Annotated in this window: 55 protein-coding genes (2 of these 55 only partly in view); 33 read left to right on the forward strand and 22 right to left on the reverse strand. The window is 57.3% G+C overall.

Annotated elements, in window-relative coordinates; translation table 11 throughout:
• A protein-coding gene (locus O3S85_RS01865; RefSeq protein ID WP_269537412.1) for a HEAT repeat domain-containing protein crosses the window boundary here: on the forward strand, nucleotides 1–91 show its end. It extends 1,418 nt beyond the left edge of the window; only the last 91 of its 1,509 coding nucleotides appear in the window; its start codon lies off the left edge, out of view; the stop codon is at nucleotides 89–91.
• Nucleotides 92–99: 8 nt separating this feature from the next.
• Nucleotides 100–1,257, forward strand: coding sequence for a DNA cytosine methyltransferase (locus tag O3S85_RS01870; protein ID WP_269537413.1), 1,158 nt, complete (start codon nucleotides 100–102; stop codon nucleotides 1,255–1,257).
• Nucleotides 1,258–1,323: 66 nt separating this feature from the next.
• Here O3S85_RS01870 and plsY read toward each other — a convergent pair whose 3' ends face one another.
• The 3 genes from plsY to O3S85_RS01885 all read right to left on the reverse strand — a co-directional run bounded on the left by plsY (nucleotide 1,324) and on the right by O3S85_RS01885 (nucleotide 4,765).
• Nucleotides 1,324–1,926 carry a glycerol-3-phosphate 1-O-acyltransferase PlsY gene (plsY, locus tag O3S85_RS01875; protein WP_269537415.1) on the reverse strand — a complete coding sequence of 201 codons (603 nt, stop codon included), beginning with the start codon at nucleotides 1,924–1,926 and terminating at the stop codon, nucleotides 1,324–1,326.
• A gap of 104 nt (nucleotides 1,927–2,030) precedes the next feature.
• Entirely contained in the window at nucleotides 2,031–3,653 is a 1,623-nt protein-coding gene (serA, locus tag O3S85_RS01880; RefSeq protein WP_269537416.1) for a phosphoglycerate dehydrogenase, read from the reverse strand.
• A 101-nt stretch (nucleotides 3,654–3,754) separates the two neighbouring features.
• Nucleotides 3,755–4,765: a hypothetical protein gene (locus tag O3S85_RS01885; protein ID WP_269537417.1), complete on the reverse strand. Its 1,011-nt coding sequence runs from the start codon at nucleotides 4,763–4,765 to the stop codon at nucleotides 3,755–3,757.
• Between the two features lie 91 nt (nucleotides 4,766–4,856).
• Between O3S85_RS01885 and O3S85_RS01890 the strand changes: the two genes are divergently transcribed.
• From O3S85_RS01890 to O3S85_RS01910, 5 genes are all read left to right on the forward strand, one after another.
• Nucleotides 4,857–6,737, forward strand: a complete 1,881-nt coding sequence (locus O3S85_RS01890; RefSeq protein WP_269537418.1) for a tetratricopeptide repeat protein — start codon at nucleotides 4,857–4,859, stop codon at nucleotides 6,735–6,737.
• A 103-nt stretch (nucleotides 6,738–6,840) separates the two neighbouring features.
• The gene (locus O3S85_RS01895; protein WP_269537420.1) at nucleotides 6,841–7,374 is read left to right on the forward strand and encodes a hypothetical protein; all 534 of its coding nucleotides are present in this window, start codon (nucleotides 6,841–6,843) and stop codon (nucleotides 7,372–7,374) included.
• A gap of 431 nt (nucleotides 7,375–7,805) precedes the next feature.
• Complete coding sequence (locus tag O3S85_RS01900) at nucleotides 7,806–8,399, forward strand: hypothetical protein (RefSeq protein ID WP_269537422.1); 594 nt, start codon at nucleotides 7,806–7,808, stop codon at nucleotides 8,397–8,399.
• 84 nt (nucleotides 8,400–8,483) lie between these two features.
• Nucleotides 8,484–9,791 (forward strand): carboxylate--amine ligase, encoded by a 1,308-nt coding sequence (locus O3S85_RS01905; protein WP_269537423.1) that lies wholly within the window; start codon nucleotides 8,484–8,486, stop codon nucleotides 9,789–9,791.
• Between the two features lie 10 nt (nucleotides 9,792–9,801).
• Nucleotides 9,802–10,491 (forward strand): gamma-glutamyl-gamma-aminobutyrate hydrolase family protein, encoded by a 690-nt coding sequence (locus O3S85_RS01910; RefSeq protein WP_269537424.1) that lies wholly within the window; start codon nucleotides 9,802–9,804, stop codon nucleotides 10,489–10,491.
• A gap of 124 nt (nucleotides 10,492–10,615) precedes the next feature.
• On the opposite strand, the gene O3S85_RS01915 is transcribed toward O3S85_RS01910, so the two are convergent.
• Entirely contained in the window at nucleotides 10,616–11,803 is a 1,188-nt protein-coding gene (locus tag O3S85_RS01915) for a peptidoglycan-binding domain-containing protein (protein WP_269537425.1), read from the reverse strand.
• 327 nt (nucleotides 11,804–12,130) lie between these two features.
• Nucleotides 12,131–12,328 carry a hypothetical protein gene (locus tag O3S85_RS01920; RefSeq protein WP_269537426.1) on the reverse strand — a complete coding sequence of 66 codons (198 nt, stop codon included), beginning with the start codon at nucleotides 12,326–12,328 and terminating at the stop codon, nucleotides 12,131–12,133.
• A gap of 365 nt (nucleotides 12,329–12,693) precedes the next feature.
• Here O3S85_RS01920 and O3S85_RS01925 point away from each other — a divergent pair, with 365 nt between their 5' ends.
• From O3S85_RS01925 to O3S85_RS01970, 10 genes are all read left to right on the forward strand, one after another.
• Nucleotides 12,694–13,170 (forward strand): hypothetical protein, encoded by a 477-nt coding sequence (locus tag O3S85_RS01925; protein WP_269537427.1) that lies wholly within the window; start codon nucleotides 12,694–12,696, stop codon nucleotides 13,168–13,170.
• A 769-nt stretch (nucleotides 13,171–13,939) separates the two neighbouring features.
• Nucleotides 13,940–14,113 carry a DUF1328 domain-containing protein gene (locus O3S85_RS01930; RefSeq protein ID WP_269537428.1) on the forward strand — a complete coding sequence of 58 codons (174 nt, stop codon included), beginning with the start codon at nucleotides 13,940–13,942 and terminating at the stop codon, nucleotides 14,111–14,113.
• Between the two features lie 94 nt (nucleotides 14,114–14,207).
• Nucleotides 14,208–15,413 (forward strand): phospholipase D-like domain-containing protein, encoded by a 1,206-nt coding sequence (locus O3S85_RS01935; RefSeq protein WP_269537430.1) that lies wholly within the window; start codon nucleotides 14,208–14,210, stop codon nucleotides 15,411–15,413.
• 119 nt (nucleotides 15,414–15,532) lie between these two features.
• Complete coding sequence (locus O3S85_RS01940) at nucleotides 15,533–17,020, forward strand: sigma-54-dependent transcriptional regulator (RefSeq protein ID WP_269537431.1); 1,488 nt, start codon at nucleotides 15,533–15,535, stop codon at nucleotides 17,018–17,020.
• Nucleotides 17,021–17,056: 36 nt separating this feature from the next.
• Complete coding sequence (locus O3S85_RS01945; RefSeq protein WP_269537432.1) at nucleotides 17,057–18,931, forward strand: sensor histidine kinase; 1,875 nt, start codon at nucleotides 17,057–17,059, stop codon at nucleotides 18,929–18,931.
• On the forward strand, nucleotides 18,924–19,265 hold the full coding sequence (locus tag O3S85_RS01950) for an ElaB/YgaM/YqjD family protein (RefSeq protein WP_269537433.1): 342 nt from the start codon (nucleotides 18,924–18,926) through the stop codon (nucleotides 19,263–19,265). The genes O3S85_RS01945 and O3S85_RS01950 overlap by 8 nt, the downstream gene beginning before the upstream one ends.
• 3 nt (nucleotides 19,266–19,268) lie before the next feature.
• A complete protein-coding gene (locus O3S85_RS01955) occupies nucleotides 19,269–19,646 on the forward strand; it encodes a phage holin family protein (protein WP_269537435.1) in 378 nt (125 codons plus the stop codon).
• On the forward strand, nucleotides 19,613–19,912 hold the full coding sequence (locus tag O3S85_RS01960; RefSeq protein ID WP_269537437.1) for a hypothetical protein: 300 nt from the start codon (nucleotides 19,613–19,615) through the stop codon (nucleotides 19,910–19,912). Before O3S85_RS01955 ends, O3S85_RS01960 begins: the two co-directional genes overlap by 34 nt.
• A gap of 57 nt (nucleotides 19,913–19,969) precedes the next feature.
• Nucleotides 19,970–21,457 (forward strand): cryptochrome/photolyase family protein, encoded by a 1,488-nt coding sequence (locus tag O3S85_RS01965; protein ID WP_269537438.1) that lies wholly within the window; start codon nucleotides 19,970–19,972, stop codon nucleotides 21,455–21,457.
• Between the two features lie 310 nt (nucleotides 21,458–21,767).
• Entirely contained in the window at nucleotides 21,768–22,667 is a 900-nt protein-coding gene (locus O3S85_RS01970; protein WP_269537440.1) for a UDP-2,3-diacylglucosamine diphosphatase, read from the forward strand.
• 126 nt (nucleotides 22,668–22,793) lie between these two features.
• Here the strand turns inward: O3S85_RS01970 and O3S85_RS01975 are convergent, their stop codons facing one another.
• The 5 genes from O3S85_RS01975 to O3S85_RS01995 all read right to left on the reverse strand — a co-directional run bounded on the left by O3S85_RS01975 (nucleotide 22,794) and on the right by O3S85_RS01995 (nucleotide 28,475).
• On the reverse strand, nucleotides 22,794–24,170 hold the full coding sequence (locus O3S85_RS01975; RefSeq protein WP_269537442.1) for an alkaline phosphatase family protein: 1,377 nt from the start codon (nucleotides 24,168–24,170) through the stop codon (nucleotides 22,794–22,796).
• Nucleotides 24,170–25,528 carry a 3-dehydroquinate synthase gene (locus O3S85_RS01980; protein WP_332107526.1) on the reverse strand — a complete coding sequence of 453 codons (1,359 nt, stop codon included), beginning with the start codon at nucleotides 25,526–25,528 and terminating at the stop codon, nucleotides 24,170–24,172. The genes O3S85_RS01975 and O3S85_RS01980 overlap by 1 nt, the downstream gene beginning before the upstream one ends.
• Nucleotides 25,425–26,309 (reverse strand): UbiA family prenyltransferase, encoded by an 885-nt coding sequence (locus tag O3S85_RS01985; RefSeq protein ID WP_269537444.1) that lies wholly within the window; start codon nucleotides 26,307–26,309, stop codon nucleotides 25,425–25,427. The genes O3S85_RS01980 and O3S85_RS01985 overlap by 104 nt, the downstream gene beginning before the upstream one ends.
• Before the next feature lie 6 nt (nucleotides 26,310–26,315).
• Nucleotides 26,316–27,026, reverse strand: coding sequence for a LysM peptidoglycan-binding domain-containing protein (locus tag O3S85_RS01990; protein WP_269537445.1), 711 nt, complete (start codon nucleotides 27,024–27,026; stop codon nucleotides 26,316–26,318).
• A gap of 135 nt (nucleotides 27,027–27,161) precedes the next feature.
• Nucleotides 27,162–28,475, reverse strand: coding sequence for an NCS2 family permease (locus O3S85_RS01995; protein WP_269537446.1), 1,314 nt, complete (start codon nucleotides 28,473–28,475; stop codon nucleotides 27,162–27,164).
• Nucleotides 28,476–28,609: 134 nt separating this feature from the next.
• Between O3S85_RS01995 and O3S85_RS02000 the strand changes: the two genes are divergently transcribed.
• From O3S85_RS02000 to O3S85_RS02045, 10 genes are all read left to right on the forward strand, one after another.
• The gene (locus O3S85_RS02000; protein ID WP_269537447.1) at nucleotides 28,610–29,581 is read left to right on the forward strand and encodes a D-2-hydroxyacid dehydrogenase; all 972 of its coding nucleotides are present in this window, start codon (nucleotides 28,610–28,612) and stop codon (nucleotides 29,579–29,581) included.
• Between the two features lie 96 nt (nucleotides 29,582–29,677).
• Nucleotides 29,678–31,492, forward strand: coding sequence for an SLC13 family permease (locus O3S85_RS02005; protein WP_269537449.1), 1,815 nt, complete (start codon nucleotides 29,678–29,680; stop codon nucleotides 31,490–31,492).
• A gap of 13 nt (nucleotides 31,493–31,505) precedes the next feature.
• Nucleotides 31,506–31,736: a hypothetical protein gene (locus O3S85_RS02010; protein WP_269537450.1), complete on the forward strand. Its 231-nt coding sequence runs from the start codon at nucleotides 31,506–31,508 to the stop codon at nucleotides 31,734–31,736.
• A 424-nt stretch (nucleotides 31,737–32,160) separates the two neighbouring features.
• On the forward strand, nucleotides 32,161–32,931 hold the full coding sequence (locus O3S85_RS02015; RefSeq protein ID WP_269537451.1) for a Cell division protein CpoB: 771 nt from the start codon (nucleotides 32,161–32,163) through the stop codon (nucleotides 32,929–32,931).
• Nucleotide 32,932: 1 nt separating this feature from the next.
• The gene (locus O3S85_RS02020; RefSeq protein WP_269537453.1) at nucleotides 32,933–34,087 is read left to right on the forward strand and encodes a cysteine desulfurase family protein; all 1,155 of its coding nucleotides are present in this window, start codon (nucleotides 32,933–32,935) and stop codon (nucleotides 34,085–34,087) included.
• A 150-nt stretch (nucleotides 34,088–34,237) separates the two neighbouring features.
• Complete coding sequence (locus tag O3S85_RS02025; RefSeq protein ID WP_269537454.1) at nucleotides 34,238–35,263, forward strand: calcium/sodium antiporter; 1,026 nt, start codon at nucleotides 34,238–34,240, stop codon at nucleotides 35,261–35,263.
• A gap of 99 nt (nucleotides 35,264–35,362) precedes the next feature.
• Nucleotides 35,363–36,616 carry a nucleoside monophosphate kinase gene (locus O3S85_RS02030; RefSeq protein ID WP_269537456.1) on the forward strand — a complete coding sequence of 418 codons (1,254 nt, stop codon included), beginning with the start codon at nucleotides 35,363–35,365 and terminating at the stop codon, nucleotides 36,614–36,616.
• Nucleotides 36,616–37,200 carry a hypothetical protein gene (locus O3S85_RS02035; protein ID WP_269537457.1) on the forward strand — a complete coding sequence of 195 codons (585 nt, stop codon included), beginning with the start codon at nucleotides 36,616–36,618 and terminating at the stop codon, nucleotides 37,198–37,200. The genes O3S85_RS02030 and O3S85_RS02035 overlap by 1 nt, the downstream gene beginning before the upstream one ends.
• A 103-nt stretch (nucleotides 37,201–37,303) precedes the next feature.
• Entirely contained in the window at nucleotides 37,304–38,422 is a 1,119-nt protein-coding gene (locus O3S85_RS02040) for an aminopeptidase (protein WP_269537458.1), read from the forward strand.
• Between the two features lie 133 nt (nucleotides 38,423–38,555).
• Nucleotides 38,556–39,047 (forward strand): BLUF domain-containing protein, encoded by a 492-nt coding sequence (locus tag O3S85_RS02045; RefSeq protein WP_269537459.1) that lies wholly within the window; start codon nucleotides 38,556–38,558, stop codon nucleotides 39,045–39,047.
• A gap of 6 nt (nucleotides 39,048–39,053) precedes the next feature.
• On the opposite strand, the gene O3S85_RS02050 is transcribed toward O3S85_RS02045, so the two are convergent.
• The 4 genes from O3S85_RS02050 to O3S85_RS02065 form a co-directional block, all read right to left on the reverse strand.
• On the reverse strand, nucleotides 39,054–39,578 hold the full coding sequence (locus tag O3S85_RS02050) for a hypothetical protein (RefSeq protein WP_269537460.1): 525 nt from the start codon (nucleotides 39,576–39,578) through the stop codon (nucleotides 39,054–39,056).
• Nucleotides 39,568–40,434 (reverse strand): rod shape-determining protein MreC, encoded by an 867-nt coding sequence (gene mreC, locus O3S85_RS02055; protein WP_269537461.1) that lies wholly within the window; start codon nucleotides 40,432–40,434, stop codon nucleotides 39,568–39,570. Before mreC ends, O3S85_RS02050 begins: the two co-directional genes overlap by 11 nt.
• A 169-nt stretch (nucleotides 40,435–40,603) precedes the next feature.
• Nucleotides 40,604–41,626 (reverse strand): rod shape-determining protein, encoded by a 1,023-nt coding sequence (locus O3S85_RS02060; RefSeq protein ID WP_269537462.1) that lies wholly within the window; start codon nucleotides 41,624–41,626, stop codon nucleotides 40,604–40,606.
• Nucleotides 41,627–41,758: 132 nt separating this feature from the next.
• A complete protein-coding gene (locus O3S85_RS02065; RefSeq protein WP_269537464.1) occupies nucleotides 41,759–42,427 on the reverse strand; it encodes a hypothetical protein in 669 nt (222 codons plus the stop codon).
• Nucleotides 42,428–42,524: 97 nt separating this feature from the next.
• On the opposite strand from O3S85_RS02065, the gene O3S85_RS02070 reads away from it, so the two are divergent.
• On the forward strand, nucleotides 42,525–42,794 hold the full coding sequence (locus tag O3S85_RS02070) for a hypothetical protein (RefSeq protein WP_269537465.1): 270 nt from the start codon (nucleotides 42,525–42,527) through the stop codon (nucleotides 42,792–42,794).
• Between the two features lie 312 nt (nucleotides 42,795–43,106).
• On the opposite strand, the gene O3S85_RS02075 is transcribed toward O3S85_RS02070, so the two are convergent.
• From O3S85_RS02075 to O3S85_RS02085, 3 genes are all read right to left on the reverse strand, one after another.
• Nucleotides 43,107–43,736, reverse strand: a complete 630-nt coding sequence (locus O3S85_RS02075) for a superoxide dismutase (RefSeq protein WP_269537466.1) — start codon at nucleotides 43,734–43,736, stop codon at nucleotides 43,107–43,109.
• A 74-nt stretch (nucleotides 43,737–43,810) separates the two neighbouring features.
• Nucleotides 43,811–44,803, reverse strand: a complete 993-nt coding sequence (locus O3S85_RS02080; protein ID WP_269537468.1) for a bile acid:sodium symporter — start codon at nucleotides 44,801–44,803, stop codon at nucleotides 43,811–43,813.
• 193 nt (nucleotides 44,804–44,996) lie between these two features.
• Nucleotides 44,997–45,665: an Mpv17/PMP22 family protein gene (locus tag O3S85_RS02085; RefSeq protein ID WP_269537470.1), complete on the reverse strand. Its 669-nt coding sequence runs from the start codon at nucleotides 45,663–45,665 to the stop codon at nucleotides 44,997–44,999.
• A 112-nt stretch (nucleotides 45,666–45,777) separates the two neighbouring features.
• On the opposite strand from O3S85_RS02085, the gene O3S85_RS02090 reads away from it, so the two are divergent.
• The 3 genes from O3S85_RS02090 to O3S85_RS02100 all read left to right on the forward strand — a co-directional run bounded on the left by O3S85_RS02090 (nucleotide 45,778) and on the right by O3S85_RS02100 (nucleotide 48,147).
• Nucleotides 45,778–46,611: an ABC transporter ATP-binding protein gene (locus O3S85_RS02090; RefSeq protein ID WP_269537471.1), complete on the forward strand. Its 834-nt coding sequence runs from the start codon at nucleotides 45,778–45,780 to the stop codon at nucleotides 46,609–46,611.
• A 113-nt stretch (nucleotides 46,612–46,724) separates the two neighbouring features.
• On the forward strand, nucleotides 46,725–47,615 hold the full coding sequence (locus O3S85_RS02095) for an ABC transporter ATP-binding protein (protein WP_269537473.1): 891 nt from the start codon (nucleotides 46,725–46,727) through the stop codon (nucleotides 47,613–47,615).
• 91 nt (nucleotides 47,616–47,706) lie between these two features.
• Nucleotides 47,707–48,147, forward strand: coding sequence for a hypothetical protein (locus O3S85_RS02100; protein WP_269537474.1), 441 nt, complete (start codon nucleotides 47,707–47,709; stop codon nucleotides 48,145–48,147).
• Nucleotides 48,148–48,149: 2 nt separating this feature from the next.
• Here the strand turns inward: O3S85_RS02100 and O3S85_RS02105 are convergent, their stop codons facing one another.
• Nucleotides 48,150–48,308, reverse strand: coding sequence for a hypothetical protein (locus O3S85_RS02105; protein WP_269537475.1), 159 nt, complete (start codon nucleotides 48,306–48,308; stop codon nucleotides 48,150–48,152).
• Nucleotides 48,309–48,337: 29 nt separating this feature from the next.
• Between O3S85_RS02105 and O3S85_RS02110 the strand changes: the two genes are divergently transcribed.
• Nucleotides 48,338–50,092, forward strand: a complete 1,755-nt coding sequence (locus O3S85_RS02110) for a glutamine--tRNA ligase/YqeY domain fusion protein (protein ID WP_269537476.1) — start codon at nucleotides 48,338–48,340, stop codon at nucleotides 50,090–50,092.
• A 531-nt stretch (nucleotides 50,093–50,623) separates the two neighbouring features.
• Entirely contained in the window at nucleotides 50,624–51,214 is a 591-nt protein-coding gene (gene msrB, locus O3S85_RS02115; protein ID WP_269537477.1) for a peptide-methionine (R)-S-oxide reductase MsrB, read from the forward strand.
• An 86-nt stretch (nucleotides 51,215–51,300) separates the two neighbouring features.
• On the opposite strand, the gene O3S85_RS02120 is transcribed toward msrB, so the two are convergent.
• The 4 genes from O3S85_RS02120 to O3S85_RS02135 all read right to left on the reverse strand — a co-directional run.
• The gene (locus O3S85_RS02120) at nucleotides 51,301–52,143 is read right to left on the reverse strand and encodes an LpxI family protein (protein WP_269537478.1); all 843 of its coding nucleotides are present in this window, start codon (nucleotides 52,141–52,143) and stop codon (nucleotides 51,301–51,303) included.
• Nucleotides 52,143–52,883 (reverse strand): FecR family protein, encoded by a 741-nt coding sequence (locus O3S85_RS02125; RefSeq protein ID WP_269537479.1) that lies wholly within the window; start codon nucleotides 52,881–52,883, stop codon nucleotides 52,143–52,145. The genes O3S85_RS02120 and O3S85_RS02125 overlap by 1 nt, the downstream gene beginning before the upstream one ends.
• A gap of 3 nt (nucleotides 52,884–52,886) precedes the next feature.
• Nucleotides 52,887–55,511, reverse strand: a complete 2,625-nt coding sequence (gene leuS, locus O3S85_RS02130) for a leucine--tRNA ligase (protein ID WP_269537480.1) — start codon at nucleotides 55,509–55,511, stop codon at nucleotides 52,887–52,889.
• 73 nt (nucleotides 55,512–55,584) lie between these two features.
• Nucleotides 55,585–55,900: the end of a leucine-rich repeat domain-containing protein gene (locus O3S85_RS02135; RefSeq protein WP_269537481.1), read on the reverse strand. The gene runs 1,907 nt beyond the window's last position; 316 of the gene's 2,223 nt are visible here — the last part of the coding sequence; its start codon lies off the right edge, out of view — the gene reads right to left on this strand; its stop codon occupies nucleotides 55,585–55,587.

The raw sequence follows: 55,900 nt of genomic DNA on the forward strand, positions 1-55,900 counted from the left end.
CGAGGACAACCCGAAAAGCCCACTCGCGCCGCGTATCCGCACCGAGCTGGGCGGCGGCAAAGTCATCGAGATCGACATGAACAAGCTTTAGATGGAGCAATGTCGGCGCTGACTTTCTACGAATTTTTCGCTGGTGGTGGTATGGCGCGTATGGGCTTGGGGCCGGGCTGGACACCTGTTTTTGCCAACGATTGCGACGCGAAAAAAAACGCAGCCTACCGCCAAAACTGGGGTGCTGATGAGCCGTTGGACAGCCGTCTGGTGCAGAATGTAGCCACGCGAGATTTGCCCGGATGCGCGGATTTAGCCTGGGCTTCGTTTCCTTGCCAGGATTTATCACTGGCAGGCGGAGGTACCGGGCTGGCGGGGGAGCGCTCGGGCTCATTCTGGGCGTTTTGGGATCTGATGTCTTCGCTTCAAAAGCAGGCCCGCGCGCCGCGCTGCATCGTGCTGGAGAACGTAGGCGGCCTGCTGACTTCTCACCAAGGCGAGGATTTCCGGGCGCTGGCCGATGCGCTCGGGCAGGGTGGATATCGCTTTGGTGCGTTGCTGATGGACGCCGTTGATTTTTTGCCGCAGTCGCGGCCGCGTTTGTTCATCGTGGCATTGCATCGGAATGTAGCAATTTTAGAGGGATTGAGCAGTGAGCTGCCCGCGCAGTTTCACCCGGTAGCCTTGCAGCAGGCATATGCGCGACTCAGTGCAAAGGCCCAGCGCAATTGGGTTTGGTGGAAATTGCCGAAGCCGCCTGAGCGCAGTATCGATTTGGCGGATGTGATCGAGGCTCAGCCAACGGGCGTTGATTGGCATACGCCGGACGAAACACTAAGCCTGCTTTCCATGATGCATGAGCGGCATCGCGACAAACTGGCCGCAGTGCAAGCGAACCGGAAGGCGACCGTGGGCACGATTTACCGGCGCACGCGCATCGATAATAACGGCAATCGCGTGCAGCGGGCCGAAGTGCGTTTTGACGGTGTGGCGGGCTGCCTGCGTACGCCGGGCGGTGGGTCGAGTCGACAGACCTTGATCTTTGTCGATGGCGAGTCGGTGCGCACGCGCTTGGTGTCCGTGCGTGAAGCGGCTCGCCTGATGGGGCTGCCCGACAGCTATCAACTGCCCGCGCGCTACAACGAAGGCTACCACTTGATCGGCGATGGCGTGGCGGTGCCGGTGGTGCGTTACTTGGCGGCACATTTGCTGGAGCCTTTGTTGGGAAAAATTACCCGGCCAGAGGCGGCTACGATTCCCGCTTAAAGGAATCTGCGGTCAGGGTTTGGGCATATCAGAAAGGAGGATGGCTGAAGCCAAACGCATGCGCCATTATTTCTTTGTAAAACGGTTTTCCGTCCCGGCGAGGAGGCGCTGAATGTTGCTCTTGTGGCGGACGACGATCAACACGGCGAGCACGGCAAAGAAGCCGATCAACAACCAGTCGGAGCCGGCCATGAGCGCGAGCAGGGGCAGGCTGATGCCGAAGGCGATCGAGGCCAGCGAGACGTAGCGCGAGGTGTAGAATGTTGCCACCCAAATGAGCAAGCCGCAGAGCAGGACCAAGGGTGCCAGCGCCAGCAAGCCGCCCATCGTGACGGCGACGCCTTTGCCGCCCTTGAAGCCGATGAACACCGAGAAGCTGTGCCCCAGAATCGCGCCAACCAGTCCGATGATGGCAAAGGCCAGCGTGTTCTCATCCGTCACGAAGAACTGCGGGATCAGCGTCGCGGCAAAACCCTTGAGTGCATCGAGCGCGAAGCAGGCATTGCCGGCCTTTTTGCCGAGGACCCGCTTGACGTTGGTGGCACCGGGGTTACCGCTGCCTTCCTTGAGGATATCCACGCCGTGCTTTTTGCCGATGATGACGGCAAACGAGATTGAGCCGAGGAAATACCCGACGAGCAAAGCTCCAATGGCGGCGAGGATGTTCATTTAAGGTTCGAAAGTTTGAATGTTCGTAAGTTCGAAGGTTAGGCGGTCATTTTGCATTGCGCAACAACCTTCAAACCTCCGAACCCGGAACCTTCGAACCTGAATTACAGCTCGATTACCTTGAACTTCTCGATGTGCTCGTGGTTGGAGATCTCGGTTTGTGTGGCCTCGGAAGGGGCACTGTCGAGCTCGACCACGCTGATGGCAAAGCCTTCGCCCTGGTCACGGGCCAGCGAGAGGTTGGCGATGTTGACGCCGTCCTTACCAAGCACGGAACCGAGGAAGCCGACCATACCGGGGACGTCCTTGTTCTTCACGACGAGCAGCGTGCCGGAGGTATTGACCTCGACGCCGTGACCGTCAATGGAGACGATGCGCGGGCTCTGGCTTTTGCCGAAGAGGGTGCCGGCGACCTTGCGGACCTTGCCGGTGACTTCGACGGTTTCCACCTGAATGAGCTCGGTGTAATTGGCGTCGACGCTGCTCTTGGTCGTGGTGACTTCCACGCCGAGCTGTTCCAGCTTGCTGGGCGAGTTGACGTCGTTGACGTTCGGCGAAATTTTACCGAGGTAGCCACGCTGGATTGCGCGCGAGAGCGGCGTGGTGTCCAGCTTGGTGATCTTGCCGTAGTAAGTGATGTTGAGCTTTTCAACGGTGTCCTTGGACAGCTGTTGGATGAAGCTGCCGAGCTTTTCGCCAAGGTTGAGATACGGCTTGAGGGCTTCGAGGGCCTTCGGGTCGATCGAGGGCATATTGATCGCGTTGCGAACCATGCCGCCGCTGAGTGCGTCGACCATTTGTTCGGCGATTTCGATGCCGACGCTTTCCTGGGCCTCGGTGGTGGAGGCACCGAGGTGCGGGGTCAGCGTGACGTTGTCAAACTTGCGCAGCGGGCTGTCTGCGGCGGGTGGCTCGTCTTCAAAAACGTCCAGACCGGCGGCGGCGACCTTACCGCTTTCGAGGCCGGCGATCAGCGCGGCTTCCTTGATGATGCCACCACGGGCGCAGTTGAAGAGGCGCACGCCGTCCTTCATCTTGGCAATGGCGTCCTCGTCGATCATGTATTTCGTCTCGGGCGTCAGCGGCATGTGCACCGTGATGTAGTCCGACTGAGTAAAGACTTCTTCGAGGGTGACCTTCTTAATACCGAGGGTTTCCGCGCGGCTTTCGGTCAAATAGGGGTCGTAGGCGAGCACGGACATGTTGAAGGCCTGTGCGCGCTTGGAGACTTCGGCACCGATGCGGCCGAGACCGCAAACGCCGAGGACTTTCTGGTTGAGCTCTGCACCGGTGGGGAGGCTCTTGCGGGGGAAGCCGCCTTCCTTCATTTCCTTGTCCGCGCGGGCAATTGGGCGGCTGCCGCAAAGCAGGTGGGTAAAGGTCAACTCTGCCGTGGCAATGGTGTTACCGCCGGGGGTGTTCATGACGATCACACCGCGCTCGGTGGCGGCGGGGATGTCCACGTTGTCGACGCCAACGCCGGCACGGCCCACGACTTTGAGCTTGGGCGCTGCGGCCATGACCTCAGCGGTCACCTGGGTGTCAGATCGAACGGCGATGCCTTCCACGTCCGGATGCTCCGCCAGCAGTTTGGTTACCTGCTCTGGGTTTTTCTTCGGAGACCAATCCGGCACGACTTCCCATGCAACGATGACTTCGGCGCCAGGCTGCTGCTTGAAATGTTCGATGCCCAAAGGCGAGATTTTGTCTGCGACCAGGATTTTCATAAGAGGCTCGTGATTGAACGCTGCCGTACGCAGAATGCAACCGTAGAAAAGATTAAAACCAGCTTGAGGGTGGTTTTAATTAGCAAAGCTTTTGATTGCGATTAGTTGGCCGGGGCCAGTTTGCGCAGTTTCAGCTCGTTGAGACGGTAGGGCCCGAGACCGAGCGTCGAGGCATACTCGAAGAGCGGCGGCTCGGTTTCCTGGACGGCGAACTGTGCCGAGCGGCGGTCTTTCATGAGCTTGCGCCACATCAGGTAGTCAATGGCCACAGGATTGGCGCTGAGCCAGAGTCGCTTTTCGCGGCCAGTGTATTGTGCATTGAAGCGGGGCCCGCCAAGGAATTGATAGCGCTCCAGAGAGACGATGCTGAAGACCCATTTATCATAAAGCTCGGGAATGGCACCGATTTCCGCCGCGGCGACGGGGGCGTTGGCCGAGCTCTGGAAGAAGCGTTGGTTGTTGGTCACGTTCCACAGGGTGGCATTGGCAATGGCACCGCTGACGCCGAGGGCCTCGTTGTCGGAAACCATGGGCAGGTTGATCCAGAAGTCGGTCTCATTGAAGAGCTTGGAGGCCAGAAAGCTTTTGCGGTCGTTGGGATCTTCCTCGAAGGAGAAGCCGCGGCCAGAGGAAATGGCGCGGGCCATGCGCTCGCGGGAGGGCAGGTTGCTGTCGTAGAACCACAGATCGTTGGTCATGTCGGCACTGGTATCGAGTGCGTAAACGGGCACATCGAAGAAGGTCTCATCGCCCATGCCGCTGCGGGAGGGCAGATAGCCGCACTCGCGCAGCCGGGACTCGGTGCCGTCGATGATAAAAATCTGGTAGCGGGAAAATCCGCGTTTTTCGAGGGAAGTGATGACGGCTTTGGTCAGATTGGGGGGCGTCATCAGGCCGGGGCCGGATTCGGTGTATACCTTTAGGCCGACTTTGCCATTGGCACCCGGGGCCAGCGTTTTGCCGGTGGTTTTTTCCCAGTGTGCAATGAGAGACTCTACGCCATACTCGTAATCCGTCTGGCTAAAGCCGTTCAGGGAATATTCCCAGACAAATGGCTTTTCGGCCGCCGTGGGACGGTAATCCTGGCCCCAAAGGGTCGCGGCCAGTAGCATGCTCGTGAAAAATTGTGTAAATTGACGTGTGCCCAACATTATCAGCGCTTGACTCGTTTTCGGTAGGTCCGATGTTTATAACTGCCTCTGCATGAAACAGCAATACAGCAACCAGACTGCCCTTCTTTGGCTTTTGCTGGCAACACTTTTTCTAACCGCTTGCGGTGGGAAAGATGGTCCGCCGGATGAAGCGTCGATTCAACAGGCCATTGCCGCCGCTAATGAGTTGGTTTACGAGAACCAAATTCCGTTGGCGATTCAGCGGCTGGAAGAGCTGGAGAAACAAGCGCCGGGAAACCCTCAGGTCATCCAGGCCCTGGCCTTTGCCTACGCGAAGCAGCCGGATGCGATGATGGCCGCGTTGTATTTCGATCAGGCGTTTCAGCTCGACCCGAGCAATGCCGACCTGGCCCTCTACGCGGCGCAGGCCTACCTCGACAGTGGCAACCCGAAGGCCGCGGCCAAGGCCTACACCGATTATTTAGCGAAAAACCCGGACGACTCCGCCGCCTGGAAGGCGCTGGCACGGGCAGAGTTTGAGCAAAAGCACACCCAGGCGGCGCTGGATGCCTTTCTGGAGGCTTTTCGCCGCAACCGCCAACCACCGACTCACGAAGAGGCGGCTCTGGTCGGGCATCTCTACCACTCGCTGGGTAATCGGGCGCAGGCCACCAAGTGGTATATGCAGGCGCTGCGGCCGGGTGGGGCGTCAGCCGATCGCCTGAATGCGCAACTGGGCTTGTTTGAAATCGCCTTGCGCGACAAGCAGTGGCCCCGCGCTGCTGAGCTGATGGACCAGATCGAAAAAGAATTTCCCGGAGAGCTCGCGAACGGTCCCTATGCGAATGCCCGCACGGAGCTTCGCAAGTGGCGCTCGGCGCAAAGTGCCCTGCAGGGGACGATCGGACAGACTGTGGCCGAAGCACCGGAAATCGCGACGACCAAGGAAGAAAAGCCTGCGACCGCGCCTATGACCGAGGAAGAGCTGCTGGCCGCCAGTGCTGCTGCTCCGGCCGTGTCGGCCTCCAATGTGACGGTTTCCGACGCTACCGGCCAAAGCCCGGCGGTAACGACTCCAGTTGCCGCAACGCCGACGGAATCGGTCTCCGTTGCCACGGATGAGGGCGTCATCACGCCTACAGCCTCGGGGGATCTGGTTGTCGCCGATGCGGGCTCACCCGATACCAGCGCGAGTTTGGGTAATGTTAATGACGGCCCCGACCTCGTCATGGCGAAAGCCTTGCCCACACCGGGCGGCGAAACGATCGACTTGACCGCAGAAATGCAGGCCGAAACCGAAGAAGCCGCCCCGGAAATGGCAGACGACGAAGGTGCCCTGGAGGTTGCCGATGTCGAAGTTGCAACGCCGCCTCCGGGCGAGGTCGAGGTCAAGGAAGTCAAAATTACGCGCACGCCGGATGGTGGCGTAGAGGTTACGACCGTGGATGCCGAGGAAACCGCCGACGGTAGCATGGCTGCCAGCGAAGGCCGTATTGAGATCGACCCGCCATCACCCACGATGACGGCCAGCGATCGGGCCAAGATGGCCTACGAGGCCGAAGACTACGTGACTGCGGTTCGTTTTTATCGCGAAGCGATGGCCACGGATTATCGCAACCCGGAGTTAGCCTACGATCTTTCGCGCGCCTATTATAATAACGGCCAATATCGGGAGGCGGAGATTTATGCTTCCGAGGCTACGCGGCTGGCACCCAACGACGTCCGCTATACCCTGAATTACCTGCGTGCGATCCAGCGAACTCACAGCCGTGACGCTCTCATGCGCGAACTCGTCAAGGCCAAGGAGCGATTCCCCAATAGCCCGGACATCACCCTCGCTCTGGGCCGTGCCTATGAGGTGATCATGGGCAATACCCGTAACGCACGTTTCCTCTACGAGGAGTTTGTGATCATGGCTCCCAATCATCCCCGTGCCGGGGAAATTCGCACAAAGCTGCAAACGATGCCGTAGTCGCCGCGTCTCTGGCATTTTTACCTTTTTCCTCCGCGAAGCGATTTTTCCGCAACTTTTCATGAGCGGGTTGGTTTTCCTCTGCATAACCCAACTCGTAATCATGACTATAAAATCCTCTCTCAAAGTATTACTCGCAGCCCTCGTGGGCTTCTGCCCGCTTTGGGCCTTCGCCGGTTCCTCTGGAAAAAACACTGCCGCCTACGTCAAAGCGATGGGCGATCAGCTCGAAGGCGAAAAGGTCAGCTTGGACGTGGCGTTCATTCGCATCAATCGCCACGCCCCCGACGATGTGCCTTACGTCTTCTTTTGGGCAGCTACTGTCGATGACGACGAAATGGCCAAAGGCGGTGCGATCCTCGTTGTAGCCGACAAGGACGATAAGGATAGCCTGATTCGTCGCTTTGGCACCAATCTCGAGCGCGATCGTGGCGATGGCCCCGAGACCAAAAGTATGCGCGGCACCGTGCGGCTGGTTGGCCGTGAAAATGGCCCTAAGCGCGTCTATCTCGATATTACCGATGACGGCGTCGACCTCTCTGATGCACCTGACCGGGTCTTCGACGAAGGCGACATTTCCGGCGAAATGGGTATGCCTCCTGGACGCCGCGGTGGTCGTCCCGGGTTCGGTGACTAATCTCCGACTTTTACTAAACTAGGGATTAGTAAAAAGATAACAGCAGCAGCAAACGGGCCGCCCTGGCGAAACTGGGGCGGCTTTGCTGTGTCCAATTTCTCGGTTAAAGGGTGAGGCTGGTGCAGTGAATTGTCTTAAAATGCTCAGCTAAGCATAGGCGATTTTGGCCATTTTTGGGCGGAAAAATTTAATTCAGTGGTCTGATTTCGAGATCTTTTACCGAATTGTTTCGTAAGTAGCTGATAGTTAATGAATAAAGTTGATAATGGGATATTGTTTCCGTGCTCTGTCGAGGCTGGAATGCACTGATTGGTATAGGTGGAATAACTTATGCTTGCGTTGGGGAATCTAGGATTTATAGGCTTTTTACTTAGTTAGCTGGGTTATTGGTCGTTTTACATGGTCAGATTAACCCTAACTGAATCGCTCTTATGAAAGAAACAGTCAGCATCGGAACACTTCGTTTTCAAATGACCTCGCAGGAGTTACGCGACTCCTGGTGGTTGAACTGTGACGGTGTCACCGTGAAGCAGCCGATGATGCTGAATGCGCTTGAGCGACAGTTTCAGGAAAATCCTGGTGCCCAATACCTGGTGCTGCACGCCGACGAGGCCAGCAACCCGAATCCCGATTGGAAAAAATTGGAGGGCCGCAGGCGTCCTCCGCCCAGCAACTCACGACCATCATTTAAGATGCCGAAGCCATCTGCGGCCGAAGTGGAGCTGCCCGAGTCGGATGAGCTCGTGGCCCCAAGCCCGCTCACGCCCAAGGTGATGGCACGTCTCGATACCATTGAGGCATCCCAGCGTGAAACCCTGGCCGCTTTGCGTGAGCTCTGTTTTGCGGTGAAGGAAATCGGTGCGCACCTTTCGACGAGTAATGGCATGCAGGAGCGCGAGCGCTATGTGAATGAAGCTGAAGATCGCCTGGTTGCTGAGACTCACCGCCTGGAAGTCGAGCGCGCTGAGCTGGAGCAGATGCGTGCTGAGCTAACCCGCGGCAAGTTCACCGTGGTGGGCGCTTAGTGGCTAGCTTGCTCTGGGAAAATTCTTCAGGGATTATCTCCGTCTGCGGCTTGAAGCATGCCGTGATTTCACCTATGATGCTGCATGGAAAATGCGACAAGCAAAGGGCGAGTTATAGTCACCTACGGGCGCAGCATCATCGCGCTGGCCATCGCGCATTCCCTCGGGAAGCGTGGGGTAGAGGTAATTGGCTGCGACGATGTCGAGCTGACCGTCTTGCAGTTTTCAAAATACGTTCAAGACACCTTTCTCCATCGCTTAGCTAAAGAAAATCCTGAAGGCTATCTGGAGGATCTGATCGAAAACATTGAGCGCTACAAGCCGGAGAATGGCGAACCCTACGTTTTGATACCGTCCTTTCGCGATGCGACGATTATCGCCAAGCATCGTGAGCGCCTGGAGAAACACATCATCGTGGCGGCTCCGGATATTTCATCCATCGATGCAGTGCTCTCCAAGGCTGCTTTTGCGAAAACAGCAGAAGCGAATGAACTGCCCATCCCGCAAACATTGGTCGCCGATTCGGTAGAGGAGCTGCAGGACCGCGAGAATTTTCCGGAACCCGCTATTGTGAAACCACCGGACAGCCATGGCGGACGTGGCATTCGTATTTGCCAGACCAAGGAGGAAGCCGTCCGCTATTGCCACGAAATTGTCGATGCCGGTGGAGAGATGCCCGTCGTGCAAGCAGCGGTTCCAGGGGAGGATTATTGCTTCGCCGCGCTCTGCGACCACGGGCAACTGGTAGCGCATATGGCCTATCAGAATTTGCAGCAATTCCCGATCGATAAAGGGCAGGGAGTGGTGCGCAAGACCGTCGATGATGCACCCTTTCGCGCCAGTGCGGAGAAGTTGCTGGCGGCGGTTAACTGGCACGGCATCGCTCAGATTGATTTCCGCTGGGATGGCCAAGGCGAACCGATGTTGATCGAGGTGAACCCGCGCTTCTGGGCGGGCTTGGTGCATTCGGTCGAGTCGGGTGTCGATTTCCCCTGGTTGCTCTTTCAGATTATGACCGGGCAATCCCCGGAGCCCAACGAAGCGAAAGTCGATGTCACGACGAATACCCCTGGACTTCGATGGCTATCTGCACTGCAGGACTGCATCGACAGCAACGAAAGCTTCGAGGAGCTGGGCCGCCATTGGGAGAACTTTACCGCGCAGCTCGAAGGCAAGCGCTGGGAAGCTGCATGGCGTTCGTTTGCGGATTTTATGACGACTGAGATCGACACGGAGTCGACCAAAGCCAAGTGGCGCCAACTCAAAAAACAAAGTGAAAACGCGCACAGTGACCTGCTATTGGAGGACGATCCGCAGGCCGCGCTAGGTTTGTTATTTGTCGTTAGTTCGCTGATTCGCCACGGAGATTTACCGGAGGAATTCAAGGTATAGCTACCGCCGCATGCGCCCTCTAATCGGCATCACCAGCCCCACCAACGCAGATCCATTTGCCATGCTTTGCCTGGCGCTGGCTGTGCGGTTAGGCGGAGGTAAGCCGGTGAAGCTCAGCGCGAAAAGGCCTTACCGCGAAATGCACGTGGATGGCCTGCTGTTGGGCGGTGGCGTCGACATTTTCCCGGAGCTCTATCAAGAAACCGCCCGCGAAGATCGGCGTTATGATCGCCTGCGCGACGAGTTGGAAGTTTACTGGCTAAAGCTCGCGCAGGAAAAGCGACTGCCGGTGCTGGCAATCTGCCGCGGCGCGCAGCTAATGAACGTCGTGCATGGCGGCAATTTGCACATGGAGGTCAAGTCGGCCTATGAAGATGCGGATTACCCCAGTGGCGTTTGGGCGGCGACTTTTTTTCGTAAGCCGATCAAGCTAACGACGGGTAGCAAATTTCAGCGATTGATGGATACCGATGAGCTGATGGTCAACTCGATCCACAAGCAGGCAATTGCCAATGTGGGCGAGGGGCTGACCGCGGTTGCGCGTGAGCCAAACGGGGTCATTCAAGCCATCGAAGATGAGTCTCGTCCGTTTTATTTAGGCGTGCAGTTCCATCCTGAGTTTTTGATCTACCAAGAGCGCTATCGCCGCATCTTCAAAGCCTTGGTTCAGGCGGCTAAAGCGGACACTGATTCGCAGTAGTTTCTCGCTTATAACGATTCCGCAGATTTAAACTCTGCACTGCAAAGTAACTTTGCAAAAAAGAAAGCGCCCGGGGTTGTCCCCGGGCGCTGTAAGCATGCGGTATGAGTGGTAAGTTGGTTGCTTAGTCGAGCTTGGCAACCTTGGGAGCAGATACTTGCTCCTTGAAGTTGACGATGCCAAGGCTCTGCAAGGTAGCCGGAGTCAGGCCGCCCATTGGCAGGTTGTTGGCCATTTGGTATTGCTCGATAGCTTCCTCGGTGGAGGCGTCGATGTTGCCGTCGACTGCGCCGGGATTGAAGCCTTGCTTGTTCAGGCGGCTTTCAACTTCCCAGGCAAGCTCAGGTGAAATCGTATCGTCGCACAGCACGCGTTCCCAGCGGGTGTGGGCCGGCTCGATCAGAATATCGCGGCTCACGTTGGCATACTGAGGCTCGATGTAAACTTCGTTGGTCTTTTCGGGCGTCTTCAGCGTGCGAACTTGCACGGTGTCATACTGGGCAGGGATGGTAATTTCACGCGTGGTAGCGTCGGACACCATTACCTGCTTTTGCACGGTCTTGTATTGAGCCGGGATAGTCTTTTCCTCGGTACGTGCCGGTTGGTCAACAACTTGGCGGGTTACCGTCTTATACTCGGCAGGCTTTTCCACCAAGCAAACGATGTCGCCGGTCAGCTCGTTCGGGTTTTCAACTTCTACCTCGCCATCCATCCAGACCTTGGTGGCTGGGCGGACCAAGACGCGTTCGCTGACGGTCTTATAAGTAGCGGGGATGGAAATCTTCTCCGTGCGGGCCGGCTCGATCATGACCTTTTCGGAAACAGTTTTGTATTGGGCGGGCACAACTTCGAGGCGGGTTTCAGCTGGCTTCACCATCACCTTTTGCTCCTGCCACTCATACTGGGCGGCGGTCACATCGATGCGGGAAGATGCTTCTTGCTGCAGCACACGCTCAGTAACGGTCTCGAACTTGGCCGGGACGATCATCTCAGCGTAGCATTCGCCTACGGTTGCTTCTTCAGGGAAGGGCAGGTGCTTGCTCTCGGCGGTGATCTCGTAGCGCTCTTCGGGCTCGATGGTTTCCGCCTTCTTCAGCGGCAACTTCGGGTATGCCTTGTGGGCGTTGCGATAGCCTTCGTGGTCACCAGGGCCCTTCACGTATTCAGCTTGGGCAACTTGCTCTTGCTGGTCGGACTCGCCAGTAAAGAAATTAGCAACATCATCGAAAAAACTGCTTTCTTCAGCTTCAGCGTTAACAGCAGTTACTCCAACAATGCCGGCGGCACAGGTAATAATGATTTTCTTGTTCATATCTGTATCTGGTTTGAGTTAGTGTTCGGCATAGTAGTAACTCATTGCGTGCCAGTTTTGTTTTATGTTTTATAAATTACTTAACTGCATCATCTTAGGGAGTTTTATATTTTTGATTGATCGTTGGTTGAATGCATTGCGCAATTCAAAACTATCTTAATTATGTTCTTTTGCATTGTAGAGTTATCGCGATGTATTGAGCCAATTATTTAATCTTGTACGCAGAACGGCCGACCCCATCGGGGCCGGCCGCCTACTGCTGCTATTTATGTTTCCGGGGATCGGATTCAAAAAATTCCAGCTAACCTAACTGATGCTACCTAGCAGTTAATTCGTTGCATCCTTAACTTCGTCTTTGGCGTCCTCAGCAGCATCGCTGATGGAGTCGCCAGCGCTTTCAGCTGCGTCGGAGATGGAATCACCAGCGTCTTCCAAATGATCGCCGGCATCCTTTTCGCAACCAGCAAACAAGCTGAGCAGGCCGAGTGAGAGAATAGTGATGAGTGTTGTTAGTTTTGTTTTCATGATATTCGTAATTTGGTTCACCAATGTAATATCATGATGCGTGCCAGCCTTGATCGAATCTTACTTAAGATGCTGAAAATCAAAGGTTAGCAAAATTTAAAAATAACCCGTTATCATTTGCCTTCGTGCAATTTGTCGCAGAGCTGTGGAGGTGGTTCGCGCAATTTGCAATGCCCGCCGATTATTTTAATTTCCTACACCTGGAGGGCAAAATGCAATTTATCCTGCTTTTTGCGCATTGCAATTTTACAGACCAAAGTTCCTCGAAAATTTGGAATCGAAAATTTGAAAAGCATATCTATTTGGAATAGAATAGCTTACGTTACATGCATGCGCGCGGGCACGGGCTCTGCATTAGGCTTGGCATGAACCTAAATATTCCAAACTTCTCGATTGAATCCGAAATTTCTAATCTCTACGCCACCGAGCGCTGGTTGATTTCTCTCTGCCAGTCTCGTTCTACTTTACGTGAGCCAAATTTGCAGAAGTATGCTTGGGCATCTTTTATCGCTGGTAGCCGTGACCGTTGTGCCATGCTTCGCAAGCTGGCTCAGTTGGAGAATTGCCACATCACCTTTGATTGGATTGTTCCTAAGTGCGTGCTGAGTTATGATTTCGAGTGCCTGGCATGCGATCTCATGAGCGATACGATTTCAGATGACGATTTGGCCGAATCGCTTGATAAATTAACTCGGCACATCGCTCTGCAGTATGTGCGCCTGATGCGGATTGCGCAGGCGCAGCATGCTTACTCCGTTGTGATGGGGACTGAGTGCATACTCGAAACGATGCCGCGCGAATATGCTTCTTTTTTAAATGAGCCGATGATGCAGTCGGCCTAAAGACTCGATAGTTAGACCGCGCGCGCTTTTTGTGCGCGCACCCACAATAGCCAGCGCTACCAATGCGAATACAGCATGGTAGCGCTTGGCTCGTGTAAGCCGATAATGCCAGCGAGCAGCTCTCGACGCTGGTAATTTCACCCGTGCCGACGTCCCTGCATTTTCGGCAATCATGTCTTTATGGTTATGGTTGGGGGCGTCGTGGATCATTGCGATAGAGATTGGTTCGTTTAACGAAGGCAAACTGCCGCCATTACTGGCCTGGCCCCATCAACAGCATAAATCTCCACGGCCAACGCTTCACCGGCGGCTGGATGACCCACTCTGTAGAAAGGCCTCTACCTGCCCGCCTTGGAGGTGTCATCCTGGACCTCGGCGAGAATTTTGTTGGTACCTATTTCGCTGTGGGTTGGGGGCGAGCATGTTGACGAAGGGAATTGCTGGGTCAGGCAATCGTAGAATCCCTTAGGCATGCGGCTTTTGCATTTCTTGTAATAATCAACTCTAGGGTCTGGGTATATCTTCAATATAAGGGCCTACCGGAGCTCATGTTGTCTTGAAGATTAGTCGTTGTGAAAACTCCTGCAAATTTCCCTGTTGGTTGTTTTTTTTGAAATGCATTTTGCATGTTTTAGGCTCACAGAAAATTCACTAAAAATACATAGGTTGTTTATATGCAATAGTTAATGAAATATTCAAGCTGCTTGGCATTTGCCCTGCAATATTAGCTGTCGATAACTCTGACAAATAACTCAACGAAAGGATAATCATGTTAAGCTGGGCACTCACATTCTTTGTAGTCGCATTAATTGCAGCCCTTCTGGGTTTTACCGGTATCGCTGGTGCTGCAGCGGGAATCGCTAAGATTCTGTTCTTTGTATTCCTCGTACTGCTGATCGTATCCGCCCTTGTTGGCGCGCTACAGGGCAAGAAACCCATGTAACTGCCGTCACCAGATGACGTTGAATAATGCAAGCGCCCGGCCTGTGGCGATATTCCCGGCCGGGCGTTGCTAAACCCTCAACCTGCAAGCCGCTATGCTGAACCTCGACATGCCAGAACTGCCGACGACTTCGCTCAAAGAGCGCGATGAAGACATCGCATCGCCATCGCGGATCGCCTACATGGAAAATGCTCTGGGCATCCCTTTTACCTACGGAAATACCGTAGAGCCGCTAAATAACGGCAATGAAATTTTTCCGGCCATGCTGTCAGCTATACGCAGCAGCCATGACCACATCGAGCTACTGACTTACATTTACTGGAGTGGCGATGTCGCCAAGGAATTTGCCGATGCACTCAGCGAGCGCTCGATGGCAGGCGTCACCGTGCGGGTCCTGTTGGACTCCTTTGGCTGCTCCGACATCAAGCGCGAATACCTTGACGAAATGGCGGAAGCTGGCGTCCAGATTCAGTGGTTTCGCCCGGTCAAGAAGTCGTTGCTCAAGTTTGACTGGCGCACGCACCGCAAGGTGTTGATTTGCGACGGTCGTATTGCATTTACCGGCGGCGTCGGAATTGCCGCCGAATGGGAGGGCGACGCCCGTAACCCGGATGAATGGCGCGAAACGCATTTTCGCGTTCGTGGCCCGGCTGTGAAGTGCCTTAGCGGCGCTTTCTGGGACAATTGGTTCGAGGAAAACGAAATTCCGCTCAAGATGATGACGGCCAACCCCAATGAGCGCCCCCATGGGCTGCCCTTGCAAGTGGTGCGGTCCAACTCTGGCTACCGCGTCAGCGATGCGCACAAGGTGCTGCACGCGATGATCAATCTGGCCACCGAGCGCCTGGATATCGTGACGCCATATTTCGTTCCAGAGCCAGGCCTGCTCAAGCTCATGTGCGAAAAGGCGCGCAATGGTGTGTCCGTGCGCGTGCTCATCCCCGATGCCTACACAGACAAGCGCTTCGAGCGCTTGGAGTCGGCGCGATACTTTGACGACCTAACGAAGGCTGGTGCCGAGGTACATCTTTACCAAAAAACCATGATCCACACCAAGCTAATGCTCTGTGACGACGAGCTCGCGCTGTTTGGATCCATTAACTTCAACCGCCGATCCCTGCTCAAAGATGAGGAAATCGGTGTCGTCGTTGGCAGCCCGACTTTTGTTCGGGAAATGCGCCAAACCGTCGAGCGAGATCTGGATGATGCCATCCAATTAGACCGCAGTAAGTGGTCTGGGCCGAATACCGTGGAGTTTCTCGTTCAGCGCCTGCTCACCCCGTTCCGCGATCAACTCTAGGCCAAACCGTTTGTTGCAGAATGCAGCATCGCGTACGCCTGGCGCATTGCAAAATGCAATAGTTGGGTTTGCGAATCGGTCATTCATATCATTATTTACACTTCTACCTAAGGACTTACATGGCATACCGTTACAACGCTGAAAGCCGCAGCAACAAAGCCACCCGCGCTAATTCAAAATCTAAAGCAGAGTCGAACGGCCCCGGTCTGCTCGATTCCGGGATGTATGACGACGAAGAGACCGGCATAGATCCAGCGTCACAGGTGCGCGGAATGAATATTCTAATTGTTGACGACGAAGCTAATATTTTGCGGACCACCTCCATCGCTCTCAAAAGCATGGGGCATACCCCTTTCACGGCAGAAAACTCACGCCGGGCGGAATTCATACTCGCCGAGGAGCGCATCGACGCGATGTTTCTCGACGTGATGCTGGGCAATGAGAACGGTCTGGATTACCTCACCAAACTCAAGGCCCGTAACGAAAAAGTCCCGGTCATCGTCTTCACGGCGCACTCGTCGATTGAGTCGGCAGTGGAGTCCATGAAGCGTGGTGCTTACGATTACATTCAGAAGCCGTTTATTCCGGAAGAGATTCGGCAGATGTTGGCCAAGCTCGAACGCAGCATCGCGTTGGAGCGTAAGGTCGAGGCGCTGGAAGAGCAGGTGGCGGACAAGGACGCCACTATCCGACTGGAGTCTGAAGAGCCGGATATGCAGAAGACGTTCAATGTAGCCTTCAAAGCGGCAAATTCCGAGGCGTCGATCTTAATTCTCGGCCCCAGCGGTACCGGTAAAACTGTGTTGGCGCGCAATGTCCACCAGCGCAGCCCGCGGGCCAAAGAACCCTTTATTACCGTTAACTGCCCGAGCCTCTCACGTGAGCTGCTGGAGAGTGAGCTTTTTGGCCACTTGAAGGGCTCGTTTACCGGCGCGGTCAAGGATACCTGGGGCAAGGTGGCCGCGGCGGAAGGTGGCACCTTGTTCCTGGACGAAATTGGCGAGTTGCCATTGGAAATTCAACCGAAGCTGCTCCGACTCTTGCAAGACCGCGAATACGAGCGCCTGGGCGAGAATCGTGTGCGCAAGTGCGATATTCGCGTGATTGCTGCGACGAACCGTGACTTGGCCGCCGAGGTCGAGGCCGGAACGTTTCGCGAAGACCTCTTTTACCGCCTCAAGGTGATCTCCGTTGAGATGCCTCCGCTGCATGAGCGTCCGTCGGACATCCTGCCGCTGGCCGAAAATTATCTGAAGCATTTTGCCGTGCGTGAGGGGCGCAAAAATCTGCGTTTCTCCACGGAAGCTGGTCGCCAGTTGGTCGACTACACCTGGCCGGGCAATTTGCGTGAAATGCGCAATGTCATCGAACGCGCGGTGATCCTCTCCGTGGGTGATGAAATCGAGGCGAACGACTTGCCGGATGATTTCTCGCAAGACGAGAGCGGTGGCCCGCGACCCGGGCAAATGATTTCGCTGGCCGAGCTGGAAGAGGCGCACATCCGCCGCATTTTGGCCAAGGCTGACAGCCTGGATCAAGCCGCCTCTGTGCTCGGCATCGACACGGCGACACTCTACCGCAAACGCAAGCGCATGGGCCTCACCTAATCATCGCGCATCCCGTCCGGTGATGAACCCCCACTCATGAAAAAACTTCGCAATCGGCTCTATGTCGCGCTTCTGCCTTTGCAGTTGCTGTTGGTTGGGCTGGCTCTGTGGACATTCTTCCTGCTCGCGAATCTCGAAGAGCTCGTTAGTGACGCAAAAACCTCACACGAGGAGTTTGCCGAAGTAACCGATAATGCCTTGTTCCGCCTGCGTGAAATGCAGGTGCTGATCGAGATGACTGCCGAGGTCGATGGCCGCAGCCTGCGGTCGGACATCCGTCAATCCAAGCTGGAATATCTGCAAGCCATCGAACTAATCCGCGTCAACCCCAACGCTCAAAGCACGGATTCCTTGACGGCGCTTATCACGATCAATGAGCAGATCGATCCGCGCATGGAGACGATGCTCCGTGCGATGAATGATCCGATGATTGCCCAACGGCGCATGGAGATGCTGAATCTTTTCCAGGAAGCAGAGACGTTGCTGGAGCGCCTGTCGACGGCCGCGATCGACGACCTGCTCAACCTGCAAGACGCCTTCCGCGAGCGCTTGCGGTTATCTTTTGCCGTCCTCGGCGCGGGTATTTTGCTGGGGGTCTTTGGCACCTTGCTCATTAGCCGTCAGATCGGGCGCATGATCCTCAACCCGCTGGAAAACCTGGAGGACAAGTTGGAGGATGTGAGCCGGGGTAACCTCGATGTGGAGGCCGATCTGAGCCGCCGCGATGAGATTGGCAAGCTGGCCCACGCCTTCAACCAAATGGTCCACAAGCTGCGTGAATACAAATCGCTGACCGACCAAAAGCTCCTCTCGACCACGCGGACTTTCCGCAGTGTGCTGCAGCGCACACCGCACGCGACCCTGTTCCTGACCAGTGACCTCAAGGTCTTCTTCGCCAACCCGCAGGCTGGTTCGCTGCTCGAAGCACCGGAGTTTAAAAAAGGCCTGCCGCGCGCGCTCAAGAAGTTTGCCCAAGACGCGATGGACTCGGGTGACATTGTGGTGATGGATCGCTTGCAGGAGGCACTGCGAATTAACGTTGGCGGCCAGCCATTGTATTTTCTGGTGGCTGCATTTCCCGTCGACCTGGTGGACACGGAAGACTTCGACTCCGGTGCTTTTAACGCCGAGGGCGTCGCGATTTTCCTCCAGGACGTCACCAAGATGAAGCTTGCGGACAACCTGAAGGGCAACGTCGTCGCCACCGTTAGCCATGAGCTGAAGACGCCGCTGACCAGCGCCCGCATGTCGCTCTACCTGCTCAGCGAGGAGTCCGTCGGCCCGCTGAATGAGGAGCAGCGAGAGCTGGTCGACACCGCCAAGGAAGACCTGGAGCGGCAATTGGCGACTATCCAAAATCTCCTCGACCTGAGCCGCATCGAGCAAAGCGATAAGCGACTGATCAAGGACACCTGCCGCGCCAATGGCATCATTGATCGCTCGATCATGGCGCACCGCGAGCTGGCGAACTCATGCGGAGTAAAGTTGGTCGCCGAGCCTGCGCCGGAGGACCCGTTTATCCATGTTGACGAGAAGCGCATTGAAATCGTTTTGAATAATTTCGTTTCCAACGCACTGCGCCACGCGCCGGAGCACTCGGAAGTCATCGTGCAAACCGTGGTAGAAAAAGACCGCGTGCGGTTCAGCGTTTTCGATGAAGGCCCCGGTGTGCCGGACGATATGCGCGACATCATCTTCGAGCGTTATGCGCAGGGGGAGGACAGCCGGCGACACGGCAGCGCTGGCCTTGGGCTGCATATTTCCAAGGAGATCATTACCGATCACGGCGGGGATATCGGCTGCGATTCCGTCTTGGGCCAAGGGAGCAATTTTTACTTTCTGCTGCAACGCGTGACCGAGCCGGAGTCAGAGCAAACCATAGAATCATCAACCGAACACAACCATGTCTAATAAAACATCCACTACAAAGACATCCACTGCGGATAAACTCGCTCAAGACCGCGACAAGTTGGTCGCTGATCTCAAGCTCTTGGTCGAAGACGCCAAGCACTTAACCGCTGACGCCAGCGACGCTACCTCGGAGTTTGCATCCGAAAAGGCAGAGCATGTGCGAGAGCAGCTAAATGACGTCATGGCCAAGCTCAAGGCCGAGGGGGAACATGTCGCCGGGAAGGCGAAAGACACCACTCAGGACCTTGAAAAGCTGATCAAGAAGCATCCTTGGCAGTCACTCGGCATCGCCGTAGTTGCCGGGATTGTTATTGACCGCTTTATGCGAGATTAAGCAATGAATCCGCTGGAATCCGCCGGCGCTATTGGCCAGACGTTGCTCCAGATGCTGGAGTCGCGCATCGAGCTCTTTGGCGTCGAATACCGCATGGAAAAGGCTCGGCTCGCGGCCTTGGTAGGCGTTGCCTGCCTGGCTGCATCGAGCCTGGTCCTGGCGGGCGTTGCCGGAATCGTGGCGCTGGCGATGGCCACACCCGAGAAATATCAGACCTTCGTCATGGCGGCGGTGTGTTTCTTTTTCCTGGTTATTCTGGGCGCATGCATTGGCGCTGCATTCTACCTGATGGACCAGAAACGCACGCCATTCTCTGAAACCCGCCAAGAACTTCGAAAAGACGTCGCATGTTTATCTTCCGTTCTGAAAAAGAAGAAATAGCCCGGCTCAAAGAGGAGATCAGTCGCGAGCGCGCGCAGCTCGGCCTGAGCACTCAAGAGCTCCTGCCGCAGGCGAAAAAAGCCGCCGCGATGGGCAGTGCTGTCTTCGCGATTAAGCGCTTTACGCCGCTGCTTCGCCCAGTGATTTTTGCTGTCGCCCAGCGTGGCCTGCGCAAGGGCACCGGCAAGGGCTTGTTTAAGATTGCCGCCCTGGGAGCCGCAGCCTTTGGTGCGTATAAATTGCTCGGCAGCGACGACGACGAATAAGCCGCCAAACCCGTCCACGGCGTTTGCCTGACGCGTGAAAATGGTTATCAGTGAAGCATGTCAACGGTTGCGCTGATCTACCCGCATCAACTCTTTCGCCAACCACCGGCACGAGGCTGCCCGCTCTACCTGATTGAAGACCCGCTGCTGTTTGGCACGGATCGGCACTGGCCGTTAAATGCCCACCGCCAGCGCCTGGTGCTCCACCGCGCCTCGATGCAAGCCTACCGCAAGGAGCTGGAAGGCAACGGCCACGATGTGCGCTACGTGGATCTCCCGCAGGGGGGCAACAGCGACTCTACCACCATACTGCGCGCGGCGATTCCCAAGAGCATCGAACGGCTCTCGGTTTATGATCCGCATGACGACGTACTCGAACGCCGCTTGCAACGCTTTGCCGAGGAGCGCGGCATCGAGCTCTCCACTGAGCCCACGCCCGCCTTTGTCACACCAGCCGAGTTTCTGGAGAAGCATACCGGCGCGGACGCGAAAAAGCCCTTCATGGCGACCTTTTATCAGGCGCAGCGCAAGCGGATGAAAATCTTGCTCAATGACGACGGCAAACCCGTGGGTGGGCAGTGGTCCTTTGACGCCGACAACCGTAAAAAACTGCCCAAAGACTACCCGGTGCCTGATGCACCACGCGCGCGGCGAAACCACTACGTCGACGAGGCAGTGGATTGGGTGAAAGACCGTTTCGCCGATAATCTCGGCTCGCTGGACAGGTTTGAGTGGCCCGTCACCCGCGTGGCTGCGCAGAGTTGGCTGGATACGTTTTTAGAAGAGCGATTTGCCGATTTCGGCCCCTATGAAGACGCTTTGTCCGGCCGTCACCGGGTGCTGTTTCACTCCGCCATCACACCCGCGCTCAACATTGGCCTGCTGACGCCGCAGGAGGTAGTCGACGCTGCGCTTAGCCATGCGGAAAAGCACGACATCCCGCTCAATTCGTTGGAGGGCTTCATTCGGCAAGTCATTGGATGGCGGGAGTTTATGTGCGGCATTTATCGCCACCGTGGCGTGGAGATCCGGAATGGGAATTTCTGGAATTTCCGGCGCAAGATGCCGCAATGCTTCTACGATGCGTCGACGGGTATCCCGCCGGTCGACGACGCCATCAGCCGCGCGCTCGAGCACGGTTGGCTGCACCACATTGAGCGCCTCATGGTGCTGGGTAATTTTATGCTGCTCTGCCGCATTCACCCGACTGCTGTCTATCAGTGGTTTATGGAATTATTTGTCGACGCCTACGACTGGGTCATGGTGCCTAATGTTTACGGCATGTCGCAGTTCGCCGACGGGGGGACGTTTACCACGAAGCCGTATCTTTCGGGCTCGAATTACATCCGCAAAATGTCCCGCTACGCCAAGGGAGACTGGTGCGATACGTGGGATGGCCTTTACTGGAGCTTCATCGCCGACCACGAAGATTTCTTTGCTGATAACCAACGACTGGCGATGATGGCGCGCACGTGGAACAAAATGGACGAGGCAAAGCAGCGAAATCACCAGCATAATGCAGAAGCATTTCTCCGTGGATTGTAGGTTCTGCTTAGCGTTTTTATCGCGAGCCATCTACTTCTGTATTGCTGAAATCTTCGTCGGTTATTCAGCACATTTGCTTGTTTCGTGAATAAATAGTGGGCTGTTAATAACCTTATTCATAACGTTGCTTCGTCACGCTATTGGCAGGCAAAGTCCCGCGATCCGTTACATTAGTCGGGGTTTTGTGTCGTTTGTGAGGCGGCTGAGTCACGGGCTTGTTAAGACTTGGGGGCCTCACTGATTGGGCTTTGACCGACTTATTCACAGTTATTAACATTCGGGACCCATACAAGCTCACTGACGAACGACAATGAAAAAGCCTGTCCTGAAATACAAAACCATCGTTCTTTCGGACGTTCACCTCGGCACGAATGATTGTAAGGCCGAGGAAGTTAACTTTTTTCTCAAGCACACCCGCTGCGATAAATTAATCCTCAATGGAGATATTATCGACGGGTGGAGTCTTAAGCGGAAGCTTAATTGGAAGAAGAGCCACACGTGGTTTATCCGCCGTATCTTGAAGATAGCCGAAAAACGAAAGTCAGAGGTGATCTACGTGCGCGGCAATCACGACGACTTTCTGGCTGGCTACCTGCCGCTGATGTTTGATCGCCTACAAATCGTCGAAGAGCACATCCACCACGGCGAAAAGGGCGACTACCTCGTCGTCCATGGAGACTGCTTTGACGCGGTTACGACGCACTCGAAATTCGTTTCGATTCTGGGCGATGTCGGCTACCAGCAGTTGCTGCGCATCAACCGCCTCTACAACAAGTGGCGCGCCTTCCGCGGTAAGGAATATTACTCGCTGAGCAAGGCGATCAAGGCGAAGGTCAAACAGGCCGTCAGCCACATCTCGGATTTTGAAGATCACCTGCAAGCCCTGGCTTCGAAGCGCGGTTGCATGGGGATCATTTGCGGGCACATCCACACGCCCGAGGACAAGATGATCGGCGACACACATTACCTGAATTCGGGTGATTGGGTCGAGTCGCTGACCGCGCTCGTCGAAGACAAAGACGGCAATTGGGAAGTCCTCGACTATGGCGAGTTCTGCATCCGCCTGCACGAAAAGGCTGAGCTCGAGCAACGCAAAACACCGCTGCCTCCCGTCCGCGATGGCGAGGAGATCAAGGTCGCCAAGGAAGACACGAACGTCATCTGGCTGGACGAGCTCGACGAAGAAGAACTTGCCGCGCCTCATGCCTAGGCGTGACTTTCAAAGGTAGGGCGCAGTCTCCAGACAAGCCGCCAGCATCCTGCTGGACCGAAAAATTTGCACACCGTGCAAATGCTACTCCACTGTGGCGGCTTGTCTGGAGGCTGCGCCCTACCTTTAACGCAAATGCTCCAGCATCACGCCCAGCACATCCGTCGATGCGATCGAACCTGCCGCCGACTGATCGCTCGCGCCAATAATCAGCGGCCAGTCCTGTTGGTCGGCTGGCCGATGTCCATGCGAGCCTTTGACGAGATTCGCGTCCAGCGGGATCACGTCGAACAGCGTGCGCAGACCCAGCTTTTTGCGAAGGAGTTTACCCGCAAGCTTGAGCTTGGGCATCGCAATTGACGGGTCGATAAAGAGCTCCACGGGGTCGAAGCCGGGCTTGCGGTGGATGTCCACCGTGCGCGCGAAGTCGGGTGCCTTGGCGTCGTCGAGCCAGTAGTAGTAGGTGAACCAGCTGTCCGGCTCAGAAAGCACGACGAGCTCGCCCGAGCGCGGATGATCCAGGCCGACGCGGGCCTTGGTGTCGGCGTCGTAAATTTCGCCCACGCCGGGTGTCGCTTCGAGCAGGCGGCTGACTTCGCCGAGGATGGACTCATCCTGCACGTAAATGTGTGCGCACTGGTGGTCGGCCAAGGCAAAAGCCCGGCTGGCACCCTTGTCCAGAGTCTCCGTGCCAAGCTCGTCCTTGATGCTCAGCCAACCTCGTTCGCGGAACAGGCGGTTGAGGTGCACGGGACGCGATACCGGCGTGATGCCGTATTCCGAAAGCACAATCACCTGAACCCCGCGCGCATCGTAGCAGGCGACGAGTTCACCAACGACTTGGTCGATGGCGTGTAATTCGGCGGGGATGGACGCATCGTCCGGCCCGAGCTTCATCATGCAGTAGTCGAGGTGCGGCAGGTAAACGAGCGACACATCCGGCGCATGTTTTTCCTCAATCCACTGCGCGGAGCGCGCTATCCACTGGGAGGACTCGATGCCGCTGGCGGGCCCCCAGAACTGCCGAAACGGAAACTCGCCGAGGTCCGCCTTCACGCGCTCACGCAGGTCCATGGGGGTCGTGTGGACATCGAACACCTTGCCGCCGTCGGCCAGGTAGAGCGGCCGTGGCGTGATGGCGTAGTTGACGTGGGCATACATGTTGAACCACCAGAATAGCTGGGCTACGGTCGCCTCCGGGCGGTCGCGGCGCAGGAAGTGCCAGAGCTTGCGGCCCTGCATCAGGTGGTTGCTTTGTTTCCAGAAATGATGCTCGGCCAGCTCGCGGTCATACCAGCCGTTGGCGACGATGCCGTGCTGGCTGGGCAGCTGACCAGTCAGGTAAGTCGCCTGCGCGCTGCAGGTGTTGGCGGGCGCGACGGGTTCGATGGCGGCGACCGCCGTTCGTTGCGCCAGCTTTTGCAGGTTGGGCGTATGCTGGCCCAAGTGGCGCTGGCTCAGGCCAACGACATTGAGTACGGCTAGGCGAGGTGCAGTGTTCATTAGGCGAGGGCTGCGTACTCGGCCAAGGCGAGGGTTTCCTGGAGCGCGCGTTGCAACGCCTCGTGGTCGACCACGTTGATGTCGCGGTTGACGCCCGGTTCGGTGACCATGCACAGGCAAAGCTGTCCACCCAGATGCAGGCGAAATTCTTCAAAGCCCTCCAGCAGCGGTGCGTGGTCGTCGGTCGCGGCCGCGTTAAGTTCACGCTGCACATCGGGCGAGGCCAGCGGACCGAGTAGGCCCATTTCGCGAGCCACGGTTAATATGCCGGACAGATTTTCACTGCTGAGCAGGCCCACGCAATGTGCGTAATGGAGATCGATTAGCATGCCGATGGCGACGGCCTCACCGTGGCTCAGGCGAAACTCCGAGAGCTGCTCCAGCTTATGCGCGGCCCAGTGCCCGAAGTCCAGCGGTCGGCCTTCGCCTTGCTCGAAGGGATCGCCGCCCTGGGCGATGTGCTCAGCGTGGATGCGTGCGCTTTCGGCCACGGCGTGCTGCACTGCCTCTGGTTCCAGAGCGTTCAATGCGCCTGCATTCTGCCGCAGGTAAACGTAAAATTGGCGGTCGCGAACCAGGGCCACTTTGAGCGCCTCAGCGAGGCCGGCGCGACGTTCGCGCTCCGGTTGGCTGGCGAGAAACGCGAAGTCGTTGACGACAGCCCAGGGCACGGAAAACGCGCCCGCCCAGTTCTTTTGGCCGAAGCGGTTCACGCCGCACTTTACGCCGACGCCGCTGTCGCCCTGGCTGAGCGTCGTGGTGGGCATTCGCACCAGACGCATGCCGCGATGAGCCGTGGCGACGGCAAAACCGACAACATCCAGCACCGCGCCGCCGCCGATGACCAGCACCCGCGAGTGACGCGAGAGCGGCAGCGCCGCCAGCTGCTGCCAAATGGTCTCGACGACCGACCAGTCATTTTTCGCCTGTTCGCCGCCCGGGACTAGCATGGGCTCGGCCACGAGTTCAATGGGATCGCCTGCGGCCTGTATCAGCTCGATTTTCCGGCTGACTTCGAGCGCCAAGTTGGGACGCGCCGCGAGCAAACCCTCATCCAAATACACACAGACGCGCAGCGGTTCGCCGCTGGTCTGGTCATCGCCCCGCAACGCCCGCTCCAGCGTATGATTCTTCGGCAAAAAGGCGTTTTCCGTGTGGAAAATGCGATGCACGAAGTGTGGGGTTACATTAAATTGCAAATCGGAACGAGGCATGAGCGCTTGTCGTAGAAAGGGATGCATCCTGCCGGGCGAATCAAGTCGCGGCAAAACTTTTTTGCAGCCAAAGGGCGAGGGGGAAAAGTAAAAGCAGACAGACAAAGGCCAGCACCGGATGAGGTAAGCAAAGCGCCAGTGCATCGGTTAAAATAATACCTGCCAGCAGCCTGGGGATCGCCTTGGGTGGAGGCAAAGGCCTGCGTCGGAGGGGTAGGGCAGGTGCGTTCCAGAGCAACCAAACGATGACAAAAAAGATCATCAGGACGAACCCGACTAACGTCGGGCTGTCGAAAAACGGCATCACTGCGATTGCCGCAATGGGCGTAAGCAGCAGCAGGCTTTGGGCTAGAGGGTAGTCGCGCTTTTTGGGGCCACTTTCCCCGGCGGCATTCCAGGTGAGTCCAATGATGTAGAGCGTGTGTGCCGCCGCCCAAATGATTGGCAGGATGGCAGAGTAATCACATGGCGCGGCGGCGCTGGCGGCCAGCAGCACCAAAGTGCCCCGAGCGAGCCCCATCGGCACACCGGCCCAGCGGGTTTTTTTATGGATGACATCGTAGCCGACGATCAGCGCAATCAATATGGCTAGCAGCAGCGGCGATGCACCTGCGAGAAGGACGATCGCGCTGCCAGCGAGCATCCAGCCAATGCCAATCCATGTCACTTGGCTGCGGGTAAAGATGCCGCTGGGAATGGGGCGCTCGGGGCGGTATTGGCGGTCGAATGCCGCGTCGCAGGCGTCGTTAAGCGTCGTGCCGCCGAAGTAAAGGCATGTCGCGCCAAGGATTAATAAGAACAGCGACGGCTGGACATTGCCCCCGGCGAGAATCCAGCCCAATATCACATTGCTCCACACCGTGGGCATGTTGGAAAAGCGGCAAAGCTGCAGGAGGGCGTGGCCGCGGGAGCTGGGGGCGCTCATCGTGGCTTATTTCGCCGGAATCTTAATCTTTTGGCCGACGGCCAGACGGCGAGGGTCCACATCGGGATTGGCCGCGAGAATGGCGGCCACCGAGACGTTATACTGGTCGCTCAGTTTGGTAAAAGTGTCGCCGCTGCGGATGGTGTGGACCTTGGTCTCAGTTGTCGCGACGGGCAGGCTGGAATCGTCGTCATTATCTGTCGTGGCCAGGGGCAGGCGCTCCTGAGCGCTGTTGGTGGGGGAGCCCGAGTTCGCTGGCGCGAGCGAACCGGCGTTGTCCGTGGTTGTACTGTTGCGGCCCGTGGCGTTGGGGCGGCCCTGGCGATTCAGCGAGTCGATCAGCTCGGTCAATTTGTCCGCGGAGGTGTCGATCATGTCGCGGTTTTTATTAATTTCCACGCTGACTTGCTTGAGGGCGTTGTTGGCGTCGCGCGCGAGGAGCTGGGTTTGCTGTTCGGCGGCGGCGAGCTTGCTGGCTTGCTCGGCGTATTTGGCCTCCATGTCGGCAAGGCGGGTTTCGAGGCCCTCGACTTTGGCGCTCATGGCCTTAAGGCTGGATTGGGTGTCATCCGAGGCTCCGGCACCGGTCAGGCTGAAGTAGAGGGCGGCTCCGCCCAGCAGCACACCGGCAAAGCCTACCAGCAGCGGCGCAATGATGCCGTTGTTACCCGGCGCGGAGCTGGTTTCAAACGACGAAAGATCGGAATCTACGGACATATCAGTAGTTAACGTAGAGCACGCCAGCGCTACGAATCAAGCTGCATGTTCCTTTAAGTGCGTGGTTTAACGGATTTTTTGGGGTCTTGGTGGAGATGTTGCGCTTTAGCCGCCACCTTATGATGAAATCTTACTTTAAATAAACGCGAAGCCGACGAACACTGCTGCGATGATCCAGGCACCAAGGCTGACTTCCTTACCCCGGCCGGTGAGGAGCATGAGCCCGCAGTAAAAGATGATGCCCGCCATGATGCCGTGGGTGATGCTGAAGCTGAGCGGTATGAGCAGCGCGGTCAGGATGGCTGGGGCAACTTCAAGCAGGTTTCCGTAATCGATGTGCTTCAGGCCCTGTGCCATGAAGAGCCCGACCATGATCAGCGCGGGTGCGGTGGCGGCGGCGGGGACCGCGGTAAGGATCGGCGTGAAAAAGAGCGCCAGCAGGAAGCAGCAGCCGACGACGACCGAGGTCAAACCCGTGCGCCCGCCGGCCTCAATGCCGGTGGCGGACTCAATATAGGCCGTGGTGGTGGAGGTGCCCAGGAGAGAGCCACACACCGTGGCTAATGCATCGGCGGTCAGGGCGCGGTTGAGCTTGGGCATCTCGCCTTTGTCGTTCATCATGCCGCTCTGGCGGCCCAGCGCGACGATGGTGCCCAACGAGTCAAAGAGGTCCAGGATGAGTAGCGTCGCAATGACCGGCAGCGCCGTTTCCCAATGTCGGAATGGGTAAAGCCAGTCGAGGGCGAGGAAGGTCTGCCCGATGCTGGGCGGCAGGCCAAAAAAGCCCTCGGGGGTCGCGGTGATGGTCCCGTCTCCGCTAGGAATGAAGAGGCCGGCCACGCTGAGGAGCAGCACCGTGGCGATGATGGCACCGGGGATCTTTTTTACCGTCAGTGCGCTCATGATGAGCAGCCCGCCAAGTGCCATCAGCGGCGCGGCTTTGAGAATGTCTCCCTCGCTAACGAGCGTGAATGGATTGGACACGATGATCTCGGCGTTTTTCAGGCCGATAAACGCGATGAAAAACCCGATGCCGCACTGGATGCCGATTTGCAGGCAGCTGGGCAGGGATTTGATAATTGCCCCGCGAACGCCCGATACCGAGAGTGCGAAAAAGATCAGGCCGTTCCAAAACACCATGGCCAGTGCACCCTCCCAGGGGACGCCCATGCCGACCACCACCACGCTCGCGAAGTAGCTGTTGAGCCCCATGCCGGGGGCCTGCGCAATGGGCAGATTGGTCAGCGTCGCCATGATGAAGCACCCCAGCGCAGCGGCGAGCGCGGTGACGGTGATCAGCCCGGCGTGGTCCATGCCGGTGCCGTCGGAGAGGATCAGCGGGTTGACCACGATGATGTAAGCCATCGCGGCAAACGTGGTCAGCCCGGCCAGGCATTCGCGGCTGATGGTCGTGCCCTCAGCTTGTAGTTTGAAGCAGCGTTCCAGCATTGGAAAAGTTCGAAAGGTTCGAATGTTTGAAAGTTCGAAGGTTGGGAGGTTGAGGGTGGAGCTTGGCGATGTTAATACGTTTTGGCCAGACTTAGGTCTTGGGTAATGCGAGGGCGGGGCCTAACTTCTGCGGCATGAAAATAGTCATTCTCGATGCTGGTACTTTCTTTTTTGAAGACGAACAACCCTGGGGCCCGTTGCGGGAGTTTGGTGAGCTCGTCATCCGCGAGCACACTAGCCACGACGATGCGAACCTCATTGTGGAGCGCTGCGCGGGTGCAGACATCGTGTTGACGAATAAAGTCCCGATGTCCGCTGACACACTTAAGCGCTTGCCGGACCTGAAGCTGGTTGGCGTGCTGGCGACGGGGTATAACATCGTGGATGTCGCGGCGGCGAAGGAACTAGGCGTCACCGTTTGCAATGCGCCGAGCTATAGCACGCAGTCCGTGGCACAGCACACGTTGGCGCTCATGTTGGAGCTGACTAATCATGTCGGCCTGCACAGTGAGAGCGTTCATGCGGGCGACTGGGTGGCGAGTGAGGAATTTTGCTACTGGAAGAAGCCGCTCTTCGAGCTGAAAGGCGCGACGGTAGGCTTCATCGGCTGGGGCGAGATCGGCAGCGCCGTGGGCGAGCTGGTGCACGCACTTGGCGCGAACGTCATTGCTTATACCCGGAGCCGTCGTGGCGGTCCGGATTGGGACTACGGCTTTGCCTGGGAGGACTTGGACGAAGTCTTTGCGCAGTCTGACCTGATTTCGCTGCATTGCCCGCAGACGGCGGAGAACACCGGGCTCGTTAACCGCGAGCGTCTGGCGCTAATGAAAGACACCGCCTATTTGGTCAACACCGCACGCGGGGGGCTCATCGACGAGGCTGCGCTGCTGGAGGCCCTGCAAAACGGCGTCATCGCCGGTGCCGCGCTGGATGTCGTCTCCAAGGAGCCCATGGCGGCGGACAACCCGCTCAAGGGCGCGCCAAACTGCATCATCACGCCACACGTGGCGTGGAGCAGCTTCCCAGCGCGCTCGAAGTTGCTGGAGATCACTTTCGGCAACATCCGCGCATTCCGTGAGGGTGAGCCGCGAAACGTCGTGAGCTGATCGACCGATTGACTGACGGAAGCCGCTAATTCGCTATTGCGCAGCGTCTTGCAGCGCGCATGATGAAGGGTTTGTTTACACCTCTATTCGGCTACTGTGACTTGGGAAATCATATTCGTTCTGGCGCTGCTCGTCTTCGCCATCATCAGCTTCGTTAAAGAGAAGCTGCCGGTGGACGTGACGGCGATTCTCGTCTTTGCGGTCCTGCTCGTCGTTGGCATGGTGACCGGGTCGGAGAAGCTCCCCAATGACCAGTCGCTGATCAATGTGTTTGCCAACTCAGCCCCGCTGACGATTGCGGCGATGTTTATCATTAGCCTGGCGCTGGAAAAGGTCGGTGCCATCGAGCTGCTTGCCGAGGCCCTGGAACGGCTTACGAAGCTGCCCATGCGGATGTTTATGACGGTGATGATTTTGTCCGTCGCCTTCATCTCCGCTTTCATGAATAACACGCCCGTGGTGGTCGTTTTCCTGCCAGTGGTGATTGGGCTGGCGCGCAAGATGAACACGCCCGCATCGAAGCTGCTGATCCCGATGTCCTACGCGTCCATTTTTGGCGGCGTCTGCACGCTGATGGGCACCAGCACGAACATCCTGATGAGCGGTGAGCTGGCCGAAGCTGGCTTGAAGCCGCTGGGCATGTTTGAGCTGACTGCGGTCGGCCTGCCGCTGCTTCTATTAGCGACGGCATATCTCGTAATCTTTGGGCCCAAGCTTTTGCCCACCCGCGAAACGCTGACTGCGATTCTTTCGGAGGAAGAGCGTCGCGAGTTCATCACCGAAGCCTTCGTACGGGCCAATTCCGAGCTGATCGGACAGAGCTTTAACGAGTCCTCGCTCAAGCGCGCGCGCGGCATTCGCCTCTTGGAAATCATCCGCGACGGCGTGGCGCTCGACACGAATTTCCGCGAGGCCACGTTGGAGGAGGGCGACCGTCTGGTGCTGTCCTGCCGCCCATCGGGGATCGCCTCGGCGCAGGCCACGGGCACGGTGGACTTTATCCACGAGAAGGGGCTGGACCTGGAGCAAATTGCCGCGCACGAGGGCGCGATTGTCGAGGGCGTTATCGGGCCGATGTCGAGCATCACTGGTAAGACAATTCGCGAGATCAACTTCCGCCAGCGCTACCGCATGATCATCCTTGCGGTGCACCGACATGGGCGCAACGTGCGCGAGCGCCTGGAGACGCTGCCGCTGGACTTTGGCGACACGCTGCTCATGATGGGCACCGACCAGGCCATTGAAAAACTGCGCAACAGCGAAGATATCATCTTGCTGGACCGCCCGCCGGTGTCCGCAAAGAATCTCAATAAATGGCTGCCGCTGGTCGTGGGCCTCGTTGTTGCCATGGTCGCGGCAGTGAGCTTTATCCAGTTGCCCATCGTGGTCGGCTCGATTGCGGTCATGGCGATCTTGTTGACGATGGGCATCGTGAAGCCCAAGGAGGCCTATGCCGCCGTCGAGTGGCGCATTCTGATGCTGATCTACGGCATGCTGGCGCTGGGTGAGGCTCTGGAGGTTAGCGGTGCCACAAACCTGGCGGTGGAGCAGATTGTGCATATTTCAGACCTGGCACCGGACCACTTGAAGCCGTTCATTATGTTGGCGGTGATTTACCTGGTCGCGAGCATTTGCACGGAGTTTCTCTCGAACAACGCCACGGTGGTGCTGATGGCCCCGGTGGCGATCAGCATTGGCGCGGCGCTTGGTGTGGACCCGCGTCCGCTCGCCATCGCGGTCTGCGTGGCGTCGTCGGCCAGCTTTGCCACCCCCATCGGCTACCAGACGAATACTTACGTTTACAGCGTTGGTGGCTACCGCTTCTCGGACTTCGCCAAGGTGGGGATCCCTCTGAACATACTTTATTTCGTGGTGTGTGTTTTCGTGATTCCCATCTTCTGGAAATTTTAATTAGTTCGGCGGCATGAAACGTTCCATACTGCTGACTTCGCTTGCCCTGATCATGGTATTGTCCTCGGGTTGCGCCATGTGGGAGGTATCCGCCGCTCGTGCCGCCAAAAAGCGTGAAACGCAAACCGGCCCCATCATGGGCGAGGTAGAGCAGGACACCGGTATCGAAGACCCCCTCGGCCGCAAGGAAAACGACATCGACAGCGAGGCGGACAACGTCGAAACCAAGCTGGATAATCTCTAGCGAGGATGGTGAGCCACGGGTATTAAGCGCCAACGGCGTAGTCGTTTCCGCGCTCAATATGGACTCCAGAGTTTGCCTACGTGTTTCGTGCCACGAAACCTGGGTGTATTGTGTCTGTTTGCCCCTCGGTTTCGCGTTAGTTTACCTATGGGCAAACTGTCAAGAAACACGTAGACAAACTGTCGCGAAAGGTATGGGCAAACTGCCAGTTTGCCTATGGGGAAACTTTTGTAGGCGTTGTTTGGTGTTGGCGCACAATCGGAGGCCGCTCGTGAACCGGAGGGTGCGGCGATGGTTTCTTTGGCGTTGGCTGGCGTGGCAACGGGGGAATCCGTGCGCGGGGCGCATTCTCCGCTTGCATGGCCTTGGGCGCATCTGTCAAAACTGGTTCATGAGACGCCTCAGGCTAATCCTGACTTTATTAATGTTTTGCATGCTGTGGTCGGCGTGTGACCAAACCCGTAGTGGGGTGGTCAGCGAGACCGAGGAGAAACAATACCAGCGCGGCCAGCGACTGCTGCGCGAAGGCCGCCAGGGCGAGGCGCTCAACGCGTTTTTAAAAGTGATCGAGAAGCGCCCCGATGCGCCGGAGTCCCACCTCGAAGTCGGCATCCTATACCAGCAGCACATCGGTGATCCCGTTGCGTCGATCTACCACTTGCGCCGCTACATCGAACTGCGCCCCGACACCGCCGAGGCGGAAAAAGCCGGGCAAATGATCGAGACCGCGCGCAAAGACTTTGCCCGCTCGCTGCCCGGGCAGCCTTACGACTCGGCGATTGAGCGCCTGGACCTGCTAGAGATGCTGGAGGCCGTCCGCGAGGAGAATCAACAGCTCAAGCGCGAGCTGGCCGCCGCGCGCCAAGGATTATCCGTGCAACGTACGCCCTCCGGCGAGACCACGGACTCAACCCGGGTCAGCTACACCTCGTCGAACAACAATACGCAGCGCCCCAGCGCGCCCACGCAAAGCTACGTGCCGCCGCAGCAGACCCGCGACACCGTGAGCCAGACGCGCACTCCGGCGGTGCAGGCTCGGACTTATACCGTCGTCACCGGCGACACGCTGACGCGTATTTCCACGAAGGTTTACGGGGAGTCGGCGCGCTGGCAGGAAATCTTTGAGGCCAACCGCGATCAGTTGCCCAATCCGAACGCGCTGCGCGTCGGCCAAACCCTGCGAATTCCCCAGTAGCGTGAGCCACTACTTCGACGCCAATGCTACCACGCCGCTCCTGCCCGAGGCCCGCGCGGCATGGTTGGAGGCCGTCGATGACTGCTGGCACAATCCATCCAGCCCGACGCGGGCGGCTGCCCGGGTAATGGCGCTGCTCGAAGCGGCGCGGGAGGGGATTGCCGGGTATTTTGGTGCCGCCCCCGAGCGGGTGGTTTTCAACTCCGGCGCGACCGAGGGCAACCGCGACGTGTTGGCCTATCTGCGCCGAATTGAGCCCACCAAACGTATGCTGATGAGCGCTGTTGAGCACCCGAGTGTGCGTGAGAACGCGCGGGCAATTTTTGGCCCCGATGCCAGGGAAGTTACCGTTGATGCGCTCGGCCGCCTGGAGCTTGCGGCGCTCGAAGAGGCTTTGTCTGCGGGTGGCGTGTCGCTGGTTTCCCTGCTGGCGGCGAGTAACGAGACGGGCGTCATTCAACCCTGGCGGGAGGTGCTGGCAGTGTGTCGTCGCCACGGCGCGGCGCTCCACCTGGACGCGACGCAATGGGTGGGCAAAGAAGATTTAGCCGGACTGGCCGAGGCGGACTTTGTCACCGTGAGCGGGCATAAATTTGGCGGGCCCAAGGGGGCAGGGTGGCTGATTGTTTCGCCGGCCTTCACGGGGTTCACTGGCCAGCGCGGCGGTGCGCAGGAGCATGATCACCGGGCGGGCACGGAGAACTATCCGGCCATTGCCGCCATGCGTGCAGCCCTGGCGGCAAGCGAGGCAACCCGCGCCGCCAACCACGCGCAGTGCGCCGCTGCCCGTGACAACTTCGAGGCGCAATTAATTGCCAGCATGCCGGGCGTGCGTATCTGGGGGCAGGGTGCGCCGCGACTGGCGAACACCTCTAGCGTTTGCCTGCCGGTGGGCGAAAACATGCGCTGGGTGCGTCGGCTCGATGCGCAGGGTTTTCTCGTCTCGACCGGTTCGGCCTGTGCGACGGGTAAGGCCGGCCCGAGCCACGTGCTAGCCGCGATGGGCGCTACCGACGACGAGGCCCGCCGAACGGTACGGGTGTCCTCCCTGCCGACCACAAGTGGTGACGAGTGGGGGGCGTTAGCTTCAGCGATGATTTCGCTATTGCCCGGGATGGGCGATGATGGTAGCAACTCTCAGGTTATCAGCATCTAATGAATCTTTGTTAATTATTATAAGAGTTATCCGATAACGCATGCGCACCGGCCGACACTGTTTAACCGCTTCACTCTCATTCCGCTTGCAATTGATGGTGCCGGGCCATTGATTCACGCCTTCTTGGTTTCCTAACTGCGCGAAATACTGGTGATTCCCTACGAGACATTTAATACACTGGTCTTGGCTATAATCCTATTGGTGGGTTTAGTCATGCTCTGCGTTGGCGGTGACTGGCTGGCCAAAGGAGCGGCTAGTTTCGCGCTGATCCTGAAGATTAATCCCGTGGTCGTCGGCCTAACAATTGTGTCGATTTCCACCTCGATGCCGGAAATGATCACCGCCTTTATCGCGGCTGCCGGTGGAAACAGTGGCCTGGCCGTGGGAAATATTGTCGGGAGTAATCTGGGCAACGCGGGCCTGATCCTTGGCGTGGCGGCGCTGATTTACCCGATCACGATTCAAAATCGCCTAGTCAAACAAGAGGTGCCCCTGCTGCTGATCGTGACGGTGATGTTCACACTGATGAGCATGGGCGGCTTCCTGGCCGCTGGTGAAATTGGCCGCTTAGAGGGGATTCTCCTATTGGCTGGCGCGGCGGGCTACTTGTTTTTCATGGTGATGCAGGCCAAGCGCTCGGGCCCCGAAGAGACGACCGAGATTGGCGAGGAACTGGCCGACGAGCTCAAGGACCCCATCGATTCGATGGGCAAGTGCCTGCTGTTTATCATCGTGGGTTCGGTATTTTTGGCGATTGGCGCAGAAATGCTGGTGGGCAGCTCAGTGCAGATCGCGACCCGACTGGGCGTCAGCGAAGTATTAATCGGCCTGACCCTGGTAGCCCTCGGCACGAGCCTGCCGGAGCTGGCGGCCTCGGCTGCTGCGGCCTTGCGCAAGCAGAGCGATATTATCGCGGGTAACATTGTCGGCTCGAATATCTTTAACATGCTGCTTATCGGCGGCTCGGTCTCCACGTTCTTTCCGTTGCAGGTGGAGCGCCGGTTGTTCGTGATTGAGTTTCCCTCGATGGTCCTGCTCACACTGCTGCTGTGGTTTGCGTTTTACACCGAGCGCAAGGTGACGCGCCTGGAGGGCGGCTTCCTGGTGACGCTTTATTTCGTGATCATCGGCCTGTCCTCACTCTCGCAGATGGGCAAAATTCTCCCGGGAATCTAATCCGTATGGCCAAAGGTGGCGGTATTTCTTTGATTTAGGCTGGCATGAGGCGTAACTTTTGTTACAACCCCGTTCCTACAATCGCCCCCTTTCATTACTATGCCTTCCGCTGACACCGCCAAGGATACTGCACCCGCCAAAACCGGGACGACTCCGCCGAATAAACCCGAAGAGACCGCCCCACGCCCGCAGGACCTCGAAATTAAAGACGCCCAGCTGATCTTTAACGCTGTCTGGCAAGAACTGGAAAGTGAGCACGGTCGCGAGAACCTGATCTTCCCGCGTGAGATCCACTGGCTCAATGGTGCCCCCGGCGCGGGTAAAGGCACCCATACGCGCACGCTGATGGTGTACCGCGATTTTACCGAGCAACCTATCGTCGTTAGTGAGCTGCTCAAGAGCCCCGAGGCCAAGAAGCGCATCGACGCCGGCATGCTCGTGGGGGACAAAGAGGTGACGTTACTCGTCTTTCATCGACTGCTTGACCCGCGTTACCAGAGCGGGGTGGTGGTCGACGGCTACCCGCGTTCGAAGGTGCAGGTGGAGTGTTTGAAGCTGCTCTACCGCAGGCTGAATGAGCTGCGCTCCGAGTATCGTGAGACGATGTTCAGCACGCGTTTTCAAAAGCCGCAGTTTCACATCATTGTGCTCTTCATTGAGGAGGATGAGAGCATTAAGCGCCAGCTGCTGCGCGGGGTAAAGGCTCGCGAGCACAACCGCGAGGTCGAGGCCTCGGGCATGGGCGAACTCAAGGAAATCCGTAAGACGGACTTGGATGAGGACGCTGCGCGTCGCCGCTACCGGACGTTCAAGGACGTTACCTATGACGCCCTAAAGTCGCTGCGCGAGGTCTTCCACTACCACTACGTGAACGCCTTTGGCTCGATCGACGCCGTCCGTGAGCGCGTCATCCGGGAGCTCCAGTATCAGAGCACGCTGGAGCTGGAGCAGGAAACATTCGATACGCTTTCACACCTGCCACTGTCTAGCCAGATCATCATGCATGCGCGGCAAGAGCTGGTGAAGCGGCTCGATAGCTATCAGCAGCAGGAGGGCGATGTTTTCTGCGAGGTCGTGAGGCTTGTTGGTGACAAGTTTATGCCGATCATTGAGCGGCACTCGATCTCGGGCTACGCCATCGTCAACAGTGAGCATCAGGTGTTTAACCACCCGCTGGCCACTGCCATGTTGCTCGACATATTTTCCGAGCGTGGCTACCACGCCACGGTAGACATCCAGTTCGAGGAAATTCCGCACAAGATCGACCCCAAGACCTTTAAAATTGAAACCCGCAAGAAGCGTGTCGTGCGCATTCATGTGCGTTTCCCGGGCTCGGAAATTCGTCGCGGATAATGAAGCGCTGGTTGGCATTTCTTTTCTTGTTTAGTGCAGCGTTGGCAATGGCCGACGTGCCGATGAACGACTGCAAACTGACGGCACCGGTATCGGCTCTGTCGTTGACCCCGGCCCAGCTCAAGCCGTATCAACAGGGCAACCAGGCCGTGCTTAACGTACAGGGGCTGATCTTTCCGGCGGGAACCGACAAGACCATTGATGCCGAGCCGACGGACGAAACTGACACCGCCTTGCGTGCGGCCATTAATTACCACCGCAGCATCAAAACGCAGGGAGCCGAGCAGATTGCCACTTACTGGCATCCGGCGATGCAACCCATGAAGCTCCAGCAGTTGAACCAGCCCGGCGTGATGCAGTCGACCAAGGAACTATACGCCAACACCGACTCCGTCGAGCTGCTGGGCATGCTGAAGCTCAATGGCCGCGAGGTAGTCTTCATCCGCCACGCAGGAAAGACGCAGGCCTATATCACCGTCGAGAGCAATGGCCAATATTACTTGGTCAGTGACCCGGGTTTGACGCCACAGGTTAGCATCGCGATTGCCGCCTTCGACCGTGGCACGGCGACGATGACGAGGTAGAAGTGCTGATTCATTGGCGAACCTTGCGCTTTTACCGCTTACATTTGTCGTCATTATAACGATTTTCCTTTTCCCCGCTGGGTGATTGTTGTTCGCTGGCTAGATGGATCCTCGTTACCTTGATCTCGCCAAAGTCCTGACTTCGTTTTCCACCAAGCTCAAGCGCGGTGAAAAGGTGCTAATCGACGCCTACAACATCCCGGAGCAATTCGTGCTGGCGCTGTGCCGCGAGGCTCGCCGCCGTAAAGCCCAGCCCTTTGTGGCTCTGCGTGATTCCCGTGTGCTGCGTGAGCTGATCGTTGGCGGAACCGAAGAGGAGTTTACCGCCGTGGCAGATTTCGAGATGCACCGCATGAAGCAGATGGATGCTTACATCGCGGTGCGCGGCAGTGATAATATTTTTGAAAGCTCCGATGTGCCGCCCGCTCAAATGCAGGCCTACATGAAGGCCATGCGCCCGGTGCTCAATTATCGTGTCAACGAAACCAAGTGGGTCGTGCTGCGCTGGCCGACGCCCTCCATGGCGCAGCAGGCGTTGATGGCCACGGAATCCTTTGAAGACTTCTTTTTCCGCGTATGCACGTTGGACTATGCCCGCATGAAGCCCGGCATGAACGCGCTGAAGCGCCTCATGGAACGCACGGATAAAGTGCACCTGAAGGGACCTGGCACCGACCTGCGTTTCTCGATCAAAGGCATCCCGGCAATCACCTGTGGCGGCCAATACAACATCCCGGACGGTGAGGTTTTTACGGCTCCGGTCAAGGACTCCGTGGAAGGCGAGATCACCTACAATGCGCCGACGGTTTACCAGGGGGTGTCGTTCGACAACGTATATTTCAAGTTCGCGAAGGGACGCATTATCGAGGCCAAGGCCAGTGGCAACGAGGACAAGCTCAACGCGATCCTCGACAGCGACGCCGGCGCGCGTTTCATCGGTGAGTTTGCCATCGGCTTCAACCCGCACGTGCTTAACCCGATGCGCGACATCCTTTTCGACGAAAAGATTGCCGGTTCATTCCACTTTACGCCGGGGCAGGCCTACGAACAGGCTGACAACGGTAACCGCTCGCAAGTGCACTGGGACCTCGTTAATATTCAGCGCCCGGAGTGGGGTGGCGGCGAGATTCACTTCGACGATAAAGTCATCCGCGAAGACGGCATCTTCATCCCGAAGGCATTGCATAAGCTGAACCCGGATTACTTGCTGGGCAGCGATTAGTGATAATCTGCTAGGTGTTTTTACAGGCGCTTATGAGTAGAAGCGCTCATTTTTGAGTGGTCATACAGGCTTTCTGTGGTTATCTTCGAGTCAACTCGTAGTTCAACCCTAGTAATCAATCGAAAGCTCCAATATGTTCACTAGAATCGCATACATTAGTGAAGCGACTTGTGCCATGGATGATCAAGCACTCAAGGATCTCGCCGAGCAATCTTCTCAAAAAAACCGCAAAATTGAAATCACCGGTTATCTTTACTTCTGCCGCAATCGGTTTTTTCAGTATATTGAAGGGCCACGCGAAGCATCCTTACAGTTGATGGATGTTATCCGGGCGGATGCGAGGCATACGGTGAAGGAAGAGCTGATGATTCATGGTCAGCCTAAGCGGCTATTCCCCGGCTGGAACCTCCGCTGGCTTCGGCAAATGGAGCTCCATGCGCTGCATTTGGAGCATACTATCTCTGACTTCATGGGCGGTAAACTCGCGTTTCGAGACATTGCATACTGGGAGCAGCGCATCTGGGAAATGATTTCCCAATTGGCCGAAAACCAACAACAGATTCCCGTAAAGACCGGGCCGATTGGATCCAGCAACATTCGACGAATTCTGGACTCCGAACTTTGATTGCGGCTACTGAGGCGGCGCATCCGTTCGCGGATCAGAGCCGGAAAAGAGCATCAGTCCGTATTGCAGATCGAGGAACCAACTGCCTACGGGATAGATCAGCAGTGCGGAGAACAGGGTGTCCATCAGCACGCGCTGAGTGTAATAGCTGCTGTCGGCATCGGGCGCGAGTAGTATACTTTGCCCAAGCATAAGCAGCGTATTGACGACCATGATGGACGTCAGCAACTGCAGGCGCTGGAATCGGCGAAGCTGGCTGCTGAAATTCCGGAAAATTACGTAGCCCGTGCCAAAGATGACGAGAAAAGGCGTCATATTGCCGCTGTAGGGCGCGGCGTAGAACAAGGCAGTGGCAAAGCAAAGCAGCAGCCCCCAGCGTGGCGGCGTGTGCAGCGCGGGCAGTAGCACGAGCAGCGCGGGAAGGCTCAGGTATATCCCAAATTGCGCGGAGGCGTCATTGACGAGGCGGAGCAGGGCGATCAGGAGCAGATTGCTGATCAGGAAAAGCGGCCAGCGTAAATCAACCTCCATCGTCGGCCTCCGCGGACTCGTGTTGCGCCGTCAGCTCCTGCTCAAACGGGATGACAACCGCCACCTCTCGCAATGCCGAGAGCTGTGGGCTCAGGCGAACAGACCCTTTTTGGAAATAGCCATCCGAGCCGGGCTCTAGCGCGGTGATTTCGCCAATGGTAAGGCCTGCCGGGAAAATGCCGCCGAGTTCAGAGGAGACCAGCTTACGTGGCTCGGCCGGGGTCACCGTGATGGTAGGGGGCACGTTCAGTGCCTCGCCACGGGGCGGGCTAAAGGGCGGATTCACCACGCCCAGATAGGTTACCGGTGCAGCCTCGCCCACGACGTTAGCCGCCATGCGAAAGCCCGGGCTGCTGACCAGCTCTACGGTCGCGGTGTAGGCATGGACCTCTCGTATGCGGCCCACGACGCCCCCGTTGTAAATGACCGCCGCACCTACGGGTATGTCATAATTCTTCCCCTTGCGAATGATCATCTGGTGCCACCAGGCTGAGATGTCGCGCTGCGCCACACGGGCGACCTCATAGCGAAACTCCGGCCGTGAGGGCAGGTTGAGCAGGCTTTCCAGGCGCGCGATCTCAGCTTCCTTGGTTTGGTTTTCCTGTTGGGCGACCTGGTAGCGGGCGTTGAGCCGCGATAGGTCGCGCCCGGCCTCAATGAGCTCGTTGTCGGAGCGTGTGCGCAGCGCCCAATATGTCTGCAAGTCCTTGGCGTAGCCTTGGGCGGCAATTATCGGTGCCTGAAACTCGTAAAACGCATCCTGTCCAAACCGCTTGATCACGACCGGTGTCAGCGCCCAAATCGCCAGAAACAACAACAGCACCAATATGGGCTTTAGCTGGCGAAGGAGTTTCATTGGGGAAGATTAAAGTGAGCAAATGAAAAATTAAAGATGCATGATGCTGGATGGCTGGCCAACATCATTGGGCAATGCTGGCCCATACCGCGCATTCAGTGAGCGCAAGAAAACCAAGGTCCTCAAGCCCTTTAATTTTTAATTTGCTCACTTTAATTTAGTGAATCCGCTACGCGGAATCACGCAACCACCAGCTCAAGTCCTGGAGAACGATGCCGGTGCCGTTGGCAACGGCGGATAGCGGGTCTTCGGCCAAGATCACTGGCAGGCCGGTGGCTTCGCTGATGAGCTTGTCCAGGTTGCGGATCATGGAGCCGCCGCCCGCAAGCACGATGCCACGGTCGACGAGGTCTGCGGAAAGTTCCGGCGGGCAACGCTCCAGCGCGCTGCGGACCACCTCGATAATGGAGTTAAAGACGTCGGCCAGTGCCTCACGGATTTCCTGCGAGGTGATGTGCAATGTTTTCGGCAAACCAGCTACGGAGTCGCGGCCCTTGACTTCCATGGTCAGCTCTTCTTCGAGCGGATAGGCCGAGCCAACACGAATCTTGATTTCTTCCGCCGTGCGCTCACCGATCATCAGGTTGTAAGCGCGCTTCATGTAGGCGATGATTGCGTTATCCATCTCGTCGCCACCGACGCGGAGAGAGCGGGTAAAGACGACACCGGCCAAAGAAATAATTGCCACTTCCGTCGTGCCACCACCGATGTCTACAATCATGTTGGCGGCGGGTTCTTCGATCGGCAGGCCAACGCCAATGGCGGCGGCCATCGGCTCTTCGAGCAACAGCACTTCACGGGCACCGGCATGGATGGCGGACTCTTTCACCGCGCGGCGCTCGACTTCGGTGATCCCACTGGGAACCGCGATGACGACGCGGGGTGGGACAAATTTGGTGTTGTGCGCAACCTTCGTAATGAAGTGGCGCAGCATGGCCTCGGTGATCTCAAAGTCGGCGATCACACCGTCTTTCATCGGGCGAAGAGCGGTGATGTTTCCCGGGGTTCGGCCGAGCATTCGCTTCGCTTCGATACCGACGGCGCGGACCTTCTTGGTATTGTTATAAACGGCGACGACGGACGGCTCGCGGAGGACAATGCCCTTGTCGCGGACGAATACGAGGGAGTTGGCCGTTCCTAGGTCAATCCCGATATCGTTTGAGAAAAAGTTCAGCACGACCGATCTAGGCATATTGCGCGCCCGCTTGTCAAAAATAAACAACGGGTAAACAAGGGTTTAGGCAAAATATATACCCTAGTTTTGCGGTTTTAGTTCATTTATCGGAGGGCAATCCCGCTGAGCAGGATTGTCCTCTGGCAAAATCTAAAAGCCCGATAAGCTGTCTGGTGCTTTTTCGTTTTCGCGCTCTTGCTTGGTCTTGTTGAGGTGGCGGTCGATTTCCAGGAGGAAAACCGTCACGGTGTCACCAGCAGAGTCGGCCAGGACTTCGAGGTCGTTGCGATAATAGCCGTGGGGCATGAAGGGCTCGTAGTCATCGGGGTATTTCTCCTTGGGCAGCTTGCCTGCGGTCCAACTGGAGTTGCCCTGGTTGCGGGCCAGCAGGCCGTTGACTTCGGCATTGGTCACGTTGCCGGACTTTTTGTAGGCTTCCAGGACGGACTTGCCCTTGTGATAAACCACGAAATACAGCCAGCCATCGGGGTTGTCGATAGGCTTACCGTTCTTTTGAACTAGCTTGCTCTCGTAGGCGCGCTCTCCGCCGATCGTCTTGTAATAGATGCCGATGGAGAGGTCCAAATTGTCATGGACGACCAGCTCGCCGCGTGAATCAATGGTCAGGACGGCGTCGCGAAACTTGGTCTGATTGATATAATGACGCATCAGCGCTTCGTCGTCGATCACCAGGCCTTGGTTGCGATCGGTCACCCGGCGCTCGATGGTGGAGCGGCTTTCGCCAATGCGGGCTTCGGCGCAAATTGCGGTAGTGATCAGTGTAAAAACGAGGAATGTGCGGGTGAGGTAACCAAGCATAATGGATTGAATTATGGAGAAAAAAAGACTTTGGCAAGCTTGAGACTTTTGCCGGGATTGCGTTGACGGGGTGGTTGTGGGTGATTAGATTGGTTGTATGATTGAGAGGCAAGGCAGTTGGCAGCGATCATTGGCAGGATATTGCCTGATCGCCACGTCCACGACGCTTTGGCTTATCGCGCCGCTGCCCTGGTGGATACCGGAAACGAGCTTTGCAACGAAGTTACTGTCAGGACTGCTCTTGATATCACTTGCGGAGCTAAGCTTCCACGGTGGTCTGCAATGCCTGGCACCTGACGAGGCCGAGCACTTCCATCGCTGGAATTGCCTCAAGCGCGGCTTTCGTCGGCTGATGGGGACGCATTAGAGGCCGCCATTAAAGGCTACCCCTGGCCTCCATGGAGTTTGCCTAAGTGTGTCGTGCCTCGAAACGTATGGTGTAATGTGTCTGTTTGCCCCTAGGTTTCGCGTCAGTTTACCTATGAGCCGGCTGTCGCGAAAGGTAGGGGCAAACTCAACACTTGAAGGTAGGGCGCAGCTTACAAGCAAGCCATTGTTGTAGAGTGGCAACGAAACCATCTGACAGAAGCGGCTTGCTTGTAAGCTGCGCCCTACCTTTATACAGAAAAGCCCCGGCCATTGCTGACCGGGGCTGAAAATGTATAGTTGGCGCTACAGCTTAGGCCGTTGCCTTGGCGTAGTATTCGCTAACCTTGTCCCAGTTGACGACGTTCCAGAAGGCGTCGATGTAGTCCGGGCGCTTGTTCTGATACTTCAGGTAGTAAGCGTGCTCCCAAACGTCGAGGCCGAGGATCGGAGTGCCGCCGCAGCAGCCAAATGCTTCACCCATATCCGGGTTGTCCTGGTTGGGCGTAGAGCATACGCAGAGCTTGCCGTCCTTGACGCAGAGCCATGCCCAGCCGGAGCCGAAGCGGGTTGCCGCAGCGTCGGAGAACTTGGACTTGAACTCATCGAAGGAGCCAAAGGTAGCTTTGATCGCATCGCCAAGGGCACCGGTGGGCTCGCCACCGCCGTTGGGGCTGAGAATGGTCCAGAAAAGAGAGTGGTTGGCGTGGCCGCCACCGTTGTTGCGGACGGCACCGCGGATGTTTTCCGGCACTTCGGAGAGCTTCATGCAGAGCTCAGCTGGGCACTTCGGGGCGTCAAAGCCACTGCCTTCGAGGGCTGCGTTCAGCTTAGACACGTAAGCGTTGTGGTGCTTGGAATAGTGGATCTCCATCGTTTGCGCGTCGATATGCGGCTCGAGCGCGTCGTAAGCGTAGGGAAGAGGTGGCAGTTCGTAAGCCATTTTATGTCTTTCTATATTTACGTGGTTTTTCTGTGAATAAAGGAACTACAACGTGACGCCATCCGTGCTCTACGTCAACGCCAGTGCTCACTTTTTGCCGATAGTTTTCCGACAATGATGCCGCCAACGCTAAATTGCAGCAGGCAATAAAGCAGCAGCGGCAGGAGCACAACGCCGGTATCCCACTCGTGATAGGCCATCAGGCTTTGCGCCATGGGGACCCCGGCAGCGACGGTTTTTTGCGTCGAGCAGAAGTAGGCGGCCAGCTTGTCCTGGCGAGAGAAGGGCATGGCCTTGAGCAGCAGGGCGCACAGTCCCCAGCCCACGACGGCCAACAGCACGACGCCGAGCACCGTGATTGCCAGCGCGAGCGGCGGCTGCTTTTCCCAGAATCGGTTGAGCACGGCCTTGGCGAATGAGAAGTAGATAATGCCGTAAATGATGAATGGACAGACCTTGCCCGGCACGTGCTTATAGCGGTCGATGAAGGCATGGGCGAAGGGCCGGATCGCCTGTCCAAGGATCAGCGGCAAAAGCAGTAACAAGAAGATCTTGAACAGCATTTCGCCGAGCGGAACGTCGGCCGAGCCGTTCTCCGTAGTGCCGGTGTACCACAAAAAAAATGCCGGCACAATGAAGATGCCGATCACGTTGGCCACCGACGTATTAAAGAGCGATACGATTAGCGACCCGCCGGACTTCGTGGTGTAAACGACCGAGGTTGAAATGGTGCACGGGAGAATGCCCAGGTAAAGCCAGCCAAAGGTTAACACCGGCCCAACGTAGCCTTGCAGCGGCATCGTGACCAACCACGCGAGCAGCGGCATCACCACGAAAATATAGAGCTGCGTGAAGAGGTGGACCTTCCATTGCTTGAGGCCGCGGCCCAGCTCTTCGGTTGGCAGGATCATTCCCTGAAGGAGGAAGATAATGAAGACGCCGATTTTGGTCGAGTATTGAGGGAACAGCCAACTGCCCTCGGCCGCGCCCTGTGGAAACAACGCTGCCAACAGGGCGGCGACAAACACGCCGACAACAAACTGATTGGACAGGACAAAGCGGACCATGCCGTAAGAATCACGATCCGCGCGGCGGAGTCACTTGCAAAATATACATCTCGTAGCAGGATGGTTTCTTTAAACAGGAAGATCGGGCCTTCGATAAACTCAGGCCAAGAAAGAACGGGAAGCGTTGAGGCAGAGTTTTTAATTCGTTTCCTAAGCTTCCCGTTCTTCCCGATCTTCCTGTTTAAAAAGACATCTACTCTTCCGTCTTGTCGCGCGTGATCAGGATGACGAGCATCACCCAGATGGTCAGGATCAGGTTTTGCAGCGGCACCTGTAGCTCAAGTGGAAAGCTGTAGATGATCGCGGCAGCGGGTATCCAGACGCCCCAGTTGGAGATCATCAGTGGCACACTGCGCGACCAGTAATTTTGTCGCGCCAGCGCGGCACGGGTTTCGTCGAGCCGGTAGTGGCAAGACTTCCACAGATAGCCCAGCACCATACTCGGAATCGCAAACACCGGGACGTAAATAAACTGATCCACGAGAACCTTGGGCAAGATACTTTGCCAAGTGGGGCCAACGCCAAAGAGCGCCGCCTGCATCTTATACAGAAGATAGACCTGCAGACCCATGTTACCCCAGAAGAGAATCTGGAAAACATAATCCCGGCCGCTGCTGCCTTCCTTTAAAAATAACTTGCGGAATACCAGCGGCAGCACGCCGCCGAAGAAGGCCGTGGACGGAATCGCAAAGCCCATCCCGAGCCGCGCCTGCAGCTCACCAACCCAGCCAAGCGCGTTGCGCACGGCATCTACCTGATAGTAGCCGACCACCAGCAGCACACCGCAGACGATTAAAATCGCCCCCGGAACCATGTTGGCCTTGGCAGCCTGGATGCCCTCCTGGATGGGATGAGTCTTCATTTTTGCCGCCCACGCTGGACGCACTTTCGCCAATGCGCAATCCCGCTTGCATCATAGTGCGTTTTCGACCAGCTTGTTCGCACATGACGTCCGCTAACCCAGTTTTTGCCTAATGCCGCTCCTCGACGTTAAAGATTTAAAGATCAGCTTCCACGGCCGCGACCGTGTTACCGAAGCCGTCAAGGGCATCAACTTTTCCCTCGAAGAAGGGCAGACGCTGGCCGTCGTCGGCGAAAGCGGCAGCGGTAAATCCGTGACCGCTATGTCACTCACGCGGCTTTTGCCGGACCCGCCCACGTGCCGCATCAGCGGGGAAATTCTTCTGCGCGGCCAGGACGTATTAAAAATGCCCAAACGCGCCTTGCGTTCGATTCGCGGCAAAGAGATCGCCTACATTTTCCAGGAGCCGTCGACTTCGCTGAATCCGGTGTTCACCGTCGGCTACCAGATTGCCGAGGCGATCAAGCTCCACGTGCCGGAGGAAAAAGACATCACCGGTCGCGTCATTGACTCGCTGAAAAAAGTCGGCATTCGCGACGCCGAGAAGCGCTACAAGGCCTACCCGCACGAGATGTCCGGCGGCATGCAGCAGCGCGTGATGATCGCCATGGCGCTGGCCTGCGAGCCCAAGATTCTCGTCGCTGACGAGCCCACTACCGCGCTCGACGTGACCATTCAGGCGCAGATCATCGAGCTGCTCAAGGAGCTGCGCGAAAAGTCGAACATGTCGATCATCCTCATCACGCACAACTTTGGCATCATCAAAGGATTTGCCGACCAAGTGCAGGTGATGTTCCGCGGCGAAGTTGTCGAACACGGCCCGACTGACAAGGTGCTCAACGACCCGCAGCACGCCTACACCAAGGCGCTCATTGCGTGCATCCCGCGTCCCGGCGCCAAGCAGCGCCGCCTGACGACCATTGACCACGCAGCCTTGGTTGAATAATTCTCAATTGTCATGTTTCGATTACCGATTTTCAATGATGACGATTCCGTTTGTAGAGCCTAACTGACCATTGAAAACTGACCTTCGATAATTGATAATTCCTTTTTCCCGCAATGTCCGAATCCACTGAGTCCAATACCGACGACACGCCACTGCTCGAAGTCCGCAACCTCAAGGTCTATTACCCGATCCATGGCGGGTTAATGCGGCGCGTGGTGGACCACGTGAAGGCTGTCGACGACGTGTCGTTTAAGATCAAGCAAGGCACCACCGTCGGGCTGGTGGGGGAGTCCGGTAGCGGTAAGACGACCATTGGCCGCAGCATCATCAAGCTTGCTCCGGTCACTGGCGGGCAGATTTTCTACAGCGGCGCAAACGTGTCACCAAAGACGACTTACCAGGAATCCGCGATCGGTGCCACCGCCCAACCGCTGGGCAACATGGTGGACATCGGGGGCATGACTCGGAGTCAGTTTTTCCCGTTTCGCAAGAAGATACAAATGATCTTCCAGGACCCGTTTAACTCGCTCAACCCACGCATGACGATTGAGCAGATTATTGCGGAGCCGCTGGACATCCATTTCCCCGAGTGGGACAAGGCCAAGAAAACGGCCCGCGTCATCGACCTGCTCGACAAAGTGAACTTGCCCGCCGACAGCCGTAGCCGCTATCCGCACGAGTTCTCCGGTGGCCAGCGTCAGCGTATCGGCATCGCCCGCGCCCTGGCTGTGGAGCCCGAGCTGATCCTGTGCGACGAACCGGTCAGCGCGCTTGATGTCTCGGTGCAGGCGCAAATCGTAAATCTGCTACAGGACCTCCAGGAGGAGCTTGGCCTGACGTATCTTTTCATCGCGCACGACTTGGCCGTCGTCGAACACATCAGCGACTACGTCCTCGTCATGAACCACGGCAAACTTGTCGAGCAGGCCAGTGCAGACGAAATCTACAACAACCCGCAGGACGACTATACTAAGAAACTCCTCGCCGCCGTGCCTACTTTGTAGCGCAGAGCCAACGTAGTCGTTACATCCTGCACCGGAGGGAAACGCTCCGTCGTTTCCACCCAATGGAACTGAATAGATCGTTGGCAAAAAAATGAAAAAGATGCTCATAAAAACCATCGCTTGGATAGCGGTGATTATCTTATTGCCATATGGCTGCTACAAATCGTTTCAAACTGAAATCGGAACCGCGGAAACAGCTGAGGCTGCTATTATTTCAGGACTCCCCACTAACGCGACAGAAATCCAGTACTATCTCCCTGGAGCTTTTGGACCCAATCGAGTATACGAGTTCAAAACAACGGAAGAGGAATTTATTAAGTGGGTTGAGCGTGAAAGGAGTAAGGATCCCAACGTAGGGGAAATTGAAGTAAGAGGATTTCGAATGCTTAGGTATTCGCCTTCGAAAGAAAGCTTAGATTGGGTTGTGATAGATAATGGCCTCTATTCCAGTTGGCATTACACCGACCAAGGGAAATACTTCGGTTTTGATCGCTCAACATTGAAGGCCTATTTCTGGTCACACACTCGATGACCCTAAATTGCGAACTGGTTGATGGTCTCAATCCCTGTGCGCGCACCGCGAACAGATTTGGCGGTTTGTTGGCATGGGGTGGAAACGATAGAACGGTTTCCCTCCGGCTTAAGCTGCCAACATAGCTCGTCCAGCAAATCTTTAATTTTTAATTTGCTCACTTTAATCTCCCTGGGCGAAGATTCTCGCAATGTCCGACAACGAATCCCAGACATCCAATTTTATCCGAGACATCGTCATCGCCGACCGCGAGGCGGGCAAGCATGACGGGCGTGTGCAGACGCGTTTTCCGCCGGAGCCCAATGGCTACCTGCACATCGGCCACAGCAAAAGCATCTGCCTGAACTTCGGCTTGGCGCGGGAGTTTGGCGGTAAGTGCAACTTGCGCTTCGACGACACCAACCCGGAAAAAGAGGAGACGGAATACGTCGAGTCGATCAAGGCCGACGTTCATTGGCTCGGCTTCCATTGGGCGCGTGAGTGCTATGCGTCAGACTACTTTCAACAGCTTTACGACTGGGCGGAGAAGCTGATCGGGGAGGGCAAGGCCTACGTCTGCGACCTCAATGCCGAGCAAACCCGCGAATACCGTGGTACGCTGACCGAGCCCGGTAAGCCTAGTCCGTTCCGTGAACGCTCTGTCGACGAAAACCTGGACCTCTTCCGCCGCATGCGCGCGGGCGAGTTCGAGGATGGTGCCCGCACTCTGCGCGCCAAGATCGACATGGCCAGCCCGAACCTCAACCTGCGCGACCCGGTGCTCTACCGCATCAAGCGGGCGCACCACCACCGGACCGGCGATGAGTGGCCGATCTACCCGAGCTACGACTACACCCACGGCCAAAGCGACTCGCTGGAAAAGGTCACCCACTCGGTTTGCACGTTGGAGTTCGAGACGCACCGCCCGCTATACGAGTGGTTTATCCAGGCGCTGGAAATTTTCCCGTCGCACCAGTATGAGTTCGCGCGTCTTAACCTGACCTACACCGTGATGAGCAAGCGCAAGCTGCTGCAACTCGTCAAGGAGGGCAAGGTGAGCGGTTGGGACGACCCGCGGATGCCGACCATTTCCGGGGCACGTCGCCGCGGTGTGCCGCCGTTGGCCTTCCGCCGCTTCTGCGAAATCATTGGTGTCACGAAGTTTAACAGCCTCACCGACATCGCCCTGCTGGAGCACACGATGCGTGACGTGCTCAACTCCCGCACCCCGCGCCGCATGGCCGTGCTCAACCCGCTCAAGGTGACGCTGACCAATTATCCCGAGGGCAAGGTGGAGATGGTCGAGGCCATTAACAACCCCGAGGACGAGTCCGCCGGCAGCCGCAAGATTCCCTTTGGCCGCACGCTTTACATCGACCACGATGACTTTCTGGAAGAGGCACCCAAGAAATTCTTCCGCCTCAAGGCGGGTGGGGAAGTGCGCCTGCGCAACAGCTACGTGATCAAGTGCGAAGAGGTCGTCAAGGACGAGTCCGGCGCGCCGATCGAGCTTAAGTGCACGGTCGATTTCAAGACGTTGGGCGCGAACCCGGAAGGCCGCAAGGTGAAGGGCGTGATCCACTGGGTCAGCGCCGCACATGCGGTCAAGGCTGAGGTGCGCCTCTACGACCGCTTGTTCACTGTGGAGCGCCCCGATGCCGACAAGGAGCGCGATTTTCTTGAGTTTCTTAACCCGGATTCCCTGCAGGTCATCGAGGCCATGGTGGAGCCGGAGTTGGCGATTGATGCCGCCCAGACGCTGGAGAAAATCAAGGCTGGCGCGAAGTTGCCATTACGCGATGAGCAAAGCCCGGATGAAGGCCCTATGCGCCCATACTACGCGAGTGATTTGCGCGTGCAGTTTGAGCGAGTCGGCTACTTCTGTCTGGATGCGGATTCCACGGCGCAGAAGCTGGTTTTCAATCGCACGGTGGCCCTGAAAGACTCCTGGGCGAAGCAGAAATAGCTGACCTGCATAGGCTTAGCGGGTGGGGGCGCATGGCCCTGTCATAATCTCCGGATTACTCACGAGTCACCGGCAGGTGAAGTCCCTGTTTTACATTTAATTGACGGTATTCGCGATTGCCGATTTTCGGTATTTGACCTATGTTTTACGGGTTATTTCGAGTTCGTAAACACCCCGTGTGTGCCGGGCTACAGGTAACTTTGTTCTAATACATTGAATATCATAGATTAATGGAAGCCACTTCGCTCACGCCCGCCATCGCACAGGCGCGAGTCCATCCTCGCCGTCGCCGTCCCCCTGGGACAAGTGCGCCGTTTGAGGTGGTCGAGAAGCCGGTGAGCAACACGTTTGGGGCACCTTTAGAGAAATCCGAGGTGCGCCGTCGATTCGTCGACATTTATCAGCAAGCGTCGCGCATCTCCAGTCGCGGTGAATAGGCGATGAATATCATACATTAAAACGAGGGGTCCGGCGGTTGCGTCGGGCCCCTTTTGTGTGTAAGGTATTGTGAAATTAACAGACAGAGAGAGCATGAAACCGAACTTAACCTACCTCGCGCCCATCGTTCTGGGCGGCGCGCTCCTTCTCTGGAGCATTTCCACCGCCGACACGAAAACCTCCGAAACCACCAAGACCGACTCCGCTGACATGAGTACACCCAACACCGAATACCAGCGCCCCAGCGATGAAGAGCTGCGCGAACGCCTTACGCCGATTCAGTTTCAAGTCGCCTGTAACGAAGGCACCGAGCCCGCTTTTCGCAACGCGTATTGGAATAACAAAAAGCCCGGCATCTATGTAGACATCATTTCCGGCAAGCCGCTCTTTTCTTCGACGGACAAGTTTGACTCCGGCACGGGTTGGCCCAGCTTCACCCAGCCGATCAACGAAGAGGAAATCGTCGAAAAGGTGGACAAATCGCACTTCATGACGCGCACGGAAGTCCGCTCCAAAACCGGTGACGCACACTTGGGCCACGTCTTTCCCGATGGCCCGGGGCCCGGCGGGCTGCGTTATTGCATTAACTCCGCCTCGCTGAAATTCATCCCGGTGGAAGACCTGGAAAAGGAAGGCTACGGGCAATACCTCGCACTGTTCGAGGACAAGCCCGCGAAGGAGTAACGTAAGTCGGTCACTTTAGTGGCCGACATATATCCTTTGGGTGCATGGTGCGCCATGCATGCGAATGGCTAAAGCCAACCGCCCGCTCAAAATCCAATCAGCGTCACGCCCTTTTGTTTGGCGCTGGCGAGTACATTTGCCTTGTCGAGCATGATGACGTTGTTCGCCTCCAAGGCGGCGGCTTTGATGCCGTGTTCGGCCATGGTTTCGAGCGTCTTCTCGCCAAAGACGGGGACGTCGAAACGATAGTCTTGCTTGGGCTTCACGGTCTTGATGAACAGGGTTTCCTTGGCACCGAAACTGCCGGCGCGCTGGAGCATGTCGTCAGTGCCTTCGAAGGCTTCGACGGCGACCACTGTGCCCCGGCTGACGACCACTCCCTGGCCCACGTCGAGGCGCGCCATCTCACGGCAAATGTGCACGCCGTGCTGGAGTGAGTCGGCGTCGGGCTGAAACTTGCCCGCGGTCATGACGCCGGTATCGGCCATTTGGTCGTCGAGGAAGGCGCGGGCATCGAGGAGCTGGCAGCCGATTTTGGCCATCTCTTCGGCCAGCGCACCAAAAATCGTCTCGGCGTTGCGCCGCTTGAGCTTTGCCAGCAACGTGACGGCCTTTAAGTCGGGGTGCAGGCCATCGAATAAACGCCTTGGCGTGATCTGCCCGACCATCATCGATGAGCGTGCGCCAAAGCGCTTGAGCGCCTTGAGCATGTGGCCGACTTGGCCGACTTTGATCATCGCGCGCTCGCTCTCGGCAAAGCTTTCGAAGAGGTCCAGCCGCGTCTCACCCTCGAAGGCAATGAGCCGCACGGGTACGCCGGCTTGGCGAAGCCGCTCGACCGTGAGCACCGGGTAAAGGCGCTGGCCAGCGATGACCGCCACCGGTTGGGCAGGGTCAAAATCGGCGGGCAGGAAACGGGAGAGCGACACTAGAGCTTCGTCGAGTTAAACGGTTTGCTGCTTTGAACCGAGGTCGGCAGCAGGCGGACGGGCAGGATCGCGCCGTCTTTCGTCTGGAAATACCAGCGGCGGCGCGCGGTGATGGCGTGGTCGCTCAGCGGCTGCCATTCCTGGATCAGCGCGTCGGTGATTGGGCGAATGCGGTTGCCGGGCTCCAGCACGTGCGCTTGCAGGCGGTAGCTTTGGTTGAGCAACTGATTCTCGCCGTGAATCGATACGCTGCCTCGTCCGTCGAGGATGGCAACTTCCTGCTCCACCGATTGCGAAATGACGACGGCTGCGCGGGCGTTGATCGAGGTGCTGATGCCGTCCTTGAGCTTAATCGTCAGCTCAGAGATCGGGTTCGGATCACGCTGGCTGACGGCGATTAGCCCTTCAAGCAGGGAGATTTTCAGCACCGAGCGGCTCGGCTCGAAGTCGAAGTCGTCCGGTCGTGAGTCGAACGGCGTTTGCTGGAATTCGTCGACAACCAGGCGCGTTCTTGGCGAAAGGTAAAGGCTCACGCCGTTGGAAAAAACAATTGCCGCAAAGCCGTTGGCCTCGGTGTTTATCTCCAAGCCCGTCGGCTCGAAAGCCTGCCCCATGGCGAGTGATTCGCCGCCTTTCGTCGCTTGGGCGTTGGCCAGGCTGTCGAGCACAGCCACCCCGTCCGCCGCGTGCAGGGACGCCGCGAAGAGCAGGGTGGCGAGAATGGCTTGGAATAGGCGCATGGCTTATTTAACGACCAGGTTGACGATGCGGCCCGGCACGTAAATTTCCTTCACGATGTTTTTGCCGTCGGTGTGCGACTTGACGGAGTCCAGCGCTTTGGCGGCAGCAATGGCGTCATCCTTGGCAATGTCCTTGGCTACTTCCAGGTTGCCGCGCAGCTTGCCGTTGACTTGGACCATCAGCTTCATCGTGTCCGAGACCAGCTTGGATTCGTCGTGCTTGGGCCAGGGCGCGTTGGCGATCGCGGGCTGCTCGCCGAGGCGTTCCCAGAGCTCTTCCGCGATGTGCGGTGCCAGCGGTGCCAGCAGTTGCAGGAAGGTCTTGGCCGAGGTAATGTTGAGCTTCTCGGCTTTGGCAAACTGGTTGATGCAGGTCATCATCTGCGAGATCGCGGTGTTGAAGCCAAGACTCTCGTAGTCACTGGTGACCTTTTTAATCGTGGCATGGAGCGCGCGCGCGGTATCGGCGTCGTCCTCGTCGTTGCCCAGCTTGGGCGCGGGTTCGCCGTCGTCGCCGATGAACGTGCGCCAGACCTTTTTCAAGAAACGGTCGATGCCCATGATGCCGTCGGTGTTCCAAGGCTTCATGGCTTCCAGCGGCCCGAGGAACATCAAATACAGGCGCATCGCGTCGGCACCGTGGTCGGCAATGACGACGTCCGGGTTGACCACGTTACCGCGGCTCTTGGACATTTTTTCGCCGTCTTCGCCCAGGATAATCCCTTGGTGGAACAGCTTCTTGAACGGCTCCTTCGTCTTGAGCACGCCGATGTCGTGCAGGAACAGGTGCCAGAAGCGTGCGTAAAGCAGGTGCAGCACGGCGTGTTCGGCGCCGCCCACGTAGAGGTCGGGCGTTTGCCAGTATTCCTCGACTTGCGGGTCGATGATGAAGTCCGGGTTCTGCGGGTCCATGTAGCGCAGGTAATACCAGCACGAGCCGGCCCATTGCGGCATGGTGTTGGTCTCGCGCTGAGCGGCTACCCAATCCTCACCGGGGCACTCGGTCAACTGCTCGATGCCGTCGACGATCTTTACGTGTGGTTCGGTTGCGCCAGTCTTCAAATTCAGCCACACGTTGACCCACTCACTGGACTTGGCCAGCGGGCTCTCGCCGGTGCCAGTGGGCTGGTAAGACTCCACCTCGGGCAGCGTCAACGGCAGGTAATGCGTGGGCACGGCTACGGCGTAAAGCGTCTCGCCTTCGATGACGCAGGTCACGGGGTCGAGAGGCAAGTCCGTCGTCAGTTCGCTCTTTTCGACGGACTTCAGCTTGGCGTAGTCCTGCTCAGTGAGCCACAGGATCGGGAAGGGCTCACCCCAATAACGCTGACGTGAGAACAACCAGTCGCGCAGCTTGTAGTTAACGGCTTCCTTGCCGGCTTGTTTGGCTTCCAGCTCGCCAATGATCTTGGCTTTGGCGTCGGCCACGTTGAGGCCGTTCAGGATCTCGGAATTAATGAGCTTGCCGTCGCCGGTATAGGCCTCGGTCAAGGAACCATCGCCATCCTTATTTTCGATGACCTGCACGATCTCCAGTCCGAACTCCTTCGCAAATTCGAAGTCGCGCTCGTCGTGCGCGGGGACGGCCATGATTGCGCCCGTGCCGTAGGTGATCAGCACGTAGTCGGCTACCCACACGGGGATTTTGTTGCCGTTCACTGGGTTGATCGCAAAGCCGCCCGTAAAGACGCCGGTCTTCTCCTTGGACAGCTCGGCGCGCTCCAGGTCGCTCTTGCTCTTGGCCTTTTCGACGTAGGCTTCGACGGCGTCGCGCTGTGCGTCGGTGGTGATTTTCGCCAGCAGCGGGTGCTCGGGCGCAACGACCATGTAGGTCGCGCCGAATAGGGTGTCCGGGCGGGTGGTGAAAACGCGCAGCTTCGCGTCGACGCCGTCCAGAGCAAAGTCGACCTCAGCGCCGGTGCTGCGGCCAATCCAGTTGGTCTGCAGGCGCTTGGTTGAGTCGGGCCAGTCAACGTCCTTCAAGCCGGCGAGCAGCTTGTCCGCATACTTGGTGATGCGCAGGACCCATTGGCGCAGCGGACGGCGCTCCACGGGGAAGCTGCCACGCTCGGAGCGCGGACCTTCGGGTGTGTTGAGGACTTCTTCGTTGGCCAGCACGGTGCCCAGCTCCGGGCAATACCACACGGGCTTTTCGTCGACGTAGGCCAGGCCATGCTTAAACAGCTGGGCGAAGATCCACTGCGTCCATTTGAAGTAAGTCGGGTCGGTGGTGTTTACTTCGCGGTCCCAATCGTAGGTCAGGCCGATCTGCTTCAGCTGACGCTTAAAGTTCTCAATGTTCTCCGCAGTGACCTCGGCGGGGGGGCGGCCGGTCTTGATCGCAAACTGCTCAGTGGGTAGGCCAAAGGCGTCCCAGCCCATCGGGTGCAGGACGTTGAAGCCCTGCGACTTTTTCAGCCGCTTGAGCGCGTCGGTGGCGGTGTAACCCTCGGGGTGGCCGATATGCAGGCCCGCGCCGGACGGGTAGGGAAACATGTCCAGTAGGTAATACTTGGGCGCGGCTTGGTCGCCAGCGGCCGGAGTCGGCGCGGCGAAGGTCTTGTTGTCGGCCCAGTAGTTTTGCCACTTGGGTTCGATTTCTGCTGGTTGGTAATCGGCGGTTTTCATCGAGTTGATGGGAAACCGACCGAGTTTGCCCCTTCCGGCGACGGCGTCAAGGGGGAGTTCGCTGGCAATGCTGCTAATTCTGACTCACTGCAAGTCTCGCAAAGAATGCTTCATCACTTTGGGCTATACTCTCAGCAATGTGGAATATGCCTCCTCCCAGAGCCTCAAGATGTACAGAAGAGGCGTCGGGACCGCTGACTCTCACAATCCCCATGTCAGGCCCTTGAGGTATGAAAGCGCTGACGGTCTCCCAAGGGCCTCTAAGTGAGTTGCTGACCTGAAGTTCGAAGTCATACGCGGTAGTGGCCTCGCTTAGGTTGAAATCAACAATCAATTTCCCAGCGCCAATGGTTGACGTTGGTTGAATGGTAAATCCGCTTGTGGAATCT

Source organism: Cerasicoccus sp. TK19100, from assembly GCF_027257155.1.
In the GTDB taxonomy this organism is placed as follows: Bacteria; Verrucomicrobiota; Verrucomicrobiia; order Opitutales; family Cerasicoccaceae; genus Cerasicoccus; species Cerasicoccus fimbriatus.

What these genes read in the sequence shown, in the direction of transcription:
- O3S85_RS01870 (WP_269537413.1), top strand. Translation starts at nt 100, where the DNA reads ATGTCGGCGCTGACTTTCTACGAATTTTTCGCTGGTGGTGGTATGGCG.
- plsY (WP_269537415.1), bottom strand. Translation starts at nt 1,926, where the DNA reads ATGAACATCCTCGCCGCCATTGGAGCTTTGCTCGTCGGGTATTTCCTC.
- serA (WP_269537416.1), bottom strand. Translation starts at nt 3,653, where the DNA reads ATGAAAATCCTGGTCGCAGACAAAATCTCGCCTTTGGGCATCGAACAT.
- O3S85_RS01885 (WP_269537417.1), bottom strand. Translation starts at nt 4,765, where the DNA reads ATGCTACTGGCCGCGACCCTTTGGGGCCAGGATTACCGTCCCACGGCG.
- O3S85_RS01890 (WP_269537418.1), top strand. Translation starts at nt 4,857, where the DNA reads ATGAAACAGCAATACAGCAACCAGACTGCCCTTCTTTGGCTTTTGCTG.
- O3S85_RS01895 (WP_269537420.1), top strand. Translation starts at nt 6,841, where the DNA reads ATGACTATAAAATCCTCTCTCAAAGTATTACTCGCAGCCCTCGTGGGC.
- O3S85_RS01900 (WP_269537422.1), top strand. Translation starts at nt 7,806, where the DNA reads ATGAAAGAAACAGTCAGCATCGGAACACTTCGTTTTCAAATGACCTCG.
- O3S85_RS01905 (WP_269537423.1), top strand. Translation starts at nt 8,484, where the DNA reads ATGGAAAATGCGACAAGCAAAGGGCGAGTTATAGTCACCTACGGGCGC.
- O3S85_RS01910 (WP_269537424.1), top strand. Translation starts at nt 9,802, where the DNA reads ATGCGCCCTCTAATCGGCATCACCAGCCCCACCAACGCAGATCCATTT.
- O3S85_RS01915 (WP_269537425.1), bottom strand. Translation starts at nt 11,803, where the DNA reads ATGAACAAGAAAATCATTATTACCTGTGCCGCCGGCATTGTTGGAGTA.
- O3S85_RS01920 (WP_269537426.1), bottom strand. Translation starts at nt 12,328, where the DNA reads ATGAAAACAAAACTAACAACACTCATCACTATTCTCTCACTCGGCCTG.
- O3S85_RS01925 (WP_269537427.1), top strand. Translation starts at nt 12,694, where the DNA reads ATGAACCTAAATATTCCAAACTTCTCGATTGAATCCGAAATTTCTAAT.
- O3S85_RS01930 (WP_269537428.1), top strand. Translation starts at nt 13,940, where the DNA reads ATGTTAAGCTGGGCACTCACATTCTTTGTAGTCGCATTAATTGCAGCC.
- O3S85_RS01935 (WP_269537430.1), top strand. Translation starts at nt 14,208, where the DNA reads ATGCTGAACCTCGACATGCCAGAACTGCCGACGACTTCGCTCAAAGAG.
- O3S85_RS01940 (WP_269537431.1), top strand. Translation starts at nt 15,533, where the DNA reads ATGGCATACCGTTACAACGCTGAAAGCCGCAGCAACAAAGCCACCCGC.
- O3S85_RS01945 (WP_269537432.1), top strand. Translation starts at nt 17,057, where the DNA reads ATGAAAAAACTTCGCAATCGGCTCTATGTCGCGCTTCTGCCTTTGCAG.
- O3S85_RS01950 (WP_269537433.1), top strand. Translation starts at nt 18,924, where the DNA reads ATGTCTAATAAAACATCCACTACAAAGACATCCACTGCGGATAAACTC.
- O3S85_RS01955 (WP_269537435.1), top strand. Translation starts at nt 19,269, where the DNA reads ATGAATCCGCTGGAATCCGCCGGCGCTATTGGCCAGACGTTGCTCCAG.
- O3S85_RS01960 (WP_269537437.1), top strand. Translation starts at nt 19,613, where the DNA reads ATGTTTATCTTCCGTTCTGAAAAAGAAGAAATAGCCCGGCTCAAAGAG.
- O3S85_RS01965 (WP_269537438.1), top strand. Translation starts at nt 19,970, where the DNA reads ATGTCAACGGTTGCGCTGATCTACCCGCATCAACTCTTTCGCCAACCA.
- O3S85_RS01970 (WP_269537440.1), top strand. Translation starts at nt 21,768, where the DNA reads ATGAAAAAGCCTGTCCTGAAATACAAAACCATCGTTCTTTCGGACGTT.
- O3S85_RS01975 (WP_269537442.1), bottom strand. Translation starts at nt 24,170, where the DNA reads ATGAACACTGCACCTCGCCTAGCCGTACTCAATGTCGTTGGCCTGAGC.
- O3S85_RS01980 (WP_332107526.1), bottom strand. Translation starts at nt 25,528, where the DNA reads ATGCACTGGCGCTTTGCTTACCTCATCCGGTGCTGGCCTTTGTCTGTC.
- O3S85_RS01985 (WP_269537444.1), bottom strand. Translation starts at nt 26,309, where the DNA reads ATGAGCGCCCCCAGCTCCCGCGGCCACGCCCTCCTGCAGCTTTGCCGC.
- O3S85_RS01990 (WP_269537445.1), bottom strand. Translation starts at nt 27,026, where the DNA reads ATGTCCGTAGATTCCGATCTTTCGTCGTTTGAAACCAGCTCCGCGCCG.
- O3S85_RS01995 (WP_269537446.1), bottom strand. Translation starts at nt 28,475, where the DNA reads ATGCTGGAACGCTGCTTCAAACTACAAGCTGAGGGCACGACCATCAGC.
- O3S85_RS02000 (WP_269537447.1), top strand. Translation starts at nt 28,610, where the DNA reads ATGAAAATAGTCATTCTCGATGCTGGTACTTTCTTTTTTGAAGACGAA.
- O3S85_RS02010 (WP_269537450.1), top strand. Translation starts at nt 31,506, where the DNA reads ATGAAACGTTCCATACTGCTGACTTCGCTTGCCCTGATCATGGTATTG.
- O3S85_RS02015 (WP_269537451.1), top strand. Translation starts at nt 32,161, where the DNA reads ATGTTTTGCATGCTGTGGTCGGCGTGTGACCAAACCCGTAGTGGGGTG.
- O3S85_RS02030 (WP_269537456.1), top strand. Translation starts at nt 35,363, where the DNA reads ATGCCTTCCGCTGACACCGCCAAGGATACTGCACCCGCCAAAACCGGG.
- O3S85_RS02035 (WP_269537457.1), top strand. Translation starts at nt 36,616, where the DNA reads ATGAAGCGCTGGTTGGCATTTCTTTTCTTGTTTAGTGCAGCGTTGGCA.
- O3S85_RS02040 (WP_269537458.1), top strand. Translation starts at nt 37,304, where the DNA reads ATGGATCCTCGTTACCTTGATCTCGCCAAAGTCCTGACTTCGTTTTCC.
- O3S85_RS02045 (WP_269537459.1), top strand. Translation starts at nt 38,556, where the DNA reads ATGTTCACTAGAATCGCATACATTAGTGAAGCGACTTGTGCCATGGAT.
- O3S85_RS02050 (WP_269537460.1), bottom strand. Translation starts at nt 39,578, where the DNA reads ATGGAGGTTGATTTACGCTGGCCGCTTTTCCTGATCAGCAATCTGCTC.
- mreC (WP_269537461.1), bottom strand. Translation starts at nt 40,434, where the DNA reads ATGAAACTCCTTCGCCAGCTAAAGCCCATATTGGTGCTGTTGTTGTTT.
- O3S85_RS02060 (WP_269537462.1), bottom strand. Translation starts at nt 41,626, where the DNA reads ATGCCTAGATCGGTCGTGCTGAACTTTTTCTCAAACGATATCGGGATT.
- O3S85_RS02065 (WP_269537464.1), bottom strand. Translation starts at nt 42,427, where the DNA reads ATGCTTGGTTACCTCACCCGCACATTCCTCGTTTTTACACTGATCACT.
- O3S85_RS02070 (WP_269537465.1), top strand. Translation starts at nt 42,525, where the DNA reads ATGATTGAGAGGCAAGGCAGTTGGCAGCGATCATTGGCAGGATATTGC.
- O3S85_RS02075 (WP_269537466.1), bottom strand. Translation starts at nt 43,736, where the DNA reads ATGGCTTACGAACTGCCACCTCTTCCCTACGCTTACGACGCGCTCGAG.
- O3S85_RS02080 (WP_269537468.1), bottom strand. Translation starts at nt 44,803, where the DNA reads ATGGTCCGCTTTGTCCTGTCCAATCAGTTTGTTGTCGGCGTGTTTGTC.
- O3S85_RS02085 (WP_269537470.1), bottom strand. Translation starts at nt 45,665, where the DNA reads ATGAAGACTCATCCCATCCAGGAGGGCATCCAGGCTGCCAAGGCCAAC.
- O3S85_RS02090 (WP_269537471.1), top strand. Translation starts at nt 45,778, where the DNA reads ATGCCGCTCCTCGACGTTAAAGATTTAAAGATCAGCTTCCACGGCCGC.
- O3S85_RS02095 (WP_269537473.1), top strand. Translation starts at nt 46,725, where the DNA reads ATGTCCGAATCCACTGAGTCCAATACCGACGACACGCCACTGCTCGAA.
- O3S85_RS02100 (WP_269537474.1), top strand. Translation starts at nt 47,707, where the DNA reads ATGAAAAAGATGCTCATAAAAACCATCGCTTGGATAGCGGTGATTATC.
- O3S85_RS02110 (WP_269537476.1), top strand. Translation starts at nt 48,338, where the DNA reads ATGTCCGACAACGAATCCCAGACATCCAATTTTATCCGAGACATCGTC.
- msrB (WP_269537477.1), top strand. Translation starts at nt 50,624, where the DNA reads ATGAAACCGAACTTAACCTACCTCGCGCCCATCGTTCTGGGCGGCGCG.
- O3S85_RS02125 (WP_269537479.1), bottom strand. Translation starts at nt 52,883, where the DNA reads ATGCGCCTATTCCAAGCCATTCTCGCCACCCTGCTCTTCGCGGCGTCC.
- leuS (WP_269537480.1), bottom strand. Translation starts at nt 55,511, where the DNA reads ATGAAAACCGCCGATTACCAACCAGCAGAAATCGAACCCAAGTGGCAA.